The following is a 56,516-nucleotide window of genomic DNA, read 5'->3' as shown; positions in this document are numbered from 1 at the left end:
TTGTTGACGCGAATATAGAGCTCTGAGCTGTCTTCGGCCGGGCCGGAGATGATGAGCGGAGTACGGGCTTCATCGATAAGCACCGAGTCCACCTCATCCACCAGCGCGTAGTTGAGCGGACGCTGTACGCGCTGTTCGGGCGAGAACGCCATGTTGTCGCGCAGGTAGTCAAAACCGAATTCGTTGTTGGTACCGTAGGTGATGTCGGCGGCGTAGGCGTCACGCTTCTGGGATGCGTCCATACCGGGCACGTTGCAATCGACAGTCATGCCGAGGAAGGCGAACAGCGGACGGTTCGCTTCCGCATCACGCTTGGCCAGGTAGTCGTTCACCGTCACGACGTGGACGCCACGGCCGCTCAGGGCGTTCAGGTAAGCTGGCAGGGTGGCGGTCAGGGTTTTACCTTCACCGGTTTTCATTTCCGCGATGCGGTTGGAGTTCAGCACCATACCGCCGATCAGCTGCACGTCAAAGTGACGCATGCCGAACACCCGCTTGGAGGCTTCACGCACGGTCGCGAACGCTTCCGGCAGCAACTGCTCCAGGGTCTCACCCTGCTCGATACGCTGACGATATTCAGCCGTTTTGGCCTGCAATTCGGCATCGGAGAGAGCCTCGAACTGCGGCTCCATGGCATTGATCTGTTTTACAATTTTGCGCAAAGCCTTGAGCGTTCTGTCGTTCCGGCTGCCGATAATCTTGGTAAGCAGTGTGCTAATCATGGGTACCAACTATTTCTGGTTATAAAAGCGTTCCGTCACTGGAACCTGAAGAAAAAAACCTAACCCCGTCTGGCACTGAGAAAGCGTGCGGGGTTGACCTGACGACCGTCTTTCAACACTTCGTAATGCAGATGGACCCCGGTCGCGCGACCGGTGCGTCCCATCAAGGCAATCTTCTGACCCTGATCAACCAGGGTGCCCACCTCGACCAGCAACTTGGAGTTGTGGGCATAGCGGGTGACCAGGCCATTGCCGTGATTAATCTCCACCATATTGCCAAATTCCGGATGACGGCCCGCCCAGCTGACAATGCCGGGCCCGGTGGCCAGAATCGGGGTTCCGGGTTTGCCACGGAAATCGACCCCTTTGTGCATCTTGGCACGCCCGTTGAACGGATCGACCCGTCCACCAAACCCGGACGAGACCCAAACTCGCTCCTGTTTGACTGGCGTGCCGGAAATAAAACCGGCATCGGTGATATGGTGATTCATGATGAAAGATTCAAGTACCGACAGCTGCTCTTCACGGCTACTGAGCTGCTGGCTGAGGTGTTTCATCGAGGCTTGCAGCTCGTTGAGGCTCACTTCCAGCTCTTCATCATAAGAAGGGCCGCCCATGGGGGGCAGCTCTTTGAAATTGAACTCGTCGGGATCGAGATCGGCCTGCTCGGTCAATCGTTCGCCGAGGGCATTGAGACGGCCAAGCTGGCCCTGCATGGTGCCTACCTGAGCAGCCAGCATTGCCAACTGTTCACGGGCTTCGTCGCCACTCTGGTCGACGGACTGTTGCTCGGCAACGGCAAGCGCCACTTCCAGCGCCTCCATTTTCTGGTGCCAGCTCTGCCAGAGCCAACCACCACCAAGGGCCAACAGGGAGAAGAGAATACCGCCGACCCAGGCCAGACGTTGTTTGGGCAGGTGCAACTTGCGTCGCTGCTTGCCGTGGAGGATCAGGGTAATGCTCATAGAAATCAGTCTGCTCGGTCAGGTGCGGCCAGGAGCCTGCACGGGAAATAAAACCGGGAGATAATCGGTATTAAAGGATGGAGTAAACAAATGACGGAACGTCGGTGCGGAGAGAGGACCGACGTTCCGTTGCACAGCTATCAGGCCAGAACCAGACCGTTATCGTAGTAAGCGATAGGCGCTTTGTCGCCCTCACCCTCGAAGGTCACCAGTTCCCAAGCCTCCTGCTCGGCCAGCAAGGCACGCAGCAGCTTGTTGTTCAGGGCATGTCCGGTCTTGTAGGCACGGAACTCACCGATGATGCTTCGGTTACACATATAGAGGTCACCGATCGCGTCCAGCATCTTGTGCTTGACGAACTCGTCCTCATAACGCAAACCGTCTTCGTTCAGCACCCGATAGTCGTCCAGTACCACGGCATTTTCCAAGCTTCCGCCCAGCGCCAGGTTCTGGGAACGCAGGTACTCGATATCACGCATGAACCCGAAGGTACGGGCACGGCTGATCTCTTTCACGAAGGAGGCACCGGAGAAATCCAGTACGCAACGCTGATTGCGCCCTTCAAAGACAGGATGCTGGAAATCGATCTCGAGATCCATCTTGAAGCCGTTGCGATAGGGGTGGAATTCCGCCCACTTGTCGCCGTCTTCAACCCGGATGCTCTTCTTGATCCGCACAAACTGCTTGGCAGCATTCTGCTCACGGATCCCGACTTCCTGCAGCAGGTAGATAAAGGGATGCGCACTGCCATCCATCACCGGGATCTCGGGCGCGTCAACCTCAACGTAGAGGTTGTCGATCCCCATCCCGGCCAGCGCGGCAGAGAGGTGCTCAATGGTAGAGACACGGACACCGGCTTCGTTGACCAGAGCGGTACAGAGCACGGTATCGCGCACCTGATCGGCATTGGCTGGCAGCTCCACCACAGGATTCAGGTCGGTACGCAAGTAAACGATCCCTGTGTTCACAGGCGCCGGACGGAACGTCATAGTGACTTTCCGGCCCGAATGCAGGCCGACACCAGTCGCCTGTACACTCGTTTTCAAGGTTCTTTGTCTAATCATGGGTGTACCCTAAACAGCTTAAAATCCGGACCAGATGGTCGTTGGCAGGCCATCTTAGCACATTCCTTGAACAACAAACAAACGAGAGCCATAAGAGGCTTAGTCAGCTTGCTTGCGCAGGAACGCCGGAATATCCAGGTAATCCGGTTCACGACGAGCTTGCGGCTCGGCGTTGACCACCTTGGCCGGGGCTTCGTCCATCACGCGGCCTTGCATCATGTCGCTAACCAGCGGCTGACGCACCGGGCGCTCTTGCACCTGGCTGCTCTTGACTAGCGTGATGTCCGGCTTGCGCTCGGCACCGATACCGGTAGCAACCACGGTCACACGCAGTTCGTCGTGCATTTCCGGATCGATTACGGTACCCACAACTACAGTGGCGTTCTCGGAAGCGAAGGCCTTGACCGCGTTACCCACGGTTTCGAACTCTTCGATGGTCATGTCCATACCGGCGGTGATGTTGACCAGGATGCCACGGGCACCGGCCAGATCCACATCTTCCAGCAGCGGGCTGGAGATGGCTTTCTCGGCCGCTTCTTCAGCACGGTCATCACCGGAGGCGGAGCCGGTACCCATCATGGCGGTACCCATTTCACGCATCACGGTACGCACGTCCGCAAAGTCGACGTTGATCAAGCCCGGACGGGTGATCAGCTCGGCAATGCCCTGTACCGCGCCAAGCAGTACATCGTTGGCCGCCTTGAAGGCATCCAGCAGGGAGATACCGCGACCCAGCACCTTCAGCAACTTGTCGTTGGGGATGGTGATCAGGGAGTCGACATTCTTGGAGAGCTCTTCGATACCGTGCGCGGCGAAGCCCATCCGCTTCTTCCCTTCGAAGGAGAACGGCTTGGTCACCACAGCAACGGTCAGGATGCCCATCTCGCGTGCCACTTCGGCCACGATCGGCGCAGCACCGGTACCGGTACCACCGCCCATACCGGCAGCGATGAACACCATGTCGGAACCGGTCAGCAGCTCACGCAGCGCTTCGCGATCTTCCATGGCCGCATCACGACCCACTTCCGGATTGGCGCCGGCACCCAGACCCTTGGTGATGCCACCGCCGATCTGCAGGGTAGTGTTGGCGCTGGAGTTACGCAGTGCCTGGGCGTCGGTGTTGACGGTAATAAACTCAACACCCTCAATATTTTGACGAACCATGTGCTCGACAGCGTTACCGCCGCCGCCACCTACACCGATCACTTTAATGACGGCTTCGTCAGTGTGGCTATCCATAAATTCAAACATGTTGTCTCTCCGCTTTATTTGCCTGACTCAGCAAAATTCTTAGAACTCGCCACGCAGCCAGTTGCTAACCCGTTTGACCAGGCCACCGACGCTTGCCTTGGCGGCATATTCTTTGTTGCTACCTGTGGCTTGATGGGTGCGGCCATATTGCAGCAACCCGACCGCAGTCGAGTACACCGGTGCCTGCACGTAATCACTCAAACCACGTATGTTCATGGGCTCTCCCACCCGGACCTGGCTCTGGAAGATCTGCTCTGCACACTCCACAATGCCTTCAATCTGGGCAGCGCCGCCGGTCAAGACCACACCGGCTGCCAGCTGATGCTTGACCCCCTGCGCTTTCAACTCGCTTTGTACCCGCACCAGCTCATCATTCACCATGGAGAGCAACTCGGTGTAACGGGGCTCAATCACTTCAGCCAGTGTCTGCCGTTGCAGGCTGCGCGCCGGGCGACCGCCGACACTGGGTACTTCAATATTGTCTTCCTTGCTGACCAGACGACCGAGGGCGCAACCGTAGCGCACCTTGATCGCTTCCGCGTCGAGCGGCGGCGTGCCGAAGGCGTAGGCGATGTCGCTGGTCACAGTGCTGCCAGCATACGGGATCACCTTGGTGTGGCGCAGGGCACCGCCGGTAAACAGCGACATATCCATGGTACCGCCACCGATGTCCACCACGCAGACCCCCAGCTCTTTCTCGTCTTCGGTCAACACCGCATAGCTGGAGGCCAGCGCGGAGAAGATCAGTTGATCGACTCGCAGACCCACTTTCTCGACACACTTCTCGATGTTGCGAGCCATGTCGTTGTGGCAGGTGATCAGGTGAACCTTGGCAGCCATCCGTACACCGGAGAGGCCGACCGGATTCTTGATCCCTTCCTGATAATCGATGGCAAACTCCTGAGGCAGCACATGCAGCACCCGCAGCTCGTCGGAGAGGCGAACCGACTTGGCGGTGTGGATCACGTTGTCCACATCCTCCTGGGTCACCTCTTCATCGGAGATGGGCACCATACCGGTCTCGTTGCGGCAGTCGATATGCTTGCCGGACAACCCCAGATAGACCGAGCTGATCTGGCAATCTGCCATCATCTCGGCCTCTTCCACCGCGCGGCGCAGTGACTTGACCACGGAGTCGAGGTCATTGACCCCGCCCTTCTCCATTCCGCGAGAAGCGTGACTGCCCATACCGATGACGTTCAGTTCACCGTCCGGCAATACTTCCCCGACCAGAACCGCCACCTTGGTTGTGCCGATATCCAGTCCGACAATCAAATTCCTATCTGCGGTGTTGGTCATGCACTTTCTCTTCGCTCTTCTTCCAGCCAACTGCCATTCCGGTGTCGTATCGAAGATCCACGTAAGCGACTTGCGCACGGGGTTCGATAACCGGGAAGGCATCGATAAACCGCTGCAGCCGGAGCGCAATGTCATTGCGTCCCAGGAACAGCTTGATATTGCCATCCAGGGTCAGTTCCCAGGCATGGCGGGGGGTCAGATTCACCCCCAGCAACTTGTATCCCTTGGCAGCCAGTTGCGACTCGTACTGCCGACTCTCTTTCAACACCCGGGCAGCCTGGTCATCCGGCCCTGACAGCTGCAACAGCGGCGTCTTGACCCGATCCGGGGCACTGAATACCTTGCCCTTGGTGTTGACGAAGCGGTTGCCATTCCAGCGCGCCGCCACATCTTGTTCCGTGAGGTAGATCTTGATCTTGTTCGGCCACTTCTTGCGTACCGAGACCGAGGCCACCCATGGCAAGGCATTGAGCCTTGCCTGCAATTCGTTGACGTCCAATTCGAAGAAGTTGCGCAGCTCGGCGCCATCCAGCACGGCCATCCGCAGTTCTTCGGTTTGCAAATACTGGTGTTGCCCCTGCAGCAACAGCTCGCTCATGGGCAACCGGTTGGCATCTGTCAGCCAACCTTTAACATCCAGCGCCGTCCGGTAGCAGCCCCATATCACCAGCAGGAAAAACGCTACCCCTGCGATGAAGCCACCCTTGGTGCGCCCCTGTGCCCTTGCCTCCACCCGATCGATCCCCGTGTAACGCGCTAAACCGGCCTTTGACAGACCGGTTCGCCATTATATAGGCCCCGGCTTGGCGGTCAAAATACTCATTGGGCCCTCAGGCGCCAGATTTCATGCTATCTATGCTCAATTTCATCTCTCCGAGACGACGGGCCAGTGCCCCGACGTTCCCGGCGCCTTGAGTCAACACCAAGTCCCCCTCGCCGACCAGGTCGGCCAGCACGGCTGGCACGTCATCTGGCGTAGCGACGAAGATGGGTTCCAAGTTGCCGCGCGAGCGAATGGAGCGGCACAGTGCCCGTCCATCAGCGCCCGGGATCGGCTCCTCACCGGCAGCATAAACCTCCAGCATCACCAGCACGTCTACCTTGGAGAGCACATCGGCGAAGTCCTCGTAGAGGTCGCGGGTACGGGTATAACGGTGCGGCTGGAACACCATCACCAGACGCTTCTCGGGCCAACCGGCACGGGCGGCGTTGATGGTGACCTTCACTTCGCTCGGGTGGTGACCGTAATCGTCCACCAGCATCGCCTTGCCGCGACCGGTTTCAAACTCGCCATACTGCTGGAAGCGACGACCGACCCCTTCAAATTTGGCCAGTGCAGAGATGATGGCCTCATCGCTGACACCGTCCTCTGTCGCGACAGCTATCGCCGCGGCAGCGTTCAATGCGTTGTGAATACCCGGCAAATTGAGGGTCACCTGCAGCTCACCCGCCTCTTTGCGGCGAACACGGAAGCAGCTGTGGTTGGTGGTCTGGACAAAATCCAGCACCTGCACATCCGCATCGTCAGAGAGACCGTAGGTCAAGGTCGGACGGGCAATCTCGGGCAACATGCCACGGATCACCGGATCATCGATGCAGACCACCGCCAGTCCGTAGAAGGGCAGATTGTGCAGAAACTCGATGAAGGTGGCCTTCAGCTTGGAGAAATCACCGCCGTAGGTATCCATGTGATCCGCTTCGATGTTGGTCACGATAGAGACCATCGGCTGCAGATGCAGGAAAGAGGCGTCGCTCTCGTCCGCTTCTGCAATCAGGTAACGGCTGCTGCCCAGGCGGGCATTGGTGCCGGCACTGTTGAGCAGGCCACCGATGACGAAGGTCGGATCGCGGTCGGCTTCGGCATAGATGCTCGCCACCAAACTGGTGGTGGTGGTCTTGCCGTGGGTACCGGCGATGGCGATACCGTGGCGGAAACGCATCAGCTCGGCCAGCATCTCGGCACGGCGCACCACCGGGATCCGCAGTTCGCGGGCAGCCAGCAGCTCCGGGTTGTCCTGCTTGATGGCAGTAGAGACCACCACCACGCTGGCACCCTCAACGTGTTCGGCACTGTGGCCGACGAAGATATGGGCGCCCAGTCCGGCCAACCGCTCGGTCACGGCGTTGCGAGCCAGATCAGAACCCGTTACCTGATACCCTTCGTTGGCAAGCACTTCGGCGATCCCGCCCATACCGGCACCACCGATGCCGATAAAGTGGATGCGACGCACGCGGCGCATTTCGGGGATCACAGTACGCAGTTTTGCCAGTTCAACCTTGGTCATAATCGTCTCTTTAGTCTGCCGCAGGCCATGTGCCGTCAAAGCACGGCTGCACGGCGGCATCAATACATACAGGTACAAGGCTGCACGGTGTCACCGCTGCAACCTTGCTCATCAATCTTTACCACGCTGCCCGGTTGCGAGCTGTTTGCACTCATCGGCAACCCGCTCGGCCGCATCGGTGATGGCGACGCGGCGAGCCGCTTTCGCCATGTTAAACAGAGTCTCCCGGCGACCAGCCAGCCAGGTCAGGCGAGCCGCCAGTGAAGCGGTGTTCAGCTCGGACTGGGGCAGAAACTCGGCCGCACCGCCGTCGACCAGGGTCAGGGCGTTACGGGTCTGGTGATCATCCACCGCATGGGGCAGCGGCACGAAAATGGCGGCCACACCGGCGGCAGCCACTTCGGAAACAGTCAGCGCACCGGCACGGCAGACCACCAGGTCGGCCCAGGCGTAGGCGCTGGCCATATCCTTGATAAATTCGCTCACCTCGGCATTGATGCCGTGCTGGACATAGGCAGCAGAGACAGTCTCGGCATTGCCCTTGCCACACTGGTGACGCACTTCAATGGGCACGCCGGATGCCGCCACCGCAGCAGGTACCTGCTCGTTGAGCACCCGCGCCCCCAGACTGCCACCCACGATCAGCAGATGCAGTGGCTCATCTCCGCTGCGCAGTTGCGGATCCGGCAGAGCGACCACTTCGGGACGCACTGGATTGCCCACCACGGCGGTGCGACGGCTCGGCGCGAAGGCGCCCGGAAATGCCATCAAGACCCGCCTGGCGATACGGGCCAGCAGCTTGTTGGTCATGCCTGCAGCAGCATTTTGCTCATGGAGCAGCAACGGGATGCCGGAGAACCAGGCCGCCACGCCACCCGGGCCGGAAGCAAAACCGCCCATGCCGAGCACCACATCAGGACGAACGGTCTTGAGCACCTGACGCGCCTGCAGGATCGATTTGATGATGCGATAGGGCGCAACCAGCAGTCGCTTGATGCCGTTGCCACGCACCCCCTGAATATCGATGAAGGAGATGGGATAACCGTGGGCGGGCACCAGCTCCGCCTCCATCCGGTCGGCAGTGCCGAGCCAGTGGACAGTCCAGCCCTGGGCCTTCAGGCGATCGGCCACGGCCAGACCGGGGAACACATGCCCACCGGTACCACCCGCCATCACCAACAGAGTCTTGCTCACTAAACCTCCCGCACGCGCGCCTGGGCTGTCGCCTGACGCAACTCAAAATCGATTCGAATCAACATGCTCACCGCCACCGACATGATGATGAGACTGGAACCACCGTAACTGACCAGCGGCAGGGTCAAGCCCTTGGTCGGCATCATGCCGCTGGCCGCGCCGACGTTGACGAAGGTCTGGAAGCTGAACCAGATGCCGATGCCGATCGCCAGATAACCGTCATAGAGCCGCTCTGCCACCAGCGCGCGATGCCCCAGCTTGAGCGCCTTGACCGCCAACGCAAAAATCAGGAACAGGGCGCCCAGCACCCCGACGTACCCCAGCTCTTCACCGAGGATCGCAAACACGAAGTCAGTGTGCGCTTCCGGCAAGTACTCCATCTTCTGGATAGAGTTGCCAAGCCCTTCGCCAAACCAGCTGCCACGGCCAAACGCCATCAACGACTGGGTCAACTGGTAGCCGCTGCCGAACGGATCGGCCCAGGGATCCATAAAGGAGGTCACCCGCCGCATCCGGTAGGGCTCGACGATGATCAGCATCACCACAGAGCCGAGGCCCGCGCCGATCAGGGTCAAAAACTGTCCCAGTCGGGCACCGGCCAGAAACAGCATGCCGAACGAGGTAACGAACATCACCACGGTGGAACCCAGGTCAGGCTGCAACAGCAGCAAGACCGCCAGCACCCCGAACACCGCCAGCGGTTTCAGGAAGCCGATCCAGGCTTCACGCACTTCGCTCTGGCGCCGCACCAGATAGCCGGCCAGATAGACAAACAGCGCCAGCTTGCCAAACTCGGCAGGCTGCAGGTTGAAGGGGCCGAGCGGCAACCAGCGCACCGCACCGTTAACGTTTCGGCCCACCAGCAGCACCAGCACCAGCATCAAGATCGCCAGCAGCAGCATGGGGCCGTTGTGCTGTTGCCAGCGCGCCATCGGCACCTGCAACACAAACCAGGAGATACCGAGCGCCATCACCAGAAACAGGGCGTGACGCTTCACAAACATGAAGGGGTCATCCCCCAGCGCAATCCCTTCGGGGATCGACGCCGAGGCCACGATGACCACCCCGACCGCCATCAGGGAGAGCGCCAGCAGTACCAGCTGCCGATCGTAGAGACCGGCAGGACGCGCCGGTAACAACCAGCGCTGGAACAGACCTGCTGCTGCGCGAAGGGCGTTCATAGTGCCAGCACCATCTCGGTGAAACGATCGCCGCGCACCTCGAACGACTTGAACTGATCGAGGCTGGCACAGGCTGGCGCCAGCAGCACCCAGTCACCGGGCTTGGCATCGGCCGCCGCTTTGGCAACCGCAGCGGCCAGGTCGGCCACCCGTTCGGTCTGCTCGCCCAGTGCCAGCAGTACCTCGGCATCCTGACCGAAGCAGTACATGTGATCGATCTGGTTGCCCAGCAGCGCCTGGATCGGGCCAAAATCCTGCCCCTTGCCCTGACCACCGGCCAGCAACAGCAGGCGCCCCTTGACCGACTCGCGCACACCGGCAACGGCAGCCAGAGTCGCCCCCACGTTGGTGGCCTTGGAGTCGTTGATCCAGCGCACCCCGTTCACCTCGCGTACGAAGCGGGCACGGTGTGGCAAGCCTTCAAAGCGACGCAGCACGGTAAGCTGAGCCGCACGAGGAATACCGACCGCATCGCACAGCGCCATGGCCGCAAGGGCGTTGGCCTGATTGTGGGCACCGACGATCTTCATCTCGTCCACCGCCAGCAGCGGTTCGCCGTGCAGGGTCAACCAGTAGCGGCCATCCAGCAGGCAACGACCATAACCATTGCAGTCGAGACCAAAGCTCTGCCACACCTGACCCACATCGGGCAGAGTCTGGGCATCATCACGATTGACCAGAATGTGTTTGGAGTGCTGATGGATCTCCATCTTGGCGGCGCGATAGTCGGCCATGCCCTGATAGCGATCCATGTGATCTTCGGAGAGGTTCAGCACCACGGAGGCGGCAGCACGCAAACTGTGAGTTGTTTCCAGCTGGAAGCTGGAGAGCTCCAGCACACAGAGATCCATCGGCTGCTTGAGCAGCTCCAGCGCCGGTGTACCGATATTGCCGCCCACGCCGACATTGAGGCCGGCTTCGGCAATCATCTCGCCCACCAAGGTAGTGACGGTGCTCTTGCCGTTGGAGCCGGTAATGGCGATGACCGGAGTCTGGGTCTCGCGCACAAACAGCTCGATGTCACCGACGATCTGCACACCACACTCGGCAGCCGCTTTCAGTTCGGGGGTCGCCAGCGCGATACCCGGGCTCGCGACGATCATGTGCGCCTGCTTGAGCAGCGCCTCGTCGAGACCGTGAATGAGCTCTACCTCAGGCGGCAGTTGATCCTTGCCGGGCGGGTTGGCACGGGTATCCATCACCAATGGCGTCACGCCACGGCCGAGGAAGTAATCGACACAGGAGAGCCCGGTTTTGCCCAATCCGATGATGATGACCATGGCCTTACCTCACCTTCAGGGTGGCAAGACCCAGCAGCACCAGCACGAGGGTAATGATCCAGAAGCGCACGATGACGCGCGGCTCCGGCCAGCCCTTCTTCTCGTAGTGGTGATGGATAGGCGCCATGCGGAAGATCCGCACGCCGCGCAGCTTGTATGAACCCACCTGCAGGATCACCGAGACGGTCTCCATCACAAAGACGCCACCCATGATCACCAGCAGGAACTCCTGACGGACCAGCACGGCGATGGTACCGAGCGCGCCGCCCAGCGCCAGGGAACCAACGTCCCCCATAAAGACCTGCGCCGGATAGGTGTTGAACCAGAGGAAACCCAGACCCGCCCCGACGATGGCAGTACAGACGATCACCAGCTCGGAGGTATAGGGCACGTAGGGAATGTGCAGGTAGTTGGCAAAGTTGACGTTACCGGTGGCCCAGGCGATCAGGGCAAAGCCCCCCGCCACCATCACGGTCGGCATGATGGCCAGGCCGTCGAGACCGTCGGTCAGGTTGACCGCATTGGAGGTACCGACGATGACAAAGTAGGTCAGCACGATAAACATCAGGCCAAGCTGCGGCATCACATCCTTGAGGAAAGGCACCACCAGCTGGGTCTGCCCCTCATGGGTTGCAGTCGCATAGAGGAACACCGCCACCGCCAGCGCTACCGCTGATTGCCAGAAATACTTCCAGCGCGCGATCAGGCCGTCGGTATTCTTGCGCACCACCTTGAGGTAGTCGTCGGCAAAGCCGATGGCGCCATAGGCACCCAGCACAAACAACACCAGCCAGACATAGGGATTGTCGAGGCGGCACCAGAGCAGCACAGACGTGAAAATCGCCGCAATGATCATCAGGCCACCCATGGTCGGGGTGCCCCGCTTGCTGAGGTGGGACTCGGGACCGTCGTTGCGGATTACCTGACCAAACTTCAGGATCTGCAGACGGCGGATCAGCCGCGGCCCCATCCAGAGGGCAACCCCCAGTCCGGTGATGATCGACAGGATGGCGCGAAACGTCAGGTAGGAGAAGACGTTGAAGAAGGTGAAGTGCGGGGTGAGCAGTTCGGCCAGCCAGACTAGCATGTGGCTGACTCCTGATGGTCTTTGACCATCTCGACGATATCTTCCATGCGGGAGCCACGGGCGCCCTTGACCAGAATCGAAATTTCCTGATGTGTATTTATCATTTGCGCAAGCACTTCAAACAACGACGCCTTGTTATCGAAATGTCGGCCAGCCGCGGCATCTGCGGTGTGGCGACTCTCTTCCCCCACTGTCAGCACGGCATCCAGACCGCGCTCGCGGGCATGACGGCCAACCCGGGCGTGTTGCTCGGCAGACTCCTCACCCAGTTCCCGCATATCACCGAACACCAGCACCTTGAAGCCGCCCATGGCGGTCAGGGCATCGATGCCCGCCAGCACGGATTCCACGCTGGCATTGTAGGTATCATCCACCAGGGTCAGACCGCCCCAGCGCTGGACGCAGAAGCGCCCCTTGACCGGTGCCATCTGCTCCAGCCCCGCCTTGACACAGGCGAGGGATGCGCCGAGGGCCAGACAGCCCGCGGCGGCAGCCAACGCATTGGCCACGTTGTGGCGACCCGGGATCGCCAGAGTCAGGCTCAGCTCACCCTGCGGGGTCACCATCACGAACTCGGCGCAGCCTTGCTCGTTGAGCACAAGGTTGCGCGCGTGGAACGGCTGGCTCTGATCGTCGATGGAGAAGGCGCACTGAATGCCGCGTTCCCGCCACTTCGGCCAGAATTCGTTATCGGCATTGACGATGGCGGTGCCACCCTGGCTCAGCCCCTCAAAAATTTCGCTCTTGGCGTGGAACACCCCTTCCAGCGAGCCGAAGCCCTCCAGATGGGCCGCCGCCACGTTGTTGATGATGGCGGCATCGGGTTTGGCCAGCGAGGTAGTCCAGGCGATCTCGCCCGGATGGTTGGCACCCAGCTCCATCACCGCAAACTTGTGCTGCGGCTCGAGGCGCAGCAGGGTGAGCGGCACGCCCACCTCATTGTTGAAGTTGCCAGCGGTGGCCAGCACTTCCCCTTCGTTGCGCAGGATGGCAGTTGCCATCTCCTTCACTGTGGTCTTGCCGCAGCTGCCGGTAATGGCCAGCACTTTCGGATTGATGCGCTCACGCACCAGTTTGCCGAGTCGGCCCAGTCCTTTCAGAGTGTCGGTCACCACCAGCTGGGGGATGGCCAGCGGCAGTTCACGCTCAACCAGCAGGGCAGAGGCCCCTGCCTGAACAGCCTGCTCGCAAAAATCGTGGGCATCGAAGCGCTCGCCGCGCAGGGCAACGAACAGGGCACCCGCGCCCAGAGTGCGGGTGTCGGTACTGACGACGCTGATCTCGCCATCGTTACCAATCAGACGGGCATCGAGTACCTGCGCCAGCTCGGCAAGCCTGAGGGTCATCATTTGAATGACTCCAATAATGTGTGCAAGGCGGCCGCGACGGTTTCCCGGTCGCTGTAGTGCCGCTTGTCGGTTCCAATGATCTGATAATCCTCGTGACCCTTACCGGCCACCAGGATGATGTCCTGTTTGCTCGCCTGACCGATGGCCAGCGAAATCGCCTTGACCCGGTCGTGCTCCACCTGCACCGCAGCAGGATCGCGAAGACCCGCCACCATGTCGGCCATGATCCGGGCCGGCTCCTCGGTACGGGGATTGTCGTCGGTCAGGATCACGCGATCCGCATACTGCTCGGCCATGGCGGCCATCATGGGGCGCTTGCCGCGATCGCGGTCGCCACCACAACCGACCAGACACCAGAGCTGCCCTGTGCAGTGCACCCGCAGGGCCTGCAATGCCTTCTCCAGTGCATCAGGGGTGTGGGCGTAATCGACCACCGCCAGTGGCGTATCGCCACCGCCAAAACACTCCATGCGACCGGTCACTGGTTGCAATTTCGGGGCAGTTGCCAGCAGCTCGTGGAAGTCGTAACCAAGCACCAGCATCACGCCCATCGCGGCCAGCACATTGCTGACGTTGAAGCGCCCGAGCAAGGGGGCGGATAATACACCATTCCCCCAGCTGGAGTTAATCTGCGCACGAAAACCTTGCTGGTGAAAATCGAGCTGCTGCGCCGTTAATTGACGGCCAGAATGGTGTTCAATCGGGCCATCCACACTGAAGGCCACCGCTGCCGGGTATTTTTCGAGCCACTTAGCACCCAACTCGTCATCACGGTTGATCACCGCATTCGACTCATCGACCAGCTGCAACAGCTGCTCCTTGGCGGCGCCATAGGCCTCCATGGTGCCGTGGTAGTCGAGGTGATCCCGGCTCAGGTTGGTAAAAACAGCGGCGGCAAAGGGCAAAGCTGCCACACGGTGCTGTACCAGACCGTGGCTTGAAACCTCCATCGCTACCAGGTCCGCGCCCTGATCTTGCAGCGCAGCCAGATTGGCTTGCACCTGCACGGCGCTGCCGGTGGTATTTTCCGCTTCGATCAAATTGCCAAACAGGCCGTTGCCGATGGTGCCCATCACACCCGCCTTGCCACCCAGCAGGGTGCGCCAGTTGGCGACCAGCAGCGCCGTAGTGCTCTTGCCGTTGGTGCCGGTGATCCCGACCAGATCCAGTTTTTTGGCTGGCTGATCGTAGAAATAACCTGCAAGAGCAGAGAGGTGAGCGGGCAGATCCCGCATCCCGATACAGGGAACCGGAGTCGATGGTGGGATAAATTCACCATCCTCCTCAAACACAACAGCGGTCGCTCCCTGAGCCACCGCCTGTTCGATAAAACGTCTGCCATCCACCTGATGACCGCGAATGGCCACGAAGAGCGAGCCGGGGCCAACCCGCCGACTATCCAGCTGGATATCGGTCAGGGTGAGCGCCGGCGCCTGGATACCGAAGGGGCGCAGTAATGCATCAAGTGCGCGGGACAAGAGAAGCCTCCGTACGGGCAAGTTTGGTGGGCACCGCTGGCGGCACCGCATCGGGACGAATATTGAAGAGCTGCAGCACCCCGCCCATGGCCTCTGCAAATGGTGGGGTCGCCACGGCGCCGCCATAATAGGCGCTGCCTTTTGGCTCGTTGATCACCACCACCATGACGAAACGGGGATCACTGGCGGGAGCGAAACCGGCAAACCAGGCCATGTAATCCTTGCCATAGCCACCGGCGACGGCAACCTTGGCAGTACCACTCTTGCCGCCAACCCGATAGCCCGGGATCTTGGCTTTTGGAATGGCGTTGTCGACCACATACTCCAGCGCCTGCAACATGGCAGCGGCGTTGTTGTGATCGATAACCTGCTCACCCTTGGGCGGCGTAGTCACCTTGACGATGGAGAGCGGCACCCGCTTGCCCTTGTTGGCCAGGGTGGCGTAGGCGGAAGCCAGCTGCAGCGGGGTGACTCGCAGACCATAACCGAACGAGAGGGTTGCCCGCTCGATATCGGACCAGCGACGACGCTGGGGCAGCATGCCGCTGCTCTCGCCCATCAGCCCGCTGCCGGTATCCATGCCGAAGCCGAACATGCTGAGGGTATTGATCATCTCCTGCGCCGGCATCCGCAGCGCAATGCGCGACATACCGATGTTGGAGGAGTAACGCAGGATATCGTAGAGGTTGGTCGCCTTGTGGATACTGACGTCCTTGATCTGCTTGGCACCGATAAAGAGCGGACCACCGGGAATGAAATCTTTCCAGCTGGTGACACCTGCCTGCAAGGCACTGAGCAAAATCAATGGCTTGACGGTCGAACCCGGCTCGTAGGTATCGGTCACCACCCGGTTGCGTACCCGGAAACTCTGATACTGGCCGCGGTTGTTCGGGTTATAGGAGGGGGTGTTGACCATGGCGAGTACTTCACCGGTCTTGATATCCAGCATCACCATGGAGCCGGAGGTCGCCTTGTTCTCGTCGGTTGCCCGCTTGAGGGCACGGTAGGCCAGAGCCTGCACTCGCTGATCGATACTGAGCTGCAGATCGTTGGCGTTCTTGCCCTCTTTGACGATGCCAAGCCGCTCGATGACGCGCCCCTGACGATCCTTGCGCACCCGCATTTCGCCGGGTGTCGCCGTCAGCCACTCGTTGTAGCTGCGCTCGATCCCTTCAATACCGCTGCCATCGATGTTGGTTACCCCCACCAGATGGGCGCTGATCTCACCGGTCGGGTAGAAGCGGCGTGCTTCGGGGCGCAGGTAGACGCCACCCAGCTTGAGCCCCTTGATATATTCCGCCACCGCAGGAGTAACCTGACGCTGCAGATAGACGAAGCGCTTGCTGGGGTTGGCGATGCGGTGTTTGAGGGTATTGATGTCGAGCTTGAGCACGGCGGAGAGCGCCAGCCAGGCTCGCTCATTATTGATGGCGCCGGATTCATGTACCGTCTTGGGATCGGCCCAGACCGCCTCGACCGGTACAGAAACCGCCAGCTGCTCGCCGTTGCGATCGGTGATCATGCCGCGCACCGCCTGGGTAGAGGTGGTACGCAGGGAACGCATGTCACCCTCCTGACGCAGACGATCCGGATTGATCACCTGGATCCAGGCCAGACGCAGGATCAGACCCACAAACGCGATGCCGATAAACACCGCAAGCGTGCGAAAGCGCCACGGATAGATCGATGGCGCTTTGACATTCGCTTTGGCAGTTTTGGCTGTAGCCTTGCGTTTCATGGTTGGGTAATTACCTTCTCGGTGGTCACCAGCGGACGACCCATCTGCAACTTGTCCATCGCCAGACTCGCCACCCGGGAATGTTCAGCCAGGGTGCCCTGCTCCAGCAGCAGGTGGCGCCATTCGATATTGAGGCGATCCTCTTCTGCCATCAGATCGTTCTGCTTGGCCGTCAGACCGCGGGTCATGTTGGTCACCAGGATCACGGCAAACGCGGTCACCAGCACGGCGACCGACAGAAAAATCTGCAGCTTGTGCCGCCAGAGATCGGCAACGATCTCCTTGGCCAGATGAACACGCACTTCGCTCATCGCTTACTCCGCCAACCGTTCGGCAACCCGCAGCACCGAGCTGCGTGACCGGCTGTTTTCAGATACTTCATGATCAGAAGGCTTGAGCGCCTTGCCGACCGACTTCAATTTGCGACCGCCAGCCAGCTGGGCTTCGGTCAACGGAATGCCGTAAGGCACTTCCGGCCCCTTCTCGTGCTTGCGGATGAAATGCTTTACCAAGCGGTCTTCCAGCGAATGGAAGCTGATCACTGACAGACGGCCATGTGGTGCCAGCACCTCCAGCGCACCGTTGAGTGCGGTTTCGATCTCGTCCAGCTCGCTGTTGATATAGATGCGAATGGCCTGGAAACTGCGGGTTGCCGCATGCTTGCCCTTCTCCTTGCTCGGATTGACCCGGGCAATCATCTCCGCCAGTTGACGGGTACGCACATAAGGCTCGGTCACACGGTCATGCACGATGGCGCGGGCGATCTTCTTGGCAAAACGCTCCTCACCGAAGGTCTTCAGCACCCAGGCGATGTCATCCACATCGGCCTTGGCCAGCCACTCGGCGGCGCTCTGACCGGAGGTGGGGTCCATCCGCATATCGAGCGGACCATCTTTCATAAAGCTGAAGCCACGCTCGGCATCATCCAGCTGGGGTGAAGAGACCCCCAGATCCAGCAGGAAGCCATCCACCTTGCCCAGCAAACCGCGCTCATCCAGATAGGAGGCTATGCCGGAGAAGGGGCCGTGCACGATTTCGAAACGGGGATCCTGGATCTTGGCGGCCTCGGCGATCGCCTGCGGGTCACGGTCGATGGCGATCAGGCGGCCATTGGGGCCAAGGTGCTGCAGGATCAGACGAGAATGACCACCACGGCCAAAAGTACCATCGACGTAGACACCGTCCGGCTTGATGGCCAGACCTTCAACGGCTTCGTGCAGCAGCACTGTGATGTGTTCAGCGGCTTGGGTCATTTATAAAGAGAAATCCTGTAGTCGTGGTGAGCTTGCCCAATCGTCCCCGGGCAGACCCAAGATGTCGTCATTGACCTGTTGTTGCCAGCGGGCTTCATCCCACAGCTCAAACTTGTTGAGCTGGCCCACCAGCATGATTTTCTTGTCCAGCCCCGCATGGTTGCGCAGTGGCTGACTGAGCAGCAGACGGCCATTGCCATCCAGCTCGCATTCGGTTGCATGTCCCAGCAGCAGTCGCTGCAAACGGCGCTCTTGCGGATTCATGCTGGAGAGAGTCTTGAGCTTGCGCTCGACCTCTTCCCATTCATTCAGGGGATAAAGCAGCAGACAGGGATGGGCAATATCGATGGTGCAGACCAGCTGGCCGTCGCTTTCGTCGCGCAGCCAATCACGGAATTTGGTCGGAATTGCCAGCCGCCCTTTACTGTCCAGGCTGATGGCATGAGCGCCACGCAACAAATTGCAGTCCCTGAAGGTGAGTGAGCAGGCAGATTGCCCCTCTAAAAACCACTTTGATCCACTTTTCCCCACCTTGAAGTTTAAGGACGTGCAGGGGGCTTTTCAAGCAAGGAGATGGGACAGAGGGAACATATTGACGCAGCAATTGCATGCTGCGGATTGAGTAGGTTGATTTTCCAAGAGTTATTGCTGAAAAAACAGAAAGTGATTAATAAGCAGCAAGTCGGTGAGCGGTCACTATCTGGGCGATATGATGAAACGGAACAATACCACTGCACAGAGCAAAATACTGACACATATCACTGGATAGATGATGTAACCATCTTTCGAACGGCGAGCACGCAGAGACACCAACTGACAAAGCAACAGATTGTAAATAATCAGCAGGGATGTCAGCAGAATATTGGTGGCAAATGTCAGCTCTTGAGCGTAACCAATGTACAAGCCCATCAGAATGAAATTGGCGAGTATCAGATACAGCAAAAACTTCTGAATCGCTTTACCCGAATTTGGGCTCTTTTTTACTCGTGTTATCATGCTTGCTACGTCCTGGATTACACATGATCAGACGACCTTAAATTCAAAAAACTGTTGAGATATATCATGTTTTTATTATTGCGCGATCCTTGCTCAACAATTGCCCCATGACCCGGCTCATTTCTTTACTAATGTGCGGGATGTTAATGATATCAACATCTTGCCATGCTTATCACAATTATCAGTGGCAAGTTGGTTTCCCTGTCCCGATTCAGGGTAAAGGGGCAGATTTGGTCGGCCAGCAGCAGCAATTCCTGCTGAAGCAGCGCCCTTATCTTCAACAACGTCTTGCGGAGACACAGCCCATTATTCGCTGGGTCGCGGAACAGGTTCACGAACGCAAACTGCCGCCCTTGCTTGCCTTTGTTCCTTTACTGGAAAGCAGTTACCGATTTGATGTGGTCTCTTCTGCTGGCGCCGCAGGCCCCTGGCAGCTGATGCCAGATACCGCCACCCGATTTGCCGTTCCCATCACCAGCGAATTTGATGGGCGCTATTCACTGCCATTGGCGACAGAGGCTGCCCTTTCCTATTTGGCATGGCTGTATCGCTTCTTTGGCAATGACTGGCTGCTTGCTTTGGCCGCCTACAACGCAGGAGAAGGGCGGGTACTCAATGCGGTTTTAAAAGCGGGGACACGTAATATATGGGAACTGGAGCTTCCGACTGAAACACGCTTTTATGTCGCGCGCTTTGTTGCGCTGGCAAGACTACTTGATATGGCTGACAGCTATCAGTTTCAACTTCCGCCATGGCACAGCGGCAATGATTTGCAAATATTCCGTCATCCGAACGGCTGCTCACTGCCCGCGTGGGCTCAGGCAAAGGGCGTATCAATGAATGAAGCCAGCCGCTGGAATCCGGCCTGGCAACTCCCTATCGCGCAAGGGATAACCGATTGCCCGATCGTCTATAGCAAGGGCAAAGCCCCCACCGCCAACCAGAAGAAAGGGGCGACCGCCATTGTCCAAGCGGTCTCACTGGACAGTCTGCATGATCCCCTGTTGCTGAAAGCTGCCAGGGGGCTTGATATGAGTCGAGGCGAGATCAGGCTGGAACGCTTGCCTGATCCTCTTGGGATTCAGCAGAAGCGGCCGCTGATTGCGGCACCATGAAACAGTGGCGCCAGTGGCTCAGTACCGGAGCCAAATCAACCTCTTCCGGATATGACCAGCGAGCACCATAAAAGCAGAGCTGCCGGCCAATGGCGCGACGATGAGTGATGTTGCAATCCAGCGCAATTCGCGGCAACAGGGCGAGCTTCACCGTTTCGGGTAATTCGAATCGAGCCGGAGCAAGGAAACCGACCCCGCCCGGACCAATGTCTTTGATCACTGCGCGGCCGATACTCTTGTCAAACAGCAATCCGGAAATCAGCAATCTGGCCGCAATACCACAACTCTGTGACTCGAAAGGCGTTGTTCCATCGTGCAGATACCAGCGCGGTACTTTTCTGCGTGGATCATTGTGCGAGGTATGCAGCGGAAACTCGATCTCAGGGTCGTCCATGGGAAATCATCTCCTTGGCATGGGTGGTTGCCGCTTGCGTTTGGGAGCTGAAAAGTTGCTCCAGATTGGTTTCTGCCTGAGTTGTCATGACCAGCAATTCAATGCGCCGATTACGGCTGCTTTGTGGATTCCGGGTATCTTCCAGCATGGTATCGGCCATCGCGACAACCTGCCCGACCCGTTCAGGTGGCATGCCGCCTGCCAGCAACACCCGTCTTGCCATCATGGCACGGTCTGACGATAGCTCCCAGTTGCTGTAATTGTCACCGGCAAACGGTGTGCTGTCGGTATGGCCAGAAATCATGACCCGATTCTCGATACGCTGGAATATGGGGGCCAATGCCATCAACATATGGCGAAAGAAAGGGCTGATGCGGGCACTGCCTCGGCTATACATTTCCCGATCCGCGTCATCACGGATCAGGATCCGCAATCCTTGGGGAACAATTTGAATCTCGAGGTTATTCTTCGCCTGCATCTGCTCAGCAAGATGGTCGATAAAGCTGGCCAGCTGCTTCATCTGGGCTTCACCCTCAAGCTTGCCTATCAACAGCTTTTCATACCCGCCGCCCGGACCGTCAGAAAAAATGCTCTGATTACGGTCCATATGCTTGGGCATCAGCTGACCCTGCTGATCGAACTTGGGGTTCAACTCATCGATCACGGAGGGATTGCCACCGAGATCGACAGGATAGGGGCTGTTGCGAATATCAAACGGGTTGGCCTCACTGTCCATGATGCTGTAGTCCCGCAGGCGGCTGGCAACGACTTCCCGCTCCTCCTGATTGGACACAGCCAGGATCCAGAGCACCATGAAGAACGCCATCATGGCCAACGTGAAGTCGGCAAATGCCACCTTCCAGGCGCCTCCCCCTTTGGGACCGCTGTTACGACGCTGCTGGCGCTTGACGATAATCTGTTCGTGATTGCGCATTACATCGCCCTGTTGGTCACCCAATCTTCCAGCTCAAGGAAGCTTGGTTTGACTTCAGGCTCCAGGATCTTGCGACCCGAATCGACGGCAAGCAGCGGTGTCTTGCCACGCAACTGGGCAATCAGGATCGACTTGATGCACATCAACAAACCGATACGGCGCTTGACCATCTCTTCCATGGCATTGCTGATTGGCTCCAGCAAGCAGTAGCAGAGGAAAATACCGATAAAGGTGCCCACCAGAGCGGCCGCCACATGGACACCGATATTGCTCAGGGGGCCGTCCAGTTGCTGCATGGTGATGATGATCCCCATCACCGCAGCAAGAATGCCGAAGCCCGGGCAGGCCTCGCCGGTTTTGTGCAAGGCATGAGCAGGCTTGAGCATGTCCTCTTCAATGGCCATGATCTCCTGCTCCAGCACGGTATCCAGTTCATGGGGTGTGATCTTGCCCATTCCGAGCAGACGCAGGTTATCGATAATGAAACCAAGCAGTTGGGGATCTTCCGAAATCTGGGGATACATCAAGAAAACCGAGCTCTGCTGGGGATTTTCAATATGCTCGTCGAGCGCCTTCATCCCCTTGTTGCGTGTCTCTTCAAGCAGTTGATGCATCAGAGTCAGCAGCTCACGATAGACCTCTTTCTCTTCTTTATTCGCTTTGAAGCACATCTTTATCTGCCGCCACATTTCATGCATCACCTCTTTCGAGTTGCCCAGAAACATGGAGCCTACCGCTGCGCCGATGATGATGATGAGCTCGGCTGGCTGCCACAAGGCTGCGAGGTTCCCCCCGGCCATCATGAAGCCACCCAGCACGCACACTAATATGACGCCGATGCCAATCTGTTTTTGCATGAATGTTCCCGCACGATACAAGAAGAGTCACCAGTAAAGGTGAAGCACTACTATATGGAGTCGACCAATCGCTGCTTTAGCTGAAGTACACATTGCTTGTGCAACTGACAAACCCGGGATTCGGTTAATCCCAGCACCAGCGCGATCTCTTTCATATTGAGCTCTTGCTGGTAATAGAGGGAAAGCAATAACTGCTCGCGTTTATCCAGAGTGGCCAACACCTTGCTGATGGTCATCGCCATATCGACATCATCAGATTCGGTGGTCGGAGCTTTGCCGCCATTCTCCAGCCACTCTTCCAGACTCTGCAGCGCTTCAGCCTGGCTGGCGTAGGACAACTGACGCACCTCATCCACCGAACAGTCGAGCGCAGTAGCAAGTTCTTGCTCTGAGGGGGGGCGCCCCAAACGATTGTGCAGTTCACGCTGCGCCTGATTATGGCCGTGTACCTGCTGTCGCAGTTGGCGGGGTCGCCAGTCCAGACGGCGCAACTCATCGAGCATGGCGCCACGAATCCGTTTGAAGGCATAACTTTCAAACTGGGCATCGGGCTCGCTGCCATAACGGCGCCACGCCTCCAGCAATCCCATCATTCCCACCTGCTCCATGTCCTCCTGATCAAAACAGGCACTGACCTGGCTGCGCAGATGGCTGGCGGCTCGCTTCACCAAGGGTAGATAGCGAGCAAGAATTGCGGGTTCTCCCGTGCGAGGAAGTTGCGGAGTATCGGCAAACTCTTGTTGAGCATCCCAAACGGAATCTGTCATATCGTGGCTACTGTACCAGTACCTTGGTGATCAGCACTTCATCAAGATAGGGCTTGTAGCCATATCCCTGTACCGTAGTGACCAGCTTGTCGCGCAGAGAGACCTGCAACTTGGAAATATTCTGCAGCTCGACTTTTACGTCGTCATGGGAGCGGTGGCTGAAATACTGCACCATGGCATTGCGGATCAGTGGCGTCAGTTCATCCAGCTTGGCAACCTGCGCCGGGTTGTAGGTCACCAGTGCCAGCTCCAGCACCAGATAATGAGACTGTTCACCCCCTTCCAGACTGATGACAAAGCGCTCCATCGGCTTGAACAGCGGAGTGCTGCTCAGTTCGGGCTTTGGCTCTGCCAATCCGAGCCAGACTTCGACCACATCGCGCTTAAGCCATGCGCCATAGGCCAGTATGGCCAACAGACACAGAGCCATGACGAATATCATCAACCACTTCATGACACGCCGCATAATGTAAAACCACTCTCGCTATTACGGGTTAAAAATCAGACCAGAGTATTGAGCCAGTCGTGCACCGTATCCCATTGGGAGTCCGGATCATCCTGCCACTGGCGACGGCCAGCCAGGATCTTCTCCTGTTGCCACCGCTCATGCTGTCCCTGTTCACCGCCTTGCCCCACATTGACCTCGACCCCACCGGCATGATGGGGAGCCAGGTTCATCCGCAAGCGCTCCATCGACTGGATCATCGCATCGCGCACCGCCGGATTGGTCACGTTCAACTGGACATTAAGCCGGTCACCATCGAGCTTGACGGTCAACTCCAGTCGCCCAAGATCTGGCGGGTCCAGCCGGATATGAGCCTGTTTCACCTGTTGATTGACCTGCAGTTCAACCTTGTCCTGAAGCAGGCTAACCAGCTGCTGTCCCCACTGGCTCTGGTTGTCTGACAACCGGACAGGAGCCCATTGATAGTCGACCGGACGCAGCGGTGCAGCGGCGAGTTGTCCGACAGCCAGCTGGCGAGCATCTGGCAGCCTGCTTTCTACGACAGCGGTATCAGATACACTTCCAGCATCAAAACCGGCAGCCATAACAGGCAAGGTGAAGCGGCCGGGCAATACACCGGTTTGCCCATTTGATTTGGCAAGCAACGTAGAAAGCGCTTGTTCCGCAGCGGCAGAGACCGTTTCACGACGCGGCATCACCTCTTGCTCGGGCAGCGCGGTCACACTCCCCATCAAGGCACGAAGAGAGGGCGGCAATTTGTTATCCACCATCACCTGCTGGCCGCCGGTGCTACCTTCAGCTCGGGAAAAAGTACGGCTTACACGAACACCATCAAGATCGGCATCACTCACTCTGACAAAGAGAGGAGGCATATTGGTAAACGCTTGCAGCTGTTCAGCCGGGTCGCCTTCCATCCTTGGCTGTTCGCTCTCTTTTTCCTCTACCGCAACATCGCTGGCAGCCAGCTCGGGCAAGGGCAATGCAAGCAGAGGGTCAACCGCCTCATCCAGCGGTTGATACAGCTCACCTTCACTGCCGGCTTGGCCGGACAAACGGTTCAAGGCCGTGACATCCGGCGAATACGCAGCGTCAAAACCGCTAAATTGAATCAATCCCATTGCTCTGTCTCACCGTAGGCGGTCAAACCTTCACGAATCGAAGAAAGCTGCTGCCACTCCTGTTTACGAACCTGGGTCTCCTGCTCGCAGAGTTGCAATGCCTGTCGATACAAAATTCGGGCTTTATCTCTTGCTGGTTGCAACGCAGTCCAGAGTTGGGGATTCCGGCTAACTTGAGAGACAAATTGTGCGAAACGTCCATCGGTTAGCCTGACTGCATCCCACTGGCCAGCTTGCGCTTGTTGCAGCAAGAGCGTACCCAACCCCAATAACTGACGCTGGCGAGTCTGCAGTTCGGTCTCACGCAACACGGGAGCAATACCTGACATGACAAGCCCCAAAAAGAAGATGAACCAGCCCACAAGCAAGGAGTGGGCCAGACCGAGAACCAAGAAATTTCAATATGTTGGGCGTGAGGAAGAACAGAGAGTAAGGAAGTACTACTTCCGTATTAACGAGGATGACGCGCCATTGCTTCCCAACCCTCTTTCAGCTCTTGCAGGATTTTGCGCACTTCGGCGAACCCCTCAACATTGTTGGAAACGCTGATTTCGAACAATTTTTGACCGCAGTAGTCATAAAGACGATGCAGATTGACCGCCAGTTCGCCCCCCTTATTCATATCAAGCGCACTGTCCAGCCCACCCAAGATCTGCAGACACTTGTTGATGGCCAACCCTTTGCGCTCAAACTGTTTCGCCAAGATATGCCCTTCTGCTCTGGCTATCTCATCAAGCAAGCCATCCATCAACATCAATACCAGCTGATATGGATCGGCACTCGCGGCCTTGGCTTCTGTGGCGGCAAATCGATAGGCATCATAGCCATCTTCAGATTCAAACATGGGTCACTCGCTATTGCAGGTTCAAACCAGTTCATCCAGGGGAAAAGCTTACAGTGCTCCCATGGTCTGCATCATCTGGTTCATGGTGGTGAATTGATTGAGGTAACGCTTGTAAACAGATTCCATCCGTTTATTCAGCGACTCCATTTTATCATCAAGTCGCTTTTGATTGGCTTCCAATGTGCTCTTGCGAGTGGCCATCACACCATTGGTCTTGGAGAAAGGATCGAGCGTCTTGCTCATCCGCTTGAGCAAACCGTCATCCCCCATCAGCGCCTTGCCCAGCAGTTCAGGGTCCTTCTCAAGCGATTTTTTGAAATCAGAGTCACTAAACACCAGCTTGCCCGACTTCTCGGTTTTGATACCAAGCTGAGTCAGGGTCATGCCAGCAGGAAGATTGCGAACCGCGTTGGCCAGCGCACCTTTCAAACCTCGCACCGTGGCATCAGACGCCAGTACGCCTTTTGCCTTGATATCGGTGGATGTCTCTTTGTTCAGCAAATCCAGCAACTCGTTGTAGCTATCAACAAATTTCTTCAATGAGCCGGTGACGGCTTCATTGTCATAAGCCACTGTCACCTGCATCGGGCCATCGGTTGGCTTTTGCACCTTGGTGAGATCCAGCGTCAGCCCTTCAACTACGTTTTCAATTTTGTTGGTCGGCGACTTGATCTCCAGCGCACCGTCACCAACCCCCATCTTGATGATGGAGTCCTGACCCGGGGTGATCACCTTGCCATCGATAAAAGCCTTGCCGAACGCTGAAGCCGGGTCGCCATCATAGGTGGGGGTAAACACCTTGGCAGCCCCGCTCTCTTTACTGGTCAGCACCAGGTTAATCTTGCCATCCGTGCGGATCAGGCTTGCCTTGACCCCAGGGTTATCCGCCGAATCATTTATCGCAGAAACCAGACTCTGGGCTGTCGCCCCCGCAGGCAAGGTCGCCAAGTCGATAGCAAACGCCTTGCCATCAAGGGTGAACGACACTTTGCCGGAGGTTGGCAATGGCGCCTTTTCATCTGCCAGTTGCACCCCGAACTGATGGGCCTGTGCCAGTTGCTTGACCTCAAAGTTATATTGACCCGGGGTCGCCTTGCCATTGCTGGTGACCGTCATGATCCCCTCTTGTGAGAGGCTGGCTTTCTGGGCCTGCAAAGCCGCTGGCTTGTTCAAATCTTTCAGCAGAGTCTGAAAGCTGGAGAGTTTGGAGTTGATGGATGACAGCGAACTCTGCTGCGCCTTGACATTGGCCAACTGCCCCTTGAGCAGCTTGTCCATATTCTTGCGCTCATTGGTCACCATGTTCATCGCGGCTGAAGCGGGATCGACCTGCATATATCAACTCCTTCGGTATCAGGGCAAGACTTGCTTGTTGAAAAAGACTGTTACGCCAGCACTTTTCAATCAGCAAGGGGAAGAAAAGAGGCCGCCACACAGGTAGCGGCCCTTATAACGATTAACGCAGCAGACCGGTGACCATACCAGTCATCTGGTTTGCCTGACCCAGCACAGACATGCCAGCTTGCATCAGCATCTGGTTCTTGGTCATGTTGGTGCTTTCGGTGGCGAAATCGGCATCCATGATACGGCCCTTGGCGATATCGGTATTCTCTTTCATGTTGGAGAGGTTGTTAACGGTGTGCTCCAGACGGTTGATATTGGCACCGAAAGCGGAACGTACACTGGTGATATCTTGCATAAAGGATTCCAGCTCACCGATGGCAGCCTGGGCATGCTTTTGTGACTGCAGGCCGATTTCCAGCGTCTTGGAGTCCAGACCTTCACCAACCCCCATGAATTTTGCTGTCGCGTCATTAAACTCTTTGGAAGCTTTATCAAGCGCAGTTTTGGCCTCAGCAGCCTCCTTCATAGGAGTTTCCAATGCAGTCATAGCACCATCTACTGCCGTTCTCAAATCAGAGGTTTTGGCTGGATCTTTGTTATCTACAAGAGCCTTTTCAGCATCGGCCAAGGTTTTTTGCAGGGCGGGCAGTGCATCGTTCTTTGTGTTGAAATCTTTGCTAGCAGAGTCAAATGCTGTCTTTTTCTCATCAACAGTTTTTGACATCCCCTGCTCCTCGGTAGACAGTGTTCTACCACCCACAACCTTCTTAAGTGTGTCGCCGATGGAGACAGTCAGACGCTCGCCGTCAGCGCCACCGATCTGGAAGGTCACTTCACCCTTGGCGAACTTGCCGTTTTTGCTATCCAGCAGGTTTTCGCCACCGAAGGTGGTGTTGCTGGCGATGTTTTTCAGCTCTTTGGTCAACTCGCCGAATTCGGCGTTCATGGCGGCAATATCTTTATCGCTGCTGGTGCCGTTGGCGGCCTGGGTAGCCAGATCCTTCATGCGCTGAACGATATTGGTCATTTCGTCCATGGCACCTTCGGCTGTCTGCATCATGGAGATAGCATCCTGGGCGTTGCGCATACCGGTCTTCTGGCTGTTGGACTGGGATTGCAGACGAGTAGCGATTTGCAGACCAGCGGCATCGTCAGCGGCAGAGTTGATGCGCAGACCGGTACCCAGACGCTGCATGGCAGTGCTGGCCAGCTTGTTGGTGGTGGTCAGTTGGTTCTGGGTAACCATGGATGCAAAGTTGGTATGAATTGACAGACTCATTTTCGTTTCCTCGAAATAGATGCTGCCACAGGCAGCGTTTGGGTTGACCCCAATGAAGAACGACCACGGCGTCGTGAAAATTAAATCTTTTTTTGCTGAACGGCAGTTTCTCTTGGCCCCCCGTTCGGATGCGAAGAGTGGGCCCGCGAGCAGACAGCGCCGTCACTGGCATAAGAGGGCATCACAGAGATAAAAAAACCGCACAAGTCAGCTTGTGCGGTTTTTTACGAGGAGACAGCTCAGCGCTATCAAGTGAGTAACGCAACCACCCCTTGCCGAGTGACATTGGCCTGCGCCAGCAGACCGGACATGGTGCCCATATAGCCGCCTTGTGAGAGGCGAGCTGCCAGAGAGGATTGCAACTGTGCCAGCTCCTCCTGTTTCAGGTTCTGACTGCGAGCCTTGACCTTGTCCAGTTGCAGCACCATCTTCTGGCGAAACTGTTTCAACTCCCGAACCGATTGCTCAATCTCGCCAAGTACTTTTTGCAGCCGCTGCCGCTCCTGACGGATCTCCCCTTTGGCAATCCCTTCGGCCATGTGAGTCAGCGCTCCGGCCCTGGTCTTGAACTGCACCGGGATCGGGTTGCCAGCTGGGATACGAATCCCCTCGCCCCGGATCAGCACCGGCTCATCCAGTTTGCGGCGATGGGGTTCAGCAACGGAGAGTTCCAGCTTGCCCAGTTCATTCAATCTGGCCTGGATATGCTCTTTACGCAGCGCCCGATCGAGCATGGTGACAACCTCACCCTCTCGCGCTCCGGCCGGAATTGTCACCTCCACCGCACTGTTACTCTGGGGAAACGAGAACACCAGCCGCTCAGTGCTATTTTTGGCACTGAGCAGATCCAGATGCTCGGCACTGAAGCGGGGACGCAGTTCCTGAGCCGATGCGATGAGTCTTGGTTTGAGCTCGTCCGTCAAAGGCCCTCTTGGTTGGGTGACTTTCTCTTCCAGCATTTTTAAGCGATTGGTCACTTCACTGCTGGCCAGCTCGCGCTGACCCAGTTGGCGTTCCAGCCGCTTCAATTCCCCCCAAACCAGATTAAGCGCCTGTTCGCCGCTCTGGGCATGGGCAATGCGCTGTTGCGCAGCACCGATCAGGGCCCATCTGTCCATCCGGATAATATTGGGGTGGCGCTCAGTCTGCTTGCGGTTTTCCGGAGTGTGAGCCTGTGCAGTTGCGCGGCCCTGCAACCTGGGCTTTGCCTGTGGCTCTGCAACGCCTCCAAGACGGGTTTGCTGGACCTGCATCATGACTCCTCTGCTCGTTACGGCATGTAGTTGAACAAGCTAAGACCATTAACCTTGGCAAAAGCTTGCTGCTGCACCTGTAATGCCATCAGGACGTGGGCCTGTCGGGTCGCAGCCTCGGCATAGTCCAGCGACTCTATCTGGTTGCTCACTTCCTTGCTATAGACGCCTTTCTCGGCATGGCTCTCGTCAATCTGATCCAGCAGATTGATCCGGGCACCAATCATGCTCACCGCCTGGCTGATATTATCTTGCAGCGTCTGGCTGCGACCCAGCATGCCTCGTGCCTGCTCGATGGCGTCAGGTGCTGCGTCATTAATTGCCTTCACCATGCTATCGAGTCGTTTGAAAAAATCGTCAGGCTTCAGAAACAGCTGGTCAGCAGTCTGGTTCAAGCCCACAGTGACGCCGTTTGCAATACTGACCTCACGCACCAGATTGTCCCCCTGGTAGCTGTAGTCACCACTCGCCTGCTTTACCAATGCAGTCTGATCAACCTTGCTACCGGTAAAGAGGCTGGAGCCACTCTCGTTACGCGCATTGGCCAGATCCAGCAGACCATCCTTGATAATGGCGACCTCGCTGGCTACCGCTTTACGATCCGCATCCGACAAAGAGCCTGTTGCAGCTGTCTGGGTCAACTCCCGCAACCGCATCAGCATGTTGGTCATGGTTTCAAACTGAAGCTCCCCTTGAGAGAGCTGGCTCTTGGCGTTGGCAATATTTTTCTGGTACTGCGCCATCGCCACCTGCTCTTTCTGCAAGCCCAGCAGTTGCACACTACCAACAGGATCATCAGAGGGCTGAAGAATGCGTTTTTGCGTGGAGATTTGGCGATCAAGCCGGGCATATTCACCGAAGCCATGCTGCAAATTGTCTAGCATGCTGAGCTGGATCTGGTTGGTACTGATGCGCATGGTCACCCTCCTCAGAACATATTCAGAATGGAATTGAAGAGTTGTTCCGAGGTGCTGATCACCTTGGCATTGGCCTGATAAGCCTTGGTGTAAGCCATCACTTTCACCCCTTCCTCATCGGTATTCACACCGCTGACACTGCTCAGCTTGGCCGCCATCTGTTTTTCCATATTGGCATCTGCCTGCATGCTCGCTTTCGCCTGCCCGCTCTGCACCGCCATCTTGCCAAGCAGGGCACTATAGGCATCGTATTGGCCATTTTTTATCGTCAGCAGGTCCTGCAAGTTGCGGTTATCGCCCTTGCCGCCACCGGCCTTGGCAAAAGCCAGGTCGTCTCCGGTAAAACCATCAGCCACCCGCAATGTTCCCAACGCATTGATGTAGTTACCATGGATATCTTTTGTTTCGTCAAAAGCGAATAGCCGTTTCCCGGTTACTCCATGAAGGTCAAAACCACCGGCCTGTTTATCATTGAAATCCTTTGCGAGCTTGCCCGCTATCTGATTCAGCGCCTCTCTGGTCGGTCGCAATACTGTGGTGCGATAATCCATCACACCCGCCAGCGAACCACCGTGCAATTTAGGAACTTCAAACGTCTGACCACCGAAAGCGAGGCTGAGTTTATCGCCAGCAAGCGCGAGAGTACTGCTGCTTCCCCCCAACACCAGCGGCTGTCCTTGCGGCAGGCTGATCGCGAAAGCGCCGTCACTCTGACGATTTACCCGCACTTCCATATAGGTCGACAACTCACGAACAACCTGTTCGCGACTATCTTCCAGCGCTGAGGTATTGACTCCCTTGGCTGCTTGATCGCCAATCTGGACATTCAATTCGGCCAGTTGTGACAGGTAGCTGTTCACTTGGGAAACAGTGCTGCTCAGCTGATCGTCGATCTGTTTTTCCTGGGTAACCAGGCTCTCGTCCAGCTGGGTAAAGCGGTTGGCGAGCGCCCCAGCCGAGCTGACGATCTGGCTACGCTGTGCCGGGGTTTCCGGACTGTCGAGCGCAGCACTGAGCGAGGCAAAAAAGCTGTCGAGCCCTTTTGCGATATTCATCGACTCACTGCCCAGCAACTGCTCTGTCGTATTGATGTACTGATGAAAGGCATAAGAAGAACCGGTGGCCGAACGGCTACGCCAGTGTTGAGCAACCAGATAGTCATCCGTTACCCTGCGTACCCCTGTCACCTCGACACCGGCACCATTATCCAACCGCCCGAAACCGGACAGACTGCCCATCATGGCTTCCTGACGGCTATACCCGATGGTATTGACGTTCGCGATATTCTGGGCGGTCAGGTTCAATGCAATCTGGGCTGCATTTAGTCCGCTGGCGCCGATATTGAGCAGTGACATCAGTCAACCTTCTTCATTTTTACCGAGTTGAGAGGCTGGCTGAAGGCAGCCAGGGTCTGCTGCTCTGAAGCGACCACCCCGTCCGGATTCTTTAATGACGGAGCTAGCTGGTTGACCATCTGCTCCCGCAGACCGATGCCACCTCGCTTAACCATGCTCATCGCCAACTGGCTGTCATACATATCACGATAGAGGGATTGCCCCTTGATGATCTTGTCGTCCTCATCCTGCAGGGCATCCGTCGCCGAGCGCATATGTTTGAGCACGGTTTGCAGAAAACTGACTTCAAACTGACCGGCAGCAGCATCCAGCGCGGCACGCTGATCCGGGTTGCTTTTGATTTGCTGCAATTCATTGAGATCCTGATAAAAACCGGGATCCGAGCTAATTCTTGTCATGATAGTCCTTAGATAACCACCAGCTCACCCTCAAGGGCGCCAGCCTCATTGAGCGCTTGCAAGATGGCCATGACATCATCGGGGGTTGCCCCGAGTGAATTGACAGCCTTGACGATCACTTCCAAGGAAGTGCCATCCGGCCAGACAAACATGTTGTTACGTTCCCGATCGACCTGGATCTTGGAGTTGGGGGTCGTGGTGGTCTGCCCATTGGAGAAGGCGTTGGGCTGACTGACCGTCTGACTCTCGCCAATGGTCACCGTCAGACTGCCATGACTGACGGCAGCCTTGTGAACCTTGACCCCCTGCCCCATCACCACAGTACCGGTTCGACTGTTGAAGACCACCTTCGGCCGCTCCTGACCCGGATCCACCTTTATATCTTCCAACAGTGCCATAAACGCGATGCGCTGACTCTCGTCCCTGGGAGCAGCAACCTGAACCCGCCCGGCACTCACCGCGCGGGCGACCGGCCCCAGCTGATGGTTGATGGCTCGCTCCACATTGCGCGCGGTCTTGAAGTTGGGTTGGTGCAGATTGAGAGTCACTTCCGGCTTTTCGGCAAAATTGCTTACCACCTCTCGCTCGATGGTGGCGCCATTGGGGATAATCCCGGCTGTCGGCACGTTAATCGTGACCGATGAACCGGATTGCCCTTCCGCTTTCACCCCGGCGACAACCAGATTGCCCTGCGCCACGGCATAGACTTCACCGTCGATACCACGCAGGGGGGTCAGCAGCAGAGAGCCGCCACGCAGACTCTTGGCATCCCCAATGGAAGTCACGGTTACATCGAGCAACTGCCCCTTGCCAGCCAAGGCGGGTAGCGTGGCCTGGACCGAAACGGCTGCCACGTTCTTGAGCTTGGGATCGATATCGTCCGGTAACTGCACACCAAACTGCTTGAGCATGTTGGCCATGGATTGGCCGGTAAATTTGACCTGGCTTTTGTCACCAGTCCCGGAGAGACCGACCACCAGACCATAACCCACCAGCTGGTTGGTTCTCAGCCCCTGCACATCGGCAATATCCAGCAAGGCTCGTTTGGCCGGTGCGGCAGCCTGACTAACCCAAGGCAAGCAGAGACACAGCAGGGCGATAAACCATCTGTTCATGTGATTCCTCAAAATGGCGCAAACGCCGAGCTAAAGAAGCGGCCCAGCCACCCCATCTGGTTACTGTCGGCGAGGGCACCACGACCGGCATAGGTGATGCGGGCATCGGCAATGCGCTGGGACGAGATACGGTTGCTCTGGTCAATATCTTCAACCCGAACCATGCCACCCAAGCGGATATACTCATCCCCCTGATTGAGGCGGATCCACTTTTCACCGCGGATCCCCAGCACTCCGTTGGGCATCACTTCTGCCACGGTCACAGTAATGGAACCTGCCAGGGTATTTTGCTGACTGGAGGTCGCTCCGCCATCAAAATCCCGATCCGCACTGAGGGCGGCCCCCCAGTCGGGGCGCAGTTTACCGCCAATAGAGGGGGCCGGCACATTCATGCTGCTGTTTTTGCTCATGCTGGTATTGGCTTTCTTGCTCGACTGGGTACGCTCTTCCAGCACCACGGTGAGAATGTCACCAACACGGTAAGCACGCCGATCCTGAAACAGGGTCATCATGTAGTTGCCCCGATAGAGGCCACCATCTTCGCCCTGCGCAGTCGCGGTCACCTTGGGACGGGATGGCGCCCATTTCTCGTCACCCGGCTCGGGCGCCTGCAGCTCATAGGTGGCACAGCCGCCCAACAGCAATACCAACCAGATATAACGCAGCATCGACTTCATCATTACAGAGCCTGAGTGACAAACTTGAGCATCTGGTCGGCGGAAGAGACCACCTTGGCATTCATCTCGTAAGCCCGCTGGGTCGTGATCATGTCGACCATCTCCTCGACCACGTTCACGTTGGAGCTCTCCAGCGTGAATTGCTTGACGGCCCCCATCGCCTCTTCACCCGGTACACCTTCAATGGGCTCACCGGACGCGCCGGTTGCACGGTAGAGGTTGCCACCAAGCGCTTCCAGACCGGCCGGGTTGGAGAAGTTGGTCAGGGTGATTCGGCCCAGCTCGACACTCTCTTGCTGACCGGGCAACGAGGCGCTGACAGTGCCGTCGGTACCAATGGAGATCTTGGTGGCGTTATCGGGGATCTGGATCTGCGGCACCATGGGCAAACCATCCGCGTTAACCAGCTGCCCCTCGGCATTGCGATGCCATTGACCATTACGGGTATAGGCCGTCTCGCCATCCGGGCGCTCAACCCCGAAGAAACCGGCACCGACCACCGCCATATCCAGCTCCTGATTGGTATTCTGGAATTGGCCGGAGGTGAAGACCTTTTGGGTACCCACCACCCGCACACCATTACCCATTTGAATACCTATAGGCGCCAAATTCTGCTGATCCTGCTGGGCACCCGGCTGGCGCTGCACCTGATAAAAGAGATCTTCAAACGCTACTCGATCGCGCTTGAAGCCGACCGTGTTCACGTTAGCCAGGTTGTTAGAGATACTGGACATCTTGGCATCTTGTGCCGACAGACCTGTTTTACTGACCCATAATGCTGCGTGCATTGTTATTCCACCTTGTTCATCAAGCCTCATCCACTGGGATGTGGCAAGGCATCGGGTATCTGCCCGATGCCGTCAAAATCAACCCTGACCGGAAATCAATTTGGCCCCTTGACGAGCCTGATCATCCGCCGCTTTCATCAACTTGACCTGCAGTTCGAAATTGCGGGTCAATGACATGCTGCTCACCAATTCATCCACGGCATTGACGTTGGCCCCTTCCAAAAAGCCGGATGCCATTACCACCTGCTCGCTACTTTCGGCATCCCCACCCTGGCGCATCCGGAACAGGCCATCGTGGCCTTTTACCAGCTCAGCCGGATCAGGATTGACCAGCTTCAGGCGGCCTACATCGAGCCGGGCACCGCTACCCGGAGGAGTGATGCTCAGGGTGCCATCCTTGCCAAAACTGATGTCACGATAAGCGGGCAGCACCAGCTCGCCCCCCTCCCCTAGCACCGGCCGACCATTGAGGGTCAACAGCCCGTCGGCATCGGCCTCCAGGTTACCAGCACGGGTATAGGCCTCTTTGCCATCAGGCGTCTGCACCGCCAGAAAACCCTCGCCACGAATCGCCACATCCAGCTTGCGCCCCGTCTGCATCAGAGGGCCAGCCTTGAAGTTGGTACCTGCCATATCTTCTCTGGCCATTACCCGACTCTGGTAACCATCGCCCGTCAGGGCATAAGCAGAAACCCGCTCAAAGTCAGCCCGAAAACCGGCGGTATTGACGTTGGCCAGGTTATTGGCCCGGATTTGCTGAGCCATCAGGGTATGCTGCGCCCCGGACATGGCGGTGTAGATAAGCTTTTCCACGGGTTACCCTTAGAAGGAGTTGAACAGAACCTGGGTCATCTTGTCAGCGGAACTGATGGTCTTGGCGTTGGCCTGATAGTTACGCTGGGAAGTCATCAGGCTAACCAGTTCACCGGTCAGATCCACATTGGAGCTCTCGTAAGCCCCGGCAGTCAGCTTGCCCATGGTGCCGGTTCCCGGCGCCCCCAGTACCGGCTGGCCGGAACTGAACGACTGTTGCCAGGTGGTGTTGTTGGTCTGCAGTAGACCATTAGGGTTGGTGAAGTTCGCCATCACAACCTGGCCCTGCAACAGGCTCTGACCGTTGGTAAAGGTGGCATAGACACCGCCATCGGCATCAACCCGTACACCGGTCAGGTCACCTGCGGTATAACCATTGGACTGGTTGCGGGTAGCGTTGAAGTCAGAGGCATACTGGCTCACCTTGCTGATATCCACTGCCAGCGTGATATCTACAGCCCCTGGCGCATTAAGGGTCAACTTGGGCATTTTGTCAGCCGCAGGCGCATTCAATGTGCCGTTTTTGGTGAATTCCAGATCCGTTTTTGCAGCCAGATAACTACCATCGAGGGTGTAATGTACTGTCCACTTGTTCTCATCGGTCTTGACAAAATACTGGGTCAGGCTGTGCTCACTGCCGAGGGAGTCGTACACCTTGCTGGTCTGGGAGTAGTTATAGGTTTCCGAATTATCTTTGTTGAACACCTGGGTAATCTTGCTGGCATCCGCTTTTAGGTTCGCCACAAACTCCAGCTTGTCGGATGCCTTGGCTGGCAGGCTGCCCGCCTTGACCTGAATATCCCCGACCACACCGGATTGCAATTTGCCGGCGTCATCCGTGGTATAACCCTGCAGACGGGTACCACTCGCCGTGGTCAGGTAGTTACCGCTATCACGCTGGAACATGCCCGCTCTGGTGTAGGAGGTTTGTCCGCTGCCATCTTTCAGCACGAAGAAACCACTGCCAGAAATCGCCAGATCCAACCCGCGCCCGGTGCGCATCACATCACCGTTGCGATCAAAGTTCTGGGAGACGTTGTTCATCTCGACACCGCCAGCCTGACCACCACCATAGATGGCAGCAAACTCGGCACGGCTGGATTTGAAGCCTGCGGTACTGGCGTTAGCAACGTTGTTACTGATAACGCTCAATTCCTGGTTTACGGCACGCAGGCCGCTTAATCCGATACTGAAAGACACTGTGTCGCTCCTTTCTGATTACGCTGATTTGCCGAACTGGATTGCACTGAACAGCGGGACATCGCCCACACCGGCAACCTGCAGCATGATTTCTCCCGTACCGGGCAAAGCAACACGTTCTACCTTGCTCGCTACATAATTTTTGGTCGCCACAAGGGTCTTGCCCGCCGAGGCCTTGACCTCAAAGCGGTACTCTCCGGCAGGAAGGGGGGGCAGTTCATAATCCAGCCCGCCCGCTTTGCTCTCACCCCAACTCTTGCTGGCCACCAGCACGCCGTGCTGGTCATACACTTTGAGATCCACTTGCTCCGCCGCACTTTGCAGCTCGATTTGACCGCGGATCTTGTGCTCTTGCTGTTGTTTAAGGGTTTTGCTCGGCACCATGACCTCTTTGTCGACCAAAGCGGTACTCTGCAACACCTGCTGGGTATCCATCTTGGTGTTGCTCTGTAACTGAAGCTTCTTCAGTCCCTCGACACCCTCTACCATGCTGAACTGGGCCAGCTGGGCAACATACTGGGCACCATCAAGCGGGTTGGTGGGATCCTGGTTCTGGATCTGCGCCACCATCATCTGCAGGAACTCGTTACGCAGTTGCATCCCGCTATTCTGGTTGGCTTGTGTTTCCTGAGCAGCACCGGTGCCATTGCTGGCGATCTTGGGGTCAGCAACAGCCTGACCCGTACCACGCGCCGTATCCAGACTGCTTATCTGCGGCAGACTCATGGGCTTAGGCTCCCTGACCAAGACGCAGCAAACCTTGCTGCATACTGTTGATCCGGTTGATCACCTCTACCGAGGTTTCAAAACCGCGAGAGGCACTCATCATGTCTGCCATCTCTTCCACCACGTTGACGTTGGAGTAGTAGACAAAGCCATCCTGATCGGCCATCGGGTTGGTCGGCTCCAGCCGTTTCTCGACCTGACGGTCGGACTGTACGATACCCGCCACTTGCACCGACGCAGCTCCGAGGCCATCGGCATCCTGAATCTTCTGATAGAGAGTGGAAAAAACCGGCTTGATGGCACGAAACGCGGCGTCTTCACTGGCGGCCGCGCTATCCACGTTGGCCAGGTTGGAGGCAACGGTATCCAGCCGCACGGTCTGGGCGCGCATGGCACTGCCGGCGATGTCATAAATCTTGTTGAACGACATGGTTAACGGCCCTCGATCGCCTTGGCGATCCCGGTAATCTTCATATTGAGGAAAGTGAGACTGGTCTGAAAATCGGTGGCGTTGTTGGCAAATTTGCCCTGCTCAACCCCCAATTCGGCGGTATTGCCATCCATGGAGACCTGATAAGGAATGCGATAGAGGGGGTGACGCATATCGTCACGCATGGCGCCCTGGCTGATGGCCTGACTCTCCTCGCCCGCAGCAACTTGCTGCGCGACACGGCCCAGAATCGTCTTATAATCGACATCCCGAGCCAGATAGCCCGGTGTATCCACGTTGGCCAGATTTCCCGCCAGAATACGCGCCCGCTCCGCCCTGACATCGAGGGCATAAGGGTGTACGCCGAGGGCGCTGTCAAATGAGATACTCATGCTTCATCCTTTATCGTTCACTCAGACCGGGGTTACCCTTATCAAGACTCATGCCAACCATGAAGATACCTAGTTTCAAGCGGTTACCATGTACCATCCACTGCAAGCAGATGAGAAATGAGGAAGTGCGACTTCCCGTGTGGAAATGGAGCGGCATCCTCTGGCTACTGCTGAGCGCATTGGCTCACGGTGCCCCGCAGGCGCAAAGCGCCATGCTTGAACAGTTGCTTGAACAAGATGCCCGCCAGAGTCTTGATTACTACATCACCCAGCAGGGATGGCCTGCAACCTCAGGGGAGTTTCGGGTCTGGCTTGCCCCTTCCGCCGAGCACCTTCCTCCCTGCCCCTCACACTCACTCTCGTTACAAGCAGGTGGTCAGTATCGGCAACCCTGGGGACGACGCCCCTATCTCATCGAATGCACAGATCCCGCCTGGCAAGTGCGCGGACGGGTAGAGGTCTCGTTGCTGTTGCCGGTCTGGGTTGCTGCACGGGATATCGCAAAAGGTCAGGCCATCAGCGCCAGCGATCTGGTGGAGAAAGAGTTGGATGTCAGCCGCATACAGCGCGGGTTTATCCCGAGCAATCACTCCCTGCTGGGCCATAAAAGTAACCGGCATCTGAGAAGCGGACAGCTCATCGGTGAGCTGGACTTACAAAAAAGTTGGGCGGTCAAACAGGGGGAAGGGGTACTGATCCGCGCAGGGAAAGGTGAGTTCTCCGCCACAACCAGAGGGGAGGCCCTCGATAATGGCGGAATAGGCGACGGGATCAGAGTGAAAAATCTTAGCTCTGGCAAAGAGATACAGGCATGGGTGACTGATATAGGGGAAGTTGAAACCCGTTTTTGAACCAAGATCGCAATTTGATTCAAGTTCGACAAGCCTTGGGTCGCTTGTCATAGACAGACCATCAGGAATTTATGTTATGAAAATTACCCGTACTGACTCGCTCTATATTCAAAACCAGCCTGGCCGCAAACCGGATGTCACGACCAAGCCGGAAACCAGGTCCGCACAGTCATCCGAAACCCGGATCAGCAGCACAGCGCAGTCAGTAGCCAACGCCCGCAGCCAGCTGGCAACCACATCCGACGTCGACATGGACAAGGTCAACGAGATCCGCAAAGCCATCAGTGAAGGCAAGCTGGAAATCGATCTGGATGCGCTGGGTCAGGCCATTCTGGATATGCATCGCCGATGAGCGTGGATACCAAGGCCACCGTCAAGGCATTGATCCTCGGGATCCAGCAGGATTACGGCCACTATACCGAACTCACCGCCCTGTTGCTGCGCCAACATGCACTGCTGGCAAGCCATGATGTCGATGGCCTGCAAGTCCATAACGAGCAGCAGACAGCGCTGATGGCCAAGGTGACACAACAGGCAAAGTTACGCTGCCAGCAGCTGCAGACATTGGGCCTCAAACCAGATGAGAAGGGGATGGCCACCCTGATAGCCAAACTGCCACCTCCCCTGCGCACCACGGTAACCAATCAATGGCAACAGCTTGAACAGCTGCTGCACCAGTGTCTGCGCCAGAATGATCTCAATGGCCGCCTGCTGGCAGGCCAGATGGAGACGATTCATTCACTGTTGGGACAAGAGTCAGGTTATCGCGACCCGGACAGCATTACGGATTAACCCTCCGTCTTACTTTTTGCGGGTCAGGTGACGCAAACTCGCCAGCTCATCCAGCAGCAGTTGATCCCGCCTCTCCTGCTGCTGGCGAGCAACATCATCACGTCGTGCCAGCAATAGCTCCAGCCCCTTGACCCGCCCGAACTGCCGGACAAGTTCCCCTTCGTGGCGCTCCAGATCCAGTCTGGCCAGCGCAGATTGCTGCACCTGATGGGAGAGCAAACGGCGCAACTGGCCATCCATCTGTTGCTTGTTTTGCCATAGCAACGGGTGAAACTTGTCGGAACCGGGCCGCAGCGAGGAGATCACTTCCTGCAATTTGTGTGCTCGCTGCTCTTCCCGCAACGCCAGCTCCCGCAAGCGTCGACGCTCGGCGCCAAGATTTTCCAGCTCTTCCTGTTGCAACCCCAGATAAGACTTCAGCATAACGAATCCTTATCCCTGCCCCAGCACCTGCTTGAGACCAACCATCACCTGTTCAAAGGCCATCTCTTCATGCAAGCCTTGCTGCAGAAATGCCGCAATCCCCGGATAACGCTGAACAGCCTCATCCATCTGCGGATCAGCCCCTGGTTGATAACCGCCCAGTGGCAGCAGCTCACGCACTTGCTGATAGCGTCCCCATAGCTGGCGCAAGGTGACCGCCAGCTTTTGCCATTCGGCAGGCACGACTTGTGGCATGACCCGACTCACCGAGGCACCGATATCGATGGCGGGATAGTGGCCCTCTTCTGCAAGACGGCGGGTTAGCACGATATGACCATCGAGAATGGCGCGCGCCGCATCGACCACCGGATCCTGTTGGTCATCCCCTTCCGCCAGCACGGTGTAGAACGCACTCAGACTGCCATCCGGATGCGTGCCGTTACCGGCTCGCTCCACCAGCTGGGTCAGCATGCTGAATACCGAGGGTGGATACCCCCTGGTGGCAGGAGGTTCACCGATGGCCAGCGCGATTTCCCGCTGCGCCTGGGCATAGCGGGTCAGTGAATCCATCAGCAGCAGCACATCCTGCCCCTGCTCACGGAAATACTCGGCAATCCGGTGGCATAGCTGAGCCGCTCGCAGTCGCATCAGGGGAGATTGATCCGCTGGCGCCGCAATGACCACGGCGCGAGCCAGACCATCGGCCCCCAGACTGTGTTCGATGAATTCGCGCACTTCACGGCCCCGCTCACCAATCAGTCCCACCACCACAATCTGGGCTGCGGTATTGCGGGTCATCATGCCCAGCAACATACTCTTGCCTACCCCCGAGCCGGCGAACAGCCCCAAGCGCTGGCCCTTGCCAACCGTCAGCAGGCCATTGATGGCACGGATACCGACATCCAGCGGTTCACGTACCGGGGTTCGCAATAGCGGATTGGGGGCAAGAGCAAACAGAGGGACACTGTCACCAACATCGGGTAACGGCTGCCCGTCGAGGGGCTGCAGCAGGCCATCGAGTACCCGCCCCAGCAGATGACGACCAAGCCGAACGGTTTCCTCTCCATCGATCGGTTCGACCTGAGCTCCCGCGAAGAGGCCACTCATCAGCTGCAGCGGCATCAGGTAAGAGATATCCCGGTTAAAACCGACCACCTCGGCCAATAGCGGTGCACCACTTGCCGTGCTGACACGACAACGCTGTCCCATCACCAGTTGGCAACCGACTACCTCGAGAGTCAAGCCGGTCACTCGCACCAACCGGCCAAAACGACGAAACACGGGCAGTTCATCCAGATTATCCAGCGCACTGGTCAGTGCCTGCTGCAAGGCTTCATGCATCTTGCGGCACGTCCAGCGAGCTGTTGAGCTGTTCGATGCAGGTTGCCAGACGGGAGCTGGTGCTTACCTCGACGACGGCAGCGCGCGTTTCGATACGGGCATCGCCTACCCCAAGTGCTGCATCAACTTGCAATGGCCACCCTTCGCAGCGAGTCACCCCCTGCTCGGCGAGTCGCTGTCGATCTCCCTCGTTGAGGTAGATCACCAGCTCTTCCGATTCACTCGGCAAGGTAGCCAGCGCCTGTTCGACCTGATTCATCACCTGCTGCGGATTGAGGGTGAATTCGGCCATGATGACCCGCTTGGCCACCTGCGCCACCAGCTGGGCAATCAGCTCTTTCTGCTCGGCCATCCGGGCCCGGCTCAGTGACTCCCACTGCTCTTGCAGCTTGGCAAACGGCACCATTGCTTGTTCGAAGGCGGCTCGCCCCTCCGAAAGGCCCTGAGCAAACCCGCGGGTTTGCCCTTGTTGCAAACCGGTGCTCTCGCCTTCCTGCAGGCCGCTGGTCAGCCCTTGCTGATAACCGGCCTGATAACCTTCGTCATGACCTTGCTCCAGCCCCTGCTGATAGCCGAATTCAAACTGTTCTTGCTGACTCCGTGCCTCTTCCCCACTCTGACCGAGCGCAGGGAAACGATACAGACGGGTCGCCCCAGGCATCAATTTGCGCACATTGTGACTCATGAATGCCTCCTTTTAACTGACGGTGGGCTCTTCGAACAGCTGGAACTCGATCTCGCCCTGCTCCACCAACTCGCGGACCAGTTGCATGACCTCTTCCCTTGCCTGCTCGACCTTGCGCAAAGAGACACTGCCCTGGTTCTGGATTTGATCGTCCAGCGCCTGAGCCATCCGCTTCGGCATGGCACCCAACACCACCTTGCGGAAGCTGGTTTCGGTGTTCTTGAGAGCCAATGCCAGCAATTCGCTGGGCAGCTCCTGTACCAAACGTTGCAAGGTGTCGTCGCTCTGACGGCGCAACGCCATGAAATCGAACATGTTCTTCTCGATCTCCAGCGCCATGTCACCGTCGTGTTCGCGCAACAGGGAGAGCATCTGCTCCTTGTCCCCCTGATAACGGTTGAGAATATCGGCTACCTGCCGTACCCCGTTTACCTTGGCACCGGATTGATCTGCCACGTAGGTGAGACAGCGATCCAGCGTCAGTCTGAGTTCGCCCAGCACATGTTCACTGACACTGCTGAGACTGGCGACGCGCACCAGCAAATCGTCATGTACCGAGCCGGGCAAGGCATCGAGCACGGCTGATGCGGTCTGGGGCGGCAGGAAGGCCAGCAGCACAGCCTGCATTTGGGGATGTTCGTTGCGGAAGAAACGGGCCAGCACATCGGCAGGCACCCACTGCAGGCGCTGGATATCCTGGCTCATCACATCGCCGTACAGACTGTCGAGCAGACTACGGGAGAGTCGTTGCCCCAGAGCAAGATCGAGCGTCTGTTCCAGATACTCCCGTGAGGCACTGCCAATACCGCTCTGCTCGCGGTAATGATTGAAGAACTGCTGCAACGTCCACTTGGCTTCCATCGAACTGACGCCAGAGAGAGAGGCCATCTTGGAAATCAAACGCTGCACTTCGTCACGGGAGAGCTTCTGCATTACCTTGGCAGCAGACTCGGTCCCCATGCTCAGCAACAAGATGGCGGCCTTCTCAAGGTTGTCGATATCGATATCAACGGCACTCTGATTCAAGTTAACGCTGTTCATTGCCACTCACCCATGCTCTGACAACCTCCGCCACCCGGGCGGTATCTTTTTCAACCAGCAACTGCAAATGCTTGAGCTGAACCTCCAGCTCGGATCCCGGTTCCGGCAACGACTCCATATCGAGCGACGAGAACTGGGGCTCCATCTTGTTGTCAGTACGGATCAGACTATTTGAAAGAGCAGACGTCAGCTGGGGATCATCGTCATCCCTGCGCATGGACAATCCGACCGTGGGCTCCAGCTCTTCTTCCGTCTCACCCATTTCCATATCCGGCTGCTGTTGGGTGCGAACCAGATGTTTCACCAACGGCCGAATACCGAAGAAGACCAGCGTCAGGCCAAGCAAACCACCGACCAGATAACGCAGGGAGTCTTGCCAGTAAGGGGTCTCCCACCAACTGGATTCGGGAGCGGCTACTTGTACTGCACCATTGAAATCGAAGGCCTGCAGACTAATCTGATCGCCACGCGTCTCATCGAAACCGACAGCACGCTCTACCATCTGACGGATCTGTTCCAGTTGCTCGGCACTCCAACCACCTTTCGGAGCGATCTGCTGATTGAGCAGAATGGAGACGTTAATTCGCTCCAGACGTCCCTGCTGGTAACGGGTGTGCACTATGGTGCGACTGTTTTCGTACTGCTTGCTGACTTCCTGACGCTCGGTACGAGTGTCATTCTGTTGTGTAGCGGTATTGGCATTGCCTTTGTCAGCACCAGCCTTTTCATCTTTTGCCGCCGTTTCAGGCGGGCGGTTGGATAACGCCCCCGGGATCCCCATCGCCAACGCATCGATGGTCTTGTCTGACTTGTTGGACTCGCGAGTCACCACGCCTTGCGGATCGAGCTGCTGCTGGGTCTCTTCGACAGCGTTGAAGTTAACGTCTGCAGCTATCTGCACCTTGAAATTGGTGCTGCCCAGCATGGGATAGAGCATGTCATTGGCACGCTGACGAATGTATTGTTCCAGCTTGCGGACATACTCCATCTGTTGAACGCTCTGCTTGCCAAAACCGACCTTGTCCCCCAGCTCTGCGCTGAGCAACTGGCCGGATTGATCAACCACGGTCACGGCACCAGGTTTCATTCCGGAGATACTGCCCGCCACCAGATTGGCAATCGCCTCGACCTGACCCGCTTCGATGGATTGGCCCGGTTGCATATCGAGCATTACCGATGCGCTGGGTTTCTCCTCATCGCGCCCCACGAACAACGTGCGCTTCGGAATAGCAAGATGAACACGGGCACTGCGTACGGCATCGAGGGCTATGATGGTGCGGGCCAGCTCCCCTTCCAGGGCATGACGATAACGCGCCCCTTCCATAAATTCGCTGGTACCCAGTCCGGTTACATTGTCCAGCCCTTCCAGACCAGACGGCATGGCTGCACGCACCCCTCGTGCAGCAAGCGCCATCCGGACATGAGCAAGCTGGTTTTCAGGAACCAGTACCTGACCAGTACTCTTTTCCAGACGGAAAGGCACCTGCTCTTTCTCCAGCATCTCCATGATGTTGGCGGTATCGTATAGCTCCTGTTTGCCATACAGGGGTACATAGTTTTTGCTGGAGGTCCACAGGATAACGACTATGGTACCGGCCACAATGGCAGCCAGCAGAGCAATGGTCAGGATCGATTTGTTGTCACGGGAGAGGGTACGCCAATTGCGTAATCCCTCTTGTAGCCTGATTTTGAGCGAATCAGGGGCGGCCCCCTGAGGAGACGTTACCAGTTCAGTCATCTGTTACCTCAGAGCGGCATGCGCATAATGTCGTCAAAACCGGTCATCAGCTTGTTGCGAACCTGCATCAAGGCTGAAAAACTCAAGCCGGCTTTTTGACTCGCCACTATGGCGCCCACCAGATCATCGCTCTGCCCGGCATCTACGGATGCCATTAATTTTGACGCGACATTCTGCTGTTCATTGACGCGCCCGACCACATCCCGCATGGCATCGGTAAATGATGCTCCCGACAGCTCATTGGATTCGATAGAAGGGGTCTGGCTTGCGACACGCTGCATCTCCTGCATCTGCTGCAGTAGTGTCACCTGTGATGACATCATCTGAATCTTCACTTTTTATCCCTCTGCTTGAATCTGCTGTTCAATATCAATGCCTTGCTCACGCATCGCCGCAAGTTTGTAGCGCAGTGCCCGGGTTGTCATGCCCAGTGCATCGGCTGTGCGGGTACGATGGCCACGAAAGCGGCGCAAGGTCTCTAATACAAATTGGAACTCGGCATGCCGCCGAGTTTCACTTAACCCCTCGGGAGCATGCCACGTGTCTGCTGCGACTGTTTCTTCGTGAAGAATGCAATTTGGCAACATCAAATCGACGGACTGTATATGCAAACCACGCGCCATTATTAATGACCGTTGAATGACATTATCCATCTCTCGTACATTTCCTGGCCATTCATATGACAGCAACAACTGACAGGCACGTTCACTCAGGCGATAACCCTGTTGGGATGCATAACGCTCAATAAAGTAGTTGGCCAGCGGAATAATATCCTCAGGACGTTCACGCAATGCGGGCCAATTCATTGGCAATACATCAAGACGATAGAAAAGGTCTTCACGAAATAGCCCACATGCAACCAGTTTGCGCAGATCTTTATTGCTGGCGGCAATGATTCGAACATCAAGAGCAATCGTTTGATTGCTGCCAAGTCGCTCAACTTCTTTTTCTTGCAGCACCCGTAATAATTTAGCCTGCAGGTTCAAAGGAAGCTCTGATATTTCATCCAGCAACAGGGTCCCCCCCTGAGCCAACTCAAATTTGCCGGGCTGGGCAGAAACAGCACCGGTAAATGCACCTTTATTGTGGCCAAAAAGAATTGACTCAAGCATTGCCTCAGGAATTGCTGCACAATTAATCGCCAGAAATGGTTTTTCCGCTCTGACAGACATTTCGTGAATATAACGGGCCAACCGTTCTTTACCGGTTCCTGACTCACCACCGATCAGAATGGTGGCAGAGGTTTTGGCTGCTCGTCGGGCCAGTTGCAAGACCTGCAGGCTCATGGGCGACACAGCGATAAGATTGGGGATCGCCTGACGAAGGCGTAGAGCACCACGGACAGCATCGAGCAATTGCTGGGGGCAGAAGGGTTTGACAATATAGTCAACAGCCCCGGCACACATAGCTTCCGCAGCAATGGTGGCCTGGTGCTCATTGACCATGATGACACAATCAAGTCCTTCGAATTCACGCAGAATACGCGGCCCGAGCTCGGTCATAGCATCCATATCGAGCAGGATCAAATTGACATTACCATCTGCAATAATGCCCTTTGATTGTTTAACAGAATTAACGTTTGATACCCTGATGCCTTCCTTGGATAGGATTTTTTCAACCTCATTTTCGGCAAATATTAGCGGCTGAATCAATAATATATGTGGCCCAGCCAAGCTATCGCCACACAACCCGATCTTTGTATTTATTGGTAATCCCGAAGACATAGACGTCTGACACCTGTGATTGTGGATAGAACAATCAATAGAGCTGAATTATCAGACACAAAGGAGAAATACAAATGCGCACTTAAAAAAGTGAAATCTGTATCTAGATGGTAACAGGATTGTATCCAAACTCACCTTGGTAACCCCGCTGTCATTAGCTTTCCTGCTGTTAGACCGGAGGCTTTGCGTCCTGACTTTTCAGTTCAGTTTGCCCTTACAATGTGATAACACGCCCCGCCAGATGGGCTAAGCGTGTGGCAACACAATTAATATTGTTTTTGTTATTTAACTTTCACACATTGCTGCGTCAATTTTCGCCACATAATATAGTATTCATACGGCAATTCAAGCAAAGGCGGAAAAAACACTTCCCCATCAGCGCATTTATCCAACAGCAATTAACCAAGTGTACCAATTACCTCTACCCGTAACTCTTCCGGTATTTCATTATAAGAAAGCACTTTGAGTCCCTTTGAGAATGATCGTGCATAACGTGCCATCAACGGTCTCAGTTGCGGCATAACAACCAACACCGGGGCATGTCCCAACTGCTGCAACTGCTCCTTCACCAACGGCATATTTTGCTGCAATTGGGCCAGCAGTTGTGGATCAACCGGGAAGCTGTCCAGCTGGATTTTTCCCTGCTGTTGTGACTGATTCATTGCAGCCAGCAATGTCTGCTCAAGGCGATCATCCAGCGTAAACGTAGCCAGCACATCGCGATTACCAATGGCCTGCCGTACAATCTGGCGCTTCAAGGCACAGCGCACATCGGATGCCAGCAAGACAGGGTCTTTGGTCAGCTCGCTCGCATCCAGCAGCGTCGTGGCAACGGTTCGGATATCGGTAAGACTGACCTGATCCTTTAGCAATTGACGAAACACTCTCAATTGCTGCATCTGAGTCAGCGCCAGATTGAGCTCTTCAGCCAACCGGGGGGACTGACTGGCGAGGTATTGGCCCAGTTTGCCAACTTCATCGTGACCAAACAGTGCATCAAGCTGTTCACGCAACAGCTTGCTGGCGTGAGTGGCAATCACAGTGGCCGAATCCACCACCGAGTAACCAAGATTAAGTGCCTTGGCCTTTTGCTCAGGGGAGATCCAGACCGCACTCATGCCGTAGGCCGGGTCCTGAGTCAACTCGCCATCTAAAGCACCATAGGTCTCACCACTGCTGATGGCCATCAAGCGCTGACAATCCACATTCCCCATCGCTAACGCGACGCCGGACAGCTTGATCCGGTACTGATCAGGCTGCAGTTGCAGATTGTCGCGCACCCGGATCTCGGGGAGCAGAAAACCATATTGTTCGGATAGGGTTTTGCGTATCCCGCGCACCCGGGCAAGCAGTTCAGCCCCTTTATCCGTTTCAGCCAAAGGCACCAGACGATAACCAAGCTCGATGGCGACCGTATCGACCGGCGGCAAATCCTGCCACTCCAGTGCCTGCTGTTCAGGCTGAATCATTTGACGAGTCAGCTCTTGCACTGCATCCAGATCCGGCACATTGACGGCTCGTTTGCTGACACTCCAGCCAGTCCAGGCAAGTACAGCTGCGAAACTGAGGAATGCGAGCATCGGCATCCCGGGCACCAGACCCAGGATCAGCATGATGGTTGCAGAGGTATAGATGACGCGAGGCGATGCCAGGATCTGCTGACCAACCTGATCAGCCATCTCCCCCTCATCACTGACCCGGGTCACGATAATGGCCGCAGCAGTCGACATCAGCAGGGACGGGATCTGGGCAACCAGACCATCACCAATGGTCAGCAGTGCATAGCGCTGGAAGGCCTCCGCGACGGGCAAGGCATGCTGGAAGATACCGATGGCCAACCCACCCACCAGGTTGATGATCAGCACCAACATGCCAGCTATCGCGTCACCACGAACGAACTTGGAAGCACCATCCATTGCACCATAGAAGTCCGCTTCTCGCGCGATCTCCTCACGGCGAGCCCTGGCCTGATGCTGATCCATGGTGCCGGCATTCAAGTCAGCATCGATGGCCATCTGCTTGCCGGGCATAGCATCCAGAGTAAAGCGGGCGGATACTTCCGAAATCCGCTCGCCACCCTTGGTGATCACCACAAAGTTGATGATCATCAGGATCACGAAGACCACCAGACCGACGACATAGTTGCCACCGATCACGACTTCACCGAATGCCTGGATGACCTTACCGGCCGCTTCATGCCCTTCATGACCGTGCAGCAACACCACACGGGTAGAGGCCACGTTCAGCGACAACCGCATCAGGGTGGCAACCAGCAACACGGTTGGGAATACCGAGAAATCGAGTGGTCTGCGGGCCGAGACGGACACCAGCAACACCAGTACCGCCAACACGATGTTGAAGGTAAAGAGCGCATCCAGCAGCCAACCGGGCAGAGGCAGGATCATCATGGCCAGAATGGCCAATAACATCAGCGGAATTGCGGTATAGGATTGGGTGAATACACGCCAGTTCACAACTTACCTCTCAGGTTGACGTAACTCGGGCGGTACATATAACGGGGCAAGCGGGGTCGGTTTCCTCCCCTTGCCTGCCTCATACGCCCTTAACTGCAATACATGGTTCAATACATAGGCAACTGCCGTGTACAGCCCTGCGGGGACTTCCTGATCCACCCTGGTCGAGTGATAGATGGCTCGCGTCAACTCGGGCAAGCTCATCACCATCTTGTCATGCTGCTTGGCAACCTGACGGATCCGCTCGGCCATGCTGTCGACCCCTTTAGCAATCACGAAAGGGGCATTGGCACGAGTAGCATCATATTTTATTGCCACCGCATAATGGGTCGGGTTAACGATAATCACATCTGCCTGCGGTACCCGCTGCTCGATACGCGCACGAGCAAGCATTCCCTGCACCTGGCGGATTTTGGCCTTGATCTCGGGACGCCCTTCGCTGTTCTTGTGCTCATCCTTGACCTCTTGTTTGGTCATCCTGAGCTGCTTGTTAAGCGACCAGCGCTGATAGGGCACATCCAGCACGGCAATCAGCATCTGTACGCTCCCTAGCAGAATAAATGCCTGGGAGAGGATTCGTAGCGCCTGCTCGAGGGCCGCCTGAGGGGGCATCCGGTTCATCATCAACAAGGAAGGCCATTGATGATTTAACATCAACGCCAATGTGCCACCGATCAGCGTCACCTTGAGCAGTGACTTCAGCAACTCCATCAGGCTGTTCTTGGAGAACATCCGCCCCAGCCCCTTCAAAGGGTTCATCTTCTCGCCACTGGGTAGCAGCTTTTTCCAGGTCAGCGCCATACCACCCGGCACTATGCTGAGCAACACCAGCATCAGAGCCAGAAAACCAAACAGGGGCAGCAGCACCCACAGCATGTTTATGAGCGCTTCACCCAGCCAATGGATCATCATCTGCGGGTCACGGGCACCTTGCCAGTCAAAACGCTGCGGACGCTTCATCAACTCGGCAAAGAACTGGCCAAACCCCGGCACCATCCACTGCATCACCAACCCGCCAAGCAGCAGCAAACCGGCAGAACTGAGCTCTTTTGAGCGGGCGATCTGCCCCTCATCTCTCGCTTTCTGGCGTTTCTGGCTGGAGGCCTCTTCGGTTTTGTCCTGTGCGCTGTGCTGACTCATGCCGGGGTCAAGCCTCGCAACTGTTCAAGCACATGGGTAACCAAATCCAGATAACGGGAGGGCACACCACTGATGGAGAGCGCCATGGTGAGCAACCCGAGCAACAGGGTCATGGGAAAACCGAGGGAGAAGATATTGAGCGAAGGGGCGGTCCGGTTCATCACCCCGAAGGTCAGGTTAACCATCAACATGGCGACAACGGCAGGCAACGTCAGCAACAGGGCGGCACCGATAGACCAACCAAACAACCCGATCACACCTTTCATATCGATCAGATCCAAAGATGAACCCGGCGGCCAGCTACGCAGGCTCTGCACCAGAATATCCAGTACCACCAGATGGCCATTCAGCCCCAGGAAGAGCAATGCGCAGAACACCATCATGACCTGACTGATGATAGGGGCAGAATCACCGTTGACCGGATCATTCATCACCGCCATCGCGAGCCCCATCTGCATGGAGAGGATCTGCCCCGCTGTGGTCATCACCATATAGAGCAGCTGGACACACAGACCAAACAGCAAACCAAACAGCAGCTGCTCCACCGCCAGGACCAGCGCACCGGCACTGAAAGGATCGACAACCGGCATATCCTTCATCATGGGGGCGAGCAGCAGGCTGATGATGAACGCCAGCATCAGGCGAACTTGCGCAGGCACCCGGGTATCCCCAAAGACCGGCATCACCCAGAATGCCATACCGATCCGAATAAACGGCCACCACCACTGTCCCAACCATGCGGTCAGGTCAGCAGCACTGAGGGACAGCAGCGAATTCATCCGATAAACCCGGGGATTTTAAGAAAAAGATCCTGGAACAAGGTGGTGATCTGCGACAACAGCCAGTTACCCGTAAAGATAAGGGTCATCAAAGTCACGATAAAACGGGGAAGAAAACTGAGCGTCTGCTCCTGGATCTGGGTGGCCGCCTGAAAAATACTGACCACCAAACCTACGATCAGGCCCGGTACAATCAGCACCGAGACCATGGTCACCACCAGATTGACCGCGCCACCAACCAGGGCAACGCTCTGCTCAGGGGTCATATCAGCCTCCCCCACCAAAGCTGGCAGCCAAAGTGCCGACGGTCATCGACCAGCCATCGACCAGCACAAACACCATCAGTTTGAAGGGTAAGGAGATGATCAGCGGTGAGAGCATCATCATCCCCATCGCCATCAAGACGCTGGCGACCACCAAATCGATCACCAGAAAGGGGATAAACAGCATAAAGCCAATCTGAAATGCGGTATTCAACTCACTCAATACAAACGCGGGCAACAGCACCCCGAAAGGCACATCCTCTTTGGCGACCGTTGTTGGTTCGCCAGAGATGCGCAGCATCTGCTCCAGATCCGGTTCACGGGTTTGGGCCAGCATGAATTTGCGCAGGGGTTTCTCTGCCTTGGCAATCCCCTCTGACAGGGTTATTTCATTCTGGTCATAAGGGACAAATGCATTCTGATACATGTCCGTCCAGACCGGACGCATAATCACCACAGTCAGGATGAGGCTGATGCCGATCAGCACCCGGTTGGGAGGGCTCTGCTGCAAGCCAAGTGCCTGTCTCAATATGGCCAGTACGATGATGATCCGGGTAAAACTGGTCATCATCAGTAATAAGGTCGGAAGCAGACCCAACAGGGTCATGAAGAAGAGGATCTGCAACTTGATGTTGTAGTCCTCGCCCCCTGAAGCGCCTGGCGATACCGAGAACAGGGTCATGTCCGCCCCCCAGCCGGGCAGCGAAAATAACAGCAGCGTCAGCAGCAGATAGCGCATCAGTCGTCCATGCCACCCAGCAGGTTGGTATCGATGACATCGACCAGGCGCAGACCATATTTGCCATTCACGACGACGACTTCGCCCTTGGCAAGCAGACGGCCATTCACCCGCACATCCAGCGGTTCACCCGCCAGCTTGTCCAGCTCAATGACAGCCCCCTCCTCGACGCGCATCAAATCGCCGAGCGGCACTTCGGTACTGGCCACTTCCAGCGTCACCTTGACCGGGATCTGGCGAAAGAAGGAAAGATCCCGTTGTTTGCTGCTACTGGTGGGGGCCAAGTAGTCTGCGGCGCTAGGCATGCTGATGTCGTCACCAAACAGTTGATCCAGTCCATCCAGATCCAGCGGATCATTCATATTGTGCTCGCTCATGATTCAATTTACTCCTCTACAACCGTCGCAACCTGATAGACCAGGCTGCCTTTGTGTTCTGCGATTCGTCCACTGAAGCAGGGACGGCTGCCAATCAGTGCTGGCACAACTTCAGGCAAGTCCAGTGACAGCACATCACCCACCTTGAGACACTCAAGATCCGCCAGCGTCATGGACAATTGGCCCATCACCACCCGCAGACGTACCGGGACATGAGTCAGAGCCTGTTCCAGCTGACCTGCCGGCAATGAATGACTGACCGGAGAAATGGACTCCTCGGGGGGAAGCAACCACATCTGCCAGTAATGAGTGCAATTACCTGCCTGCAGGGTTGCCTGCGTGGTCCAGAGCTGACGGTGGGCGATGGAATCCCGCGGCACGACATGCAACTGCCACTTCAAATCCCCCAACCCCAGACAAGCACACCAGATATCAACCTGATACTGGCAAAGCCGCAATAACAGCCGCTGTTCGGTATCGGTCAGCCCTTTGCCAGACTGAACATGCTCCTCTTTTTGCTGCAAGGTGCCGCCGAAAAAGAGGACCGCAAGACGATAGATGACCAAGGGTGCGATCGAGAAATAGACGGCGCGCTGTGGTTCAAGCGGACTTCTCGCTTCGACCCAGATATGAGCGTCATCTATCTCTGCCGGACCGGAAAAGGCGAACTCGCCATAATTCAGTTCGCACTCCGCACTATTGAACAGCTGGGCCATACAACTCGCAGCTTGCAGGGAAAATGTGCTCAACTGGCCATTGACCTGCTTCAAGCGGGCGTGATTAAGCCGCTCGACACCCAACAGATCATAATGAGGCAGGGTTCTGCCACGTTCTGCGCTAAGCAGCCGGGAAGGTGTGAGCATTGCGCTGCTTGATGACATTAATAATCCACCTTAACCATTTCATCTCGCCTTATTGCCACAGGGTCGCTCATCAGGCCAGCAGTGTGATAGATACAGACAGTCCAGCCGACGTATATCGACCAAAAAGGGTGAGAACTTTATTACAAATTCCAGAAAGCCGCCATGCGGTGCATCTCGGCGTGAATAATAAAAATCCCGGTGCCGTTAGGCACCGGGATTTTAGCGTGACGGTTCACGCGGAATGAGGTCGGAGTCGGCCTGTAAGCCGGGTTCTGTACCGGGTTGCCCCGGGTAGCAATCATTCCTCTAGGCCAGCAATCGCTCGCTGGCTCAAGCAACCTACCCGCCCCCAACGCGGGCCGCGCCAATAGGGGCCTATTTGGTCTTGCTTCGGGTGGAGTTTACCGTGCCACGAACTGTTGCCAGTCGCGCGGTGCGCTCTTACCGCACCCTTTCACCCTTACCTGATCCCTTGCGGGCCATCGGCGGTCTGCTCTCTGTTGCACTGGTCGTAGGCTCACGCCCCCCAGGCGTTACCTGGCACCCTGCCCTGTGAAGCCCGGACTTTCCTCCCCTCCGCCCGTCTGTCCCGAGGGACACAACGACGAAGCAGCGATTGCCCAGCCAACTCCGAGGCGCGGATTATAGCCTTGCGATACGCACGGGGTAAACCGGCAATTCCCGTTTACAGCCATTTATCGCGCTTTGGCCATCGTTTACAGACTGAATGCTCGCCGGTTCGGGGGATTGCACAGGTCAGAAAAAAGTCTACTGGCCTATTTCATCGGCTCAATAGTGCTCGAGACCGTATTTGTAGAGGGCATTCTTCTTCACACCGTGGATCTCGGCGGTCAGGGCGGCCGCTTTTTTCAGTGGCAACTCGGCCACCAGCAGACCCAGAGTACGGATCGCCTCGGCTGGCAGATCCTCTTCTTCTTTGGCGGCGCCAGCCACGACCAGCACGATCTCGCCGCGGCAGCGGTTGTCATCCTCGCCAAGCCAGGTCAGCATTTCGGACGCTGGCAGACCGTGGATCGACTCGAAGGTCTTGGTCAGCTCACGGCACACCACCACCTGACGCTCGCCGAGAATGCGAGCAATCGCTTCTACTGTATCCTGCACACGGCGCGGGGATTCGTAGAACACCAGCGAGCGGGTGTCTTCAATAACGGCTTGCAGGCGATCGTCACGTCCCTTGCTCTTGGCGGGCAGGAAGCCCTCAAAGGCAAATCGATCGGTGGGCAGACCGGCCGCGCTCAGAGCGGTGATGGCAGCACAGGGCCCAGGCAGCGGTACCACCTTGACCCCGGCTTCACGACAGCGGGTGACCAAGTGATAACCGGGGTCGCTGATGAGCGGAGTGCCGGCATCGGAGACCAGCGCAACACTCTTGCCCTCTTTTATCCGGCCGATCAGCACATCGGCTTTCTGCTGCTCGTTGTGATCGTGCAGGGCGAAGGTCGGCACCGAGATTTGGTAGTGGCTGAGCAGGATACCGGTATGTCGGGTATCTTCGGCTGCCACCAGATCGACACTGCGTAAAATGTCCAATGCACGCTGGGTGATGTCCGCCAGATTGCCGATCGGAGTGGGGACTATATACAGGGTTGGGATGTCACTCATGGGATCTCCGAGTGCCCCGACAATTGTGTCGCCATATTGGCCCGTTTACACTATGGGGAACTTCAACACTGGTCGGGGAATGAACTTGAACCGGGTTACAAAGCAGCTAAGTGTATCACGACTCTTCGGCATCATACTCGCGGCAGTACTGCTCGCCGCCTGTGCGTCGGAGCCCAATCAACCGTCAGGGCCGTCAGGCATGCCCTCTGCGTTCTCCAATCTGACCAAGAATGCCCAGTGGTATCTTGAGCAGGTGGACCCCGCCAAGCCGGCCGAGGCCTTTACCTGGCAGATGCTGGCGGCACGCAGCTATCTGGCGCTGGGCCAGGCCAAACCGGCCTCGGCACTGTTCCAGCAATTGCAGAAGCAGGCCAAGGATCCCGTTCAGAAGGCGCAGTTGCAACTGCTGCAAGCCCATCTGTTGCTGGCGCAAGGCCACGCCAATCAGGCGCTGATACTGCTGGAAGGCAAACCCGAGGTGGTGCTGGATGCCGATACCCAGAAGGATTGGTATCGCCAGCGCGTGGTGCTGCAGCTCGACATCAACAACAAGTTTGGCGCTGCCAAGTCGTTGATTGCACTGGAGCCCTACCTCAATCAGAGCGAGCAGGCGACCAACCATCAGCAAATCTGGTCGTTGCTCAAAAGCATGACCCCCTCCACCCTGCAGGCGCTGGAAGAGGCTCCGGCCCCTGATGTGACCACCGGCTGGTTGCGACTGGCGGCACTGGTCAACGAGTTTGGCGCCCAGCCGAACCTGCTGGCCCGCCAACTGGCAGGCTGGAAGCGCGACTTCCCCAACCATCCAGCCCAGAAGGATATGCCGGCAGGATTGGGCGATCTGGCTGCTACTGCCAGCACCTCGGTGCAACAGATCGCTGTGCTGCTGCCCCTCTCAGGCAATCTGGAGCCGCAGGGCGCCGCTATCCGTAACGGTATGCTGATGTCTTATAAGGAAAATCAGGGGCAATTCACCCTGAACTTCTACGACACCCAGAGTAAGTCGACCGGCGACCTTTACAAGCAGGCGATTCAGGAAGGGGCAGACATGATCATCGGCCCGCTGCTGAAAGACCGGGTCGAGGAGCTGCTCAAGGCCAATCCGACCGTACCGGTGCTGGCACTCAACGAGCTGGACAAGCCGATCGTCAACGACACCACCTACTACTTCTCCCTCTCTGCCGCAGCAGATGCCGCGCAGGCAGCCCAGTACCTCTACACCCAGGGCTACCGCAAACCGCTGCTGATCGCCGCCCAGGGGCGGATCGGTTACAGCAGTATCAAGGCGTTCGAGCAGAGCTGGGCCACCCTGAGCCAGGATAAGCCGGTCGTTGCCACC

The 56,516-nt window shown here is 56.9% G+C and carries 59 protein-coding genes, 1 other RNA gene and 1 riboswitch (1 of these 61 running past the window's edge); of the genes, 5 read left to right on the top strand and 55 right to left on the bottom strand.

Annotated elements, in window-relative coordinates; translation table 11 throughout:
* The 17 genes from secA to mraZ form a co-directional block, all read right to left on the bottom strand.
* Positions 1-722: the start of a preprotein translocase subunit SecA gene (gene secA / locus AB5Y85_RS15995; protein ID WP_128816090.1), read on the bottom strand. The gene continues 1,999 nt to the left of window position 1, outside the view; only the first 722 of its 2,721 coding nucleotides appear in the window; the start codon lies at positions 720-722; its stop codon lies off the left edge, out of view.
* A gap of 59 nt (positions 723-781) precedes the next feature.
* A complete protein-coding gene (locus AB5Y85_RS15990; RefSeq protein WP_005355107.1) occupies positions 782-1,687 on the bottom strand; it encodes a M23 family metallopeptidase in 906 nt (301 codons plus the stop codon).
* A gap of 140 nt (positions 1,688-1,827) precedes the next feature.
* Positions 1,828-2,751, bottom strand: a complete 924-nt coding sequence (gene lpxC / locus AB5Y85_RS15985) for a UDP-3-O-acyl-N-acetylglucosamine deacetylase (RefSeq protein WP_005336146.1) — start codon at positions 2,749-2,751, stop codon at positions 1,828-1,830.
* Positions 2,752-2,850: 99 nt separating this feature from the next.
* The gene (gene ftsZ, locus AB5Y85_RS15980) at positions 2,851-4,002 is read right to left on the bottom strand and encodes a cell division protein FtsZ (protein WP_005336147.1); all 1,152 of its coding nucleotides are present in this window, start codon (positions 4,000-4,002) and stop codon (positions 2,851-2,853) included.
* Between the two features lie 39 nt (positions 4,003-4,041).
* Complete coding sequence (ftsA, locus tag AB5Y85_RS15975) at positions 4,042-5,301, bottom strand: cell division protein FtsA (protein WP_005336148.1); 1,260 nt, start codon at positions 5,299-5,301, stop codon at positions 4,042-4,044.
* Positions 5,282-6,034, bottom strand: a complete 753-nt coding sequence (locus AB5Y85_RS15970) for a cell division protein FtsQ/DivIB (protein WP_005336149.1) — start codon at positions 6,032-6,034, stop codon at positions 5,282-5,284. The genes ftsA and AB5Y85_RS15970 overlap by 20 nt, the downstream gene beginning before the upstream one ends.
* A 97-nt stretch (positions 6,035-6,131) precedes the next feature.
* The gene (gene murC, locus AB5Y85_RS15965) at positions 6,132-7,586 is read right to left on the bottom strand and encodes a UDP-N-acetylmuramate--L-alanine ligase (protein ID WP_064341794.1); all 1,455 of its coding nucleotides are present in this window, start codon (positions 7,584-7,586) and stop codon (positions 6,132-6,134) included.
* A 111-nt stretch (positions 7,587-7,697) separates the two neighbouring features.
* Positions 7,698-8,780, bottom strand: coding sequence for an undecaprenyldiphospho-muramoylpentapeptide beta-N-acetylglucosaminyltransferase (gene murG, locus AB5Y85_RS15960; RefSeq protein WP_257686545.1), 1,083 nt, complete (start codon positions 8,778-8,780; stop codon positions 7,698-7,700).
* Complete coding sequence (gene ftsW, locus AB5Y85_RS15955) at positions 8,780-9,961, bottom strand: cell division protein FtsW (protein WP_005336154.1); 1,182 nt, start codon at positions 9,959-9,961, stop codon at positions 8,780-8,782. The genes murG and ftsW overlap by 1 nt, the downstream gene beginning before the upstream one ends.
* The gene (gene murD / locus AB5Y85_RS15950) at positions 9,958-11,241 is read right to left on the bottom strand and encodes a UDP-N-acetylmuramoyl-L-alanine--D-glutamate ligase (protein ID WP_005336156.1); all 1,284 of its coding nucleotides are present in this window, start codon (positions 11,239-11,241) and stop codon (positions 9,958-9,960) included. Before murD ends, ftsW begins: the two co-directional genes overlap by 4 nt.
* Positions 11,242-11,245: 4 nt before the next feature.
* Entirely contained in the window at positions 11,246-12,328 is a 1,083-nt protein-coding gene (mraY, locus tag AB5Y85_RS15945; RefSeq protein WP_005355120.1) for a phospho-N-acetylmuramoyl-pentapeptide-transferase, read from the bottom strand.
* Positions 12,322-13,677 (bottom strand): UDP-N-acetylmuramoyl-tripeptide--D-alanyl-D-alanine ligase, encoded by a 1,356-nt coding sequence (gene murF / locus AB5Y85_RS15940; protein ID WP_257686544.1) that lies wholly within the window; start codon positions 13,675-13,677, stop codon positions 12,322-12,324. Before murF ends, mraY begins: the two co-directional genes overlap by 7 nt.
* Positions 13,674-15,206 (bottom strand): UDP-N-acetylmuramoyl-L-alanyl-D-glutamate--2,6-diaminopimelate ligase, encoded by a 1,533-nt coding sequence (gene murE, locus AB5Y85_RS15935; protein ID WP_257686543.1) that lies wholly within the window; start codon positions 15,204-15,206, stop codon positions 13,674-13,676. The genes murF and murE overlap by 4 nt, the downstream gene beginning before the upstream one ends.
* Positions 15,139-16,893: a penicillin-binding transpeptidase domain-containing protein gene (locus tag AB5Y85_RS15930; RefSeq protein WP_257686542.1), complete on the bottom strand. Its 1,755-nt coding sequence runs from the start codon at positions 16,891-16,893 to the stop codon at positions 15,139-15,141. Before AB5Y85_RS15930 ends, murE begins: the two co-directional genes overlap by 68 nt.
* Positions 16,890-17,204 (bottom strand): cell division protein FtsL, encoded by a 315-nt coding sequence (gene ftsL, locus AB5Y85_RS15925; protein ID WP_005336166.1) that lies wholly within the window; start codon positions 17,202-17,204, stop codon positions 16,890-16,892. Before ftsL ends, AB5Y85_RS15930 begins: the two co-directional genes overlap by 4 nt.
* A gap of 3 nt (positions 17,205-17,207) precedes the next feature.
* Entirely contained in the window at positions 17,208-18,146 is a 939-nt protein-coding gene (gene rsmH / locus AB5Y85_RS15920; RefSeq protein ID WP_005336168.1) for a 16S rRNA (cytosine(1402)-N(4))-methyltransferase RsmH, read from the bottom strand.
* Positions 18,147-18,605 (bottom strand): division/cell wall cluster transcriptional repressor MraZ, encoded by a 459-nt coding sequence (gene mraZ, locus AB5Y85_RS15915; protein WP_013723406.1) that lies wholly within the window; start codon positions 18,603-18,605, stop codon positions 18,147-18,149.
* A 644-nt stretch (positions 18,606-19,249) separates the two neighbouring features.
* Here mraZ and AB5Y85_RS15910 point away from each other — a divergent pair.
* Entirely contained in the window at positions 19,250-20,257 is a 1,008-nt protein-coding gene (locus tag AB5Y85_RS15910; RefSeq protein ID WP_245095717.1) for a lytic transglycosylase domain-containing protein, read from the top strand.
* Here the strand turns inward: AB5Y85_RS15910 and AB5Y85_RS15905 are convergent.
* The 22 genes from AB5Y85_RS15905 to lfgB all read right to left on the bottom strand — a co-directional run bounded on the left by AB5Y85_RS15905 (position 20,190) and on the right by lfgB (position 38,324).
* Entirely contained in the window at positions 20,190-20,651 is a 462-nt protein-coding gene (locus tag AB5Y85_RS15905) for a hypothetical protein (RefSeq protein WP_081990729.1), read from the bottom strand. The two genes, AB5Y85_RS15910 and AB5Y85_RS15905, sit on opposite strands and share 68 nt — an antisense overlap.
* A complete protein-coding gene (gene lafU, locus AB5Y85_RS15900; RefSeq protein ID WP_100646877.1) occupies positions 20,638-21,585 on the bottom strand; it encodes a lateral flagellar motor protein LafU in 948 nt (315 codons plus the stop codon). The genes AB5Y85_RS15905 and lafU overlap by 14 nt, the downstream gene beginning before the upstream one ends.
* On the bottom strand, positions 21,585-22,442 hold the full coding sequence (gene lafT, locus AB5Y85_RS15895; RefSeq protein ID WP_019444796.1) for a lateral flagellar motor stator protein LafT: 858 nt from the start codon (positions 22,440-22,442) through the stop codon (positions 21,585-21,587). The genes lafU and lafT overlap by 1 nt, the downstream gene beginning before the upstream one ends.
* Before the next feature lie 50 nt (positions 22,443-22,492).
* Positions 22,493-23,209 (bottom strand): lateral flagellar system RNA polymerase sigma factor LafS, encoded by a 717-nt coding sequence (lafS, locus tag AB5Y85_RS15890; protein WP_026034857.1) that lies wholly within the window; start codon positions 23,207-23,209, stop codon positions 22,493-22,495.
* Positions 23,210-23,216: 7 nt separating this feature from the next.
* Positions 23,217-23,639, bottom strand: a complete 423-nt coding sequence (lafF, locus tag AB5Y85_RS15885; RefSeq protein ID WP_269428984.1) for a lateral flagellar basal body-associated protein LafF — start codon at positions 23,637-23,639, stop codon at positions 23,217-23,219.
* A 71-nt stretch (positions 23,640-23,710) separates the two neighbouring features.
* On the bottom strand, positions 23,711-24,793 hold the full coding sequence (locus AB5Y85_RS15880; protein ID WP_047438673.1) for a flagellar hook-length control protein FliK: 1,083 nt from the start codon (positions 24,791-24,793) through the stop codon (positions 23,711-23,713).
* Entirely contained in the window at positions 24,784-25,185 is a 402-nt protein-coding gene (locus AB5Y85_RS15875) for a LafX (RefSeq protein ID WP_231560925.1), read from the bottom strand. The genes AB5Y85_RS15880 and AB5Y85_RS15875 overlap by 10 nt, the downstream gene beginning before the upstream one ends.
* A 59-nt stretch (positions 25,186-25,244) precedes the next feature.
* Positions 25,245-25,637, bottom strand: coding sequence for a lateral flagellar export chaperone LafC (gene lafC / locus AB5Y85_RS15870; RefSeq protein WP_005336195.1), 393 nt, complete (start codon positions 25,635-25,637; stop codon positions 25,245-25,247).
* Between the two features lie 48 nt (positions 25,638-25,685).
* Positions 25,686-26,972, bottom strand: a complete 1,287-nt coding sequence (gene lafB / locus AB5Y85_RS15865) for a lateral flagellar capping protein LafB (RefSeq protein ID WP_257686541.1) — start codon at positions 26,970-26,972, stop codon at positions 25,686-25,688.
* A gap of 121 nt (positions 26,973-27,093) precedes the next feature.
* The gene (locus tag AB5Y85_RS15860; RefSeq protein ID WP_257686540.1) at positions 27,094-28,260 is read right to left on the bottom strand and encodes a flagellin; all 1,167 of its coding nucleotides are present in this window, start codon (positions 28,258-28,260) and stop codon (positions 27,094-27,096) included.
* Between the two features lie 248 nt (positions 28,261-28,508).
* Positions 28,509-29,378, bottom strand: coding sequence for a hypothetical protein (locus AB5Y85_RS15855; RefSeq protein ID WP_257686539.1), 870 nt, complete (start codon positions 29,376-29,378; stop codon positions 28,509-28,511).
* A gap of 152 nt (positions 29,379-29,530) precedes the next feature.
* Positions 29,531-30,430: a lateral flagellar hook-associated protein LfgL gene (gene lfgL / locus AB5Y85_RS15850; protein WP_257686538.1), complete on the bottom strand. Its 900-nt coding sequence runs from the start codon at positions 30,428-30,430 to the stop codon at positions 29,531-29,533.
* Positions 30,431-30,441: 11 nt separating this feature from the next.
* Positions 30,442-31,785, bottom strand: coding sequence for a lateral flagellar hook-associated protein LfgK (gene lfgK / locus AB5Y85_RS15845; RefSeq protein WP_047438681.1), 1,344 nt, complete (start codon positions 31,783-31,785; stop codon positions 30,442-30,444).
* On the bottom strand, positions 31,785-32,183 hold the full coding sequence (locus AB5Y85_RS15840; RefSeq protein WP_019444809.1) for a rod-binding protein: 399 nt from the start codon (positions 32,181-32,183) through the stop codon (positions 31,785-31,787). Before AB5Y85_RS15840 ends, lfgK begins: the two co-directional genes overlap by 1 nt.
* Positions 32,184-32,191: 8 nt before the next feature.
* A complete protein-coding gene (gene fgIL, locus AB5Y85_RS15835; RefSeq protein WP_069527062.1) occupies positions 32,192-33,298 on the bottom strand; it encodes a lateral flagellar basal body P-ring FlgIL in 1,107 nt (368 codons plus the stop codon).
* Between the two features lie 8 nt (positions 33,299-33,306).
* Positions 33,307-33,978 carry a flagellar basal body L-ring protein FlgH gene (gene flgH / locus AB5Y85_RS15830; RefSeq protein ID WP_040068881.1) on the bottom strand — a complete coding sequence of 224 codons (672 nt, stop codon included), beginning with the start codon at positions 33,976-33,978 and terminating at the stop codon, positions 33,307-33,309.
* Positions 33,978-34,763, bottom strand: a complete 786-nt coding sequence (gene lfgG / locus AB5Y85_RS15825; protein ID WP_111899830.1) for a lateral flagellar basal-body rod protein LfgG — start codon at positions 34,761-34,763, stop codon at positions 33,978-33,980. The genes flgH and lfgG overlap by 1 nt, the downstream gene beginning before the upstream one ends.
* A 78-nt stretch (positions 34,764-34,841) precedes the next feature.
* A complete protein-coding gene (lfgF, locus tag AB5Y85_RS15820; RefSeq protein ID WP_257686537.1) occupies positions 34,842-35,576 on the bottom strand; it encodes a lateral flagellar basal-body rod protein LfgF in 735 nt (244 codons plus the stop codon).
* A 9-nt stretch (positions 35,577-35,585) separates the two neighbouring features.
* Entirely contained in the window at positions 35,586-36,776 is a 1,191-nt protein-coding gene (flgEL, locus tag AB5Y85_RS15815) for a lateral flagellar hook protein FlgEL (protein WP_257686536.1), read from the bottom strand.
* Between the two features lie 18 nt (positions 36,777-36,794).
* Entirely contained in the window at positions 36,795-37,502 is a 708-nt protein-coding gene (locus tag AB5Y85_RS15810) for a flagellar hook assembly protein FlgD (protein WP_201905124.1), read from the bottom strand.
* A gap of 4 nt (positions 37,503-37,506) precedes the next feature.
* Complete coding sequence (flgCL, locus tag AB5Y85_RS15805) at positions 37,507-37,932, bottom strand: lateral flagellar basal body rod protein FlgCL (protein WP_019444815.1); 426 nt, start codon at positions 37,930-37,932, stop codon at positions 37,507-37,509.
* A 2-nt stretch (positions 37,933-37,934) separates the two neighbouring features.
* Positions 37,935-38,324 carry a lateral flagellar basal body rod protein LfgB gene (gene lfgB, locus AB5Y85_RS15800; protein WP_019444816.1) on the bottom strand — a complete coding sequence of 130 codons (390 nt, stop codon included), beginning with the start codon at positions 38,322-38,324 and terminating at the stop codon, positions 37,935-37,937.
* A gap of 212 nt (positions 38,325-38,536) precedes the next feature.
* Here lfgB and flgA point away from each other — a divergent pair, with 212 nt between their 5' ends.
* The 3 genes from flgA to AB5Y85_RS15785 all read left to right on the top strand — a co-directional run bounded on the left by flgA (position 38,537) and on the right by AB5Y85_RS15785 (position 39,967).
* Positions 38,537-39,175, top strand: coding sequence for a flagellar basal body P-ring formation chaperone FlgA (gene flgA / locus AB5Y85_RS15795; protein ID WP_368221755.1), 639 nt, complete (start codon positions 38,537-38,539; stop codon positions 39,173-39,175).
* A 76-nt stretch (positions 39,176-39,251) separates the two neighbouring features.
* Positions 39,252-39,527, top strand: a complete 276-nt coding sequence (flgM, locus tag AB5Y85_RS15790) for a flagellar biosynthesis anti-sigma factor FlgM (protein ID WP_043821914.1) — start codon at positions 39,252-39,254, stop codon at positions 39,525-39,527.
* Positions 39,524-39,967: a flagellar protein FlgN gene (locus AB5Y85_RS15785; protein WP_257686535.1), complete on the top strand. Its 444-nt coding sequence runs from the start codon at positions 39,524-39,526 to the stop codon at positions 39,965-39,967. The genes flgM and AB5Y85_RS15785 overlap by 4 nt, the downstream gene beginning before the upstream one ends.
* 9 nt (positions 39,968-39,976) lie before the next feature.
* Here AB5Y85_RS15785 and lfiJ read toward each other — a convergent pair whose 3' ends face one another.
* From lfiJ to rsmI, 16 genes are all read right to left on the bottom strand, one after another.
* On the bottom strand, positions 39,977-40,390 hold the full coding sequence (gene lfiJ, locus AB5Y85_RS15780; RefSeq protein ID WP_257686534.1) for a lateral flagellar protein LfiJ: 414 nt from the start codon (positions 40,388-40,390) through the stop codon (positions 39,977-39,979).
* A 9-nt stretch (positions 40,391-40,399) separates the two neighbouring features.
* Positions 40,400-41,731, bottom strand: a complete 1,332-nt coding sequence (gene lfiI / locus AB5Y85_RS15775; RefSeq protein ID WP_257686533.1) for a lateral flagellar FliI-like assembly ATPase LfiI — start codon at positions 41,729-41,731, stop codon at positions 40,400-40,402.
* Positions 41,724-42,416 (bottom strand): lateral flagellar assembly protein FliH, encoded by a 693-nt coding sequence (gene lfiH / locus AB5Y85_RS15770; protein ID WP_005336232.1) that lies wholly within the window; start codon positions 42,414-42,416, stop codon positions 41,724-41,726. Before lfiH ends, lfiI begins: the two co-directional genes overlap by 8 nt.
* A 12-nt stretch (positions 42,417-42,428) precedes the next feature.
* On the bottom strand, positions 42,429-43,457 hold the full coding sequence (gene fliGL, locus AB5Y85_RS15765; protein ID WP_005336238.1) for a lateral flagellar motor switch protein FliGL: 1,029 nt from the start codon (positions 43,455-43,457) through the stop codon (positions 42,429-42,431).
* Complete coding sequence (gene fliFL, locus AB5Y85_RS15760; RefSeq protein WP_257686577.1) at positions 43,444-45,186, bottom strand: lateral flagellar M-ring protein FliFL; 1,743 nt, start codon at positions 45,184-45,186, stop codon at positions 43,444-43,446. Before fliFL ends, fliGL begins: the two co-directional genes overlap by 14 nt.
* Positions 45,187-45,203: 17 nt before the next feature.
* Positions 45,204-45,530 carry a lateral flagellar hook-basal body complex protein LfiE gene (gene lfiE / locus AB5Y85_RS15755; RefSeq protein WP_257686532.1) on the bottom strand — a complete coding sequence of 109 codons (327 nt, stop codon included), beginning with the start codon at positions 45,528-45,530 and terminating at the stop codon, positions 45,204-45,206.
* A gap of 3 nt (positions 45,531-45,533) precedes the next feature.
* Positions 45,534-46,919, bottom strand: coding sequence for a lateral flagellar response regulator transcription factor LafK (lafK, locus tag AB5Y85_RS15750; RefSeq protein WP_257686531.1), 1,386 nt, complete (start codon positions 46,917-46,919; stop codon positions 45,534-45,536).
* A gap of 135 nt (positions 46,920-47,054) precedes the next feature.
* Positions 47,055-47,142: riboswitch (cyclic di-GMP riboswitch) on the bottom strand.
* Between the two features lie 175 nt (positions 47,143-47,317).
* Positions 47,318-49,393: a lateral flagellar biosynthesis protein LfhA gene (gene lfhA / locus AB5Y85_RS15745; protein ID WP_257686530.1), complete on the bottom strand. Its 2,076-nt coding sequence runs from the start codon at positions 49,391-49,393 to the stop codon at positions 47,318-47,320.
* Between the two features lie 3 nt (positions 49,394-49,396).
* Positions 49,397-50,533, bottom strand: a complete 1,137-nt coding sequence (gene flhB, locus AB5Y85_RS15740) for a flagellar biosynthesis protein FlhB (protein ID WP_257686529.1) — start codon at positions 50,531-50,533, stop codon at positions 49,397-49,399.
* On the bottom strand, positions 50,530-51,312 hold the full coding sequence (lfiR, locus tag AB5Y85_RS15735) for a lateral flagellar biosynthetic protein LfiR (RefSeq protein WP_005336245.1): 783 nt from the start codon (positions 51,310-51,312) through the stop codon (positions 50,530-50,532). The genes flhB and lfiR overlap by 4 nt, the downstream gene beginning before the upstream one ends.
* Entirely contained in the window at positions 51,309-51,578 is a 270-nt protein-coding gene (gene fliQ, locus AB5Y85_RS15730) for a flagellar biosynthesis protein FliQ (RefSeq protein WP_005336246.1), read from the bottom strand. Before fliQ ends, lfiR begins: the two co-directional genes overlap by 4 nt.
* 1 nt (position 51,579) lies before the next feature.
* A complete protein-coding gene (gene fliP / locus AB5Y85_RS15725; RefSeq protein WP_005336248.1) occupies positions 51,580-52,314 on the bottom strand; it encodes a flagellar type III secretion system pore protein FliP in 735 nt (244 codons plus the stop codon).
* Positions 52,314-52,691 carry a lateral flagellar motor switch protein LfiN gene (lfiN, locus tag AB5Y85_RS15720; RefSeq protein WP_019444828.1) on the bottom strand — a complete coding sequence of 126 codons (378 nt, stop codon included), beginning with the start codon at positions 52,689-52,691 and terminating at the stop codon, positions 52,314-52,316. Before lfiN ends, fliP begins: the two co-directional genes overlap by 1 nt.
* Before the next feature lie 8 nt (positions 52,692-52,699).
* Positions 52,700-53,572, bottom strand: coding sequence for a lateral flagellar motor switch protein LfiM (gene lfiM, locus AB5Y85_RS15715; protein ID WP_181294941.1), 873 nt, complete (start codon positions 53,570-53,572; stop codon positions 52,700-52,702).
* 227 nt (positions 53,573-53,799) lie between these two features.
* Positions 53,800-54,186: RNase P RNA component class A (gene rnpB, locus AB5Y85_RS15710), an RNA gene on the bottom strand.
* 157 nt (positions 54,187-54,343) lie between these two features.
* Positions 54,344-55,177 (bottom strand): 16S rRNA (cytidine(1402)-2'-O)-methyltransferase, encoded by an 834-nt coding sequence (gene rsmI / locus AB5Y85_RS15705; RefSeq protein WP_236341183.1) that lies wholly within the window; start codon positions 55,175-55,177, stop codon positions 54,344-54,346.
* Positions 55,178-55,376: 199 nt separating this feature from the next.
* Between rsmI and AB5Y85_RS15700 the strand changes: the two genes are divergently transcribed.
* Positions 55,377-56,516 (top strand): penicillin-binding protein activator (locus AB5Y85_RS15700; RefSeq protein ID WP_368221749.1); only part of this gene is annotated, 1,140 nt, incomplete at its 3' end.

This window comes from Aeromonas sp. R3-1 (assembly GCF_040908345.1).
GTDB classification, from domain to species: Bacteria; Pseudomonadota; Gammaproteobacteria; order Enterobacterales; family Aeromonadaceae; genus Aeromonas; species Aeromonas veronii.
Note: the sequence above shows the minus strand (reverse complement) of the source record. Positions and strands in the feature narration are given on the sequence as shown.

What these genes read in the sequence shown, in the direction of transcription:
- AB5Y85_RS15990 (WP_005355107.1), bottom strand. Translation starts at nt 1,687, where the DNA reads ATGAGCATTACCCTGATCCTCCACGGCAAGCAGCGACGCAAGTTGCAC.
- lpxC (WP_005336146.1), bottom strand. Translation starts at nt 2,751, where the DNA reads ATGATTAGACAAAGAACCTTGAAAACGAGTGTACAGGCGACTGGTGTC.
- ftsZ (WP_005336147.1), bottom strand. Translation starts at nt 4,002, where the DNA reads ATGTTTGAATTTATGGATAGCCACACTGACGAAGCCGTCATTAAAGTG.
- ftsA (WP_005336148.1), bottom strand. Translation starts at nt 5,301, where the DNA reads ATGACCAACACCGCAGATAGGAATTTGATTGTCGGACTGGATATCGGC.
- murC (WP_064341794.1), bottom strand. Translation starts at nt 7,586, where the DNA reads ATGACCAAGGTTGAACTGGCAAAACTGCGTACTGTGATCCCCGAAATG.
- ftsW (WP_005336154.1), bottom strand. Translation starts at nt 9,961, where the DNA reads ATGAACGCCCTTCGCGCAGCAGCAGGTCTGTTCCAGCGCTGGTTGTTA.
- murD (WP_005336156.1), bottom strand. Translation starts at nt 11,241, where the DNA reads ATGGTCATCATCATCGGATTGGGCAAAACCGGGCTCTCCTGTGTCGAT.
- mraY (WP_005355120.1), bottom strand. Translation starts at nt 12,328, where the DNA reads ATGCTAGTCTGGCTGGCCGAACTGCTCACCCCGCACTTCACCTTCTTC.
- murF (WP_257686544.1), bottom strand. Translation starts at nt 13,677, where the DNA reads ATGATGACCCTCAGGCTTGCCGAGCTGGCGCAGGTACTCGATGCCCGT.
- murE (WP_257686543.1), bottom strand. Translation starts at nt 15,206, where the DNA reads ATGCGGTGCCGCCAGCGGTGCCCACCAAACTTGCCCGTACGGAGGCTT.
- AB5Y85_RS15930 (WP_257686542.1), bottom strand. Translation starts at nt 16,893, where the DNA reads ATGAAACGCAAGGCTACAGCCAAAACTGCCAAAGCGAATGTCAAAGCG.
- ftsL (WP_005336166.1), bottom strand. Translation starts at nt 17,204, where the DNA reads ATGAGCGAAGTGCGTGTTCATCTGGCCAAGGAGATCGTTGCCGATCTC.
- rsmH (WP_005336168.1), bottom strand. Translation starts at nt 18,146, where the DNA reads ATGACCCAAGCCGCTGAACACATCACAGTGCTGCTGCACGAAGCCGTT.
- AB5Y85_RS15910 (WP_245095717.1), top strand. Translation starts at nt 19,250, where the DNA reads ATGACCCGGCTCATTTCTTTACTAATGTGCGGGATGTTAATGATATCA.
- AB5Y85_RS15905 (WP_081990729.1), bottom strand. Translation starts at nt 20,651, where the DNA reads ATGGACGACCCTGAGATCGAGTTTCCGCTGCATACCTCGCACAATGAT.
- lafU (WP_100646877.1), bottom strand. Translation starts at nt 21,585, where the DNA reads ATGCGCAATCACGAACAGATTATCGTCAAGCGCCAGCAGCGTCGTAAC.
- lafT (WP_019444796.1), bottom strand. Translation starts at nt 22,442, where the DNA reads ATGCAAAAACAGATTGGCATCGGCGTCATATTAGTGTGCGTGCTGGGT.
- lafS (WP_026034857.1), bottom strand. Translation starts at nt 23,209, where the DNA reads ATGACAGATTCCGTTTGGGATGCTCAACAAGAGTTTGCCGATACTCCG.
- lafF (WP_269428984.1), bottom strand. Translation starts at nt 23,639, where the DNA reads ATGGCTCTGTGTCTGTTGGCCATACTGGCCTATGGCGCATGGCTTAAG.
- AB5Y85_RS15880 (WP_047438673.1), bottom strand. Translation starts at nt 24,793, where the DNA reads ATGGGATTGATTCAATTTAGCGGTTTTGACGCTGCGTATTCGCCGGAT.
- lafC (WP_005336195.1), bottom strand. Translation starts at nt 25,637, where the DNA reads ATGTTTGAATCTGAAGATGGCTATGATGCCTATCGATTTGCCGCCACA.
- lafB (WP_257686541.1), bottom strand. Translation starts at nt 26,972, where the DNA reads ATGCAGGTCGATCCCGCTTCAGCCGCGATGAACATGGTGACCAATGAG.
- AB5Y85_RS15860 (WP_257686540.1), bottom strand. Translation starts at nt 28,260, where the DNA reads ATGAGTCTGTCAATTCATACCAACTTTGCATCCATGGTTACCCAGAAC.
- AB5Y85_RS15855 (WP_257686539.1), bottom strand. Translation starts at nt 29,378, where the DNA reads ATGGACAGATGGGCCCTGATCGGTGCTGCGCAACAGCGCATTGCCCAT.
- lfgL (WP_257686538.1), bottom strand. Translation starts at nt 30,430, where the DNA reads ATGCGCATCAGTACCAACCAGATCCAGCTCAGCATGCTAGACAATTTG.
- lfgK (WP_047438681.1), bottom strand. Translation starts at nt 31,785, where the DNA reads ATGTCACTGCTCAATATCGGCGCCAGCGGACTAAATGCAGCCCAGATT.
- AB5Y85_RS15840 (WP_019444809.1), bottom strand. Translation starts at nt 32,183, where the DNA reads ATGACAAGAATTAGCTCGGATCCCGGTTTTTATCAGGATCTCAATGAA.
- fgIL (WP_069527062.1), bottom strand. Translation starts at nt 33,298, where the DNA reads ATGAACAGATGGTTTATCGCCCTGCTGTGTCTCTGCTTGCCTTGGGTT.
- flgH (WP_040068881.1), bottom strand. Translation starts at nt 33,978, where the DNA reads ATGATGAAGTCGATGCTGCGTTATATCTGGTTGGTATTGCTGTTGGGC.
- lfgG (WP_111899830.1), bottom strand. Translation starts at nt 34,763, where the DNA reads ATGCACGCAGCATTATGGGTCAGTAAAACAGGTCTGTCGGCACAAGAT.
- AB5Y85_RS15810 (WP_201905124.1), bottom strand. Translation starts at nt 37,502, where the DNA reads ATGAGTCTGCCGCAGATAAGCAGTCTGGATACGGCGCGTGGTACGGGT.
- flgCL (WP_019444815.1), bottom strand. Translation starts at nt 37,932, where the DNA reads ATGTCGTTCAACAAGATTTATGACATCGCCGGCAGTGCCATGCGCGCC.
- lfgB (WP_019444816.1), bottom strand. Translation starts at nt 38,324, where the DNA reads ATGAGTATCTCATTTGACAGCGCCCTCGGCGTACACCCTTATGCCCTC.
- flgA (WP_368221755.1), top strand. Translation starts at nt 38,537, where the DNA reads ATGCTTGAACAGTTGCTTGAACAAGATGCCCGCCAGAGTCTTGATTAC.
- flgM (WP_043821914.1), top strand. Translation starts at nt 39,252, where the DNA reads ATGAAAATTACCCGTACTGACTCGCTCTATATTCAAAACCAGCCTGGC.
- AB5Y85_RS15785 (WP_257686535.1), top strand. Translation starts at nt 39,524, where the DNA reads ATGAGCGTGGATACCAAGGCCACCGTCAAGGCATTGATCCTCGGGATC.
- lfiJ (WP_257686534.1), bottom strand. Translation starts at nt 40,390, where the DNA reads ATGCTGAAGTCTTATCTGGGGTTGCAACAGGAAGAGCTGGAAAATCTT.
- lfiI (WP_257686533.1), bottom strand. Translation starts at nt 41,731, where the DNA reads ATGCATGAAGCCTTGCAGCAGGCACTGACCAGTGCGCTGGATAATCTG.
- lfiH (WP_005336232.1), bottom strand. Translation starts at nt 42,416, where the DNA reads ATGAGTCACAATGTGCGCAAATTGATGCCTGGGGCGACCCGTCTGTAT.
- fliGL (WP_005336238.1), bottom strand. Translation starts at nt 43,457, where the DNA reads ATGAACAGCGTTAACTTGAATCAGAGTGCCGTTGATATCGATATCGAC.
- lafK (WP_257686531.1), bottom strand. Translation starts at nt 46,919, where the DNA reads ATGTCTTCGGGATTACCAATAAATACAAAGATCGGGTTGTGTGGCGAT.
- flhB (WP_257686529.1), bottom strand. Translation starts at nt 50,533, where the DNA reads ATGAGTCAGCACAGCGCACAGGACAAAACCGAAGAGGCCTCCAGCCAG.
- lfiR (WP_005336245.1), bottom strand. Translation starts at nt 51,312, where the DNA reads ATGAATTCGCTGCTGTCCCTCAGTGCTGCTGACCTGACCGCATGGTTG.
- fliQ (WP_005336246.1), bottom strand. Translation starts at nt 51,578, where the DNA reads ATGACCCCTGAGCAGAGCGTTGCCCTGGTTGGTGGCGCGGTCAATCTG.
- fliP (WP_005336248.1), bottom strand. Translation starts at nt 52,314, where the DNA reads ATGCGCTATCTGCTGCTGACGCTGCTGTTATTTTCGCTGCCCGGCTGG.
- lfiN (WP_019444828.1), bottom strand. Translation starts at nt 52,691, where the DNA reads ATGAGCGAGCACAATATGAATGATCCGCTGGATCTGGATGGACTGGAT.
- lfiM (WP_181294941.1), bottom strand. Translation starts at nt 53,572, where the DNA reads ATGTCATCAAGCAGCGCAATGCTCACACCTTCCCGGCTGCTTAGCGCA.
- rsmI (WP_236341183.1), bottom strand. Translation starts at nt 55,177, where the DNA reads ATGAGTGACATCCCAACCCTGTATATAGTCCCCACTCCGATCGGCAAT.